Annotated in this window: 51 protein-coding genes (1 of these 51 cut by a window edge); 21 read left to right on the forward strand and 30 right to left on the reverse strand. The window is 74.5% G+C overall.

All coding sequences use genetic code 11. The features are described from left to right. Positions 1-155: 155 nt before the first annotated feature. A complete protein-coding gene (locus ACI79E_RS14910; RefSeq protein ID WP_456933342.1) occupies positions 156-776 on the reverse strand; it encodes an antibiotic biosynthesis monooxygenase in 621 nt (206 codons plus the stop codon). 254 nt (positions 777-1,030) lie between these two features. Between ACI79E_RS14910 and ACI79E_RS14915 the strand changes: the two genes are divergently transcribed. Next, a complete protein-coding gene (locus ACI79E_RS14915) occupies positions 1,031-1,222 on the forward strand; it encodes a hypothetical protein (RefSeq protein WP_456933343.1) in 192 nt (63 codons plus the stop codon). A 318-nt stretch (positions 1,223-1,540) separates the two neighbouring features. On the opposite strand, the gene ACI79E_RS14920 is transcribed toward ACI79E_RS14915, so the two are convergent. Then, positions 1,541-2,404 (reverse strand): metal ABC transporter substrate-binding protein, encoded by an 864-nt coding sequence (locus tag ACI79E_RS14920; protein WP_456933344.1) that lies wholly within the window; start codon positions 2,402-2,404, stop codon positions 1,541-1,543. 23 nt (positions 2,405-2,427) lie between these two features. Further along, positions 2,428-3,750, reverse strand: coding sequence for a zinc metallochaperone AztD (gene aztD / locus ACI79E_RS14925; protein ID WP_456933345.1), 1,323 nt, complete (start codon positions 3,748-3,750; stop codon positions 2,428-2,430). A gap of 111 nt (positions 3,751-3,861) precedes the next feature. Between aztD and ACI79E_RS14930 the strand changes: the two genes are divergently transcribed. Further along, a complete protein-coding gene (locus tag ACI79E_RS14930; RefSeq protein ID WP_456933346.1) occupies positions 3,862-4,602 on the forward strand; it encodes an alanyl-tRNA editing protein in 741 nt (246 codons plus the stop codon). A gap of 3 nt (positions 4,603-4,605) precedes the next feature. Here the strand turns inward: ACI79E_RS14930 and ACI79E_RS14935 are convergent, their stop codons facing one another. Beyond that, positions 4,606-5,352, reverse strand: coding sequence for a DUF6308 family protein (locus tag ACI79E_RS14935; protein WP_456933347.1), 747 nt, complete (start codon positions 5,350-5,352; stop codon positions 4,606-4,608). 131 nt (positions 5,353-5,483) lie between these two features. On the opposite strand from ACI79E_RS14935, the gene ACI79E_RS14940 reads away from it, so the two are divergent. Beyond that, positions 5,484-7,292, forward strand: coding sequence for an ExeM/NucH family extracellular endonuclease (locus ACI79E_RS14940; RefSeq protein ID WP_456933348.1), 1,809 nt, complete (start codon positions 5,484-5,486; stop codon positions 7,290-7,292). On the opposite strand, the gene ACI79E_RS14945 is transcribed toward ACI79E_RS14940, so the two are convergent. Genes ACI79E_RS14945 through ACI79E_RS14960 form a run of 4 tightly spaced genes read right to left on the reverse strand, consistent with a single transcriptional unit; the run spans position 7,289 to position 11,906 of the window. After that, positions 7,289-8,467 (reverse strand): alkaline phosphatase, encoded by a 1,179-nt coding sequence (locus ACI79E_RS14945; RefSeq protein ID WP_456933349.1) that lies wholly within the window; start codon positions 8,465-8,467, stop codon positions 7,289-7,291. The genes ACI79E_RS14940 and ACI79E_RS14945 overlap by 4 nt on opposite strands. A gap of 26 nt (positions 8,468-8,493) precedes the next feature. Beyond that, positions 8,494-9,525: a glutathione S-transferase family protein gene (locus ACI79E_RS14950; RefSeq protein WP_456933350.1), complete on the reverse strand. Its 1,032-nt coding sequence runs from the start codon at positions 9,523-9,525 to the stop codon at positions 8,494-8,496. A gap of 36 nt (positions 9,526-9,561) precedes the next feature. Next, a complete protein-coding gene (locus tag ACI79E_RS14955; RefSeq protein ID WP_456933351.1) occupies positions 9,562-9,984 on the reverse strand; it encodes a DUF1810 domain-containing protein in 423 nt (140 codons plus the stop codon). After that, positions 9,981-11,906 (reverse strand): S9 family peptidase, encoded by a 1,926-nt coding sequence (locus ACI79E_RS14960; protein ID WP_456933352.1) that lies wholly within the window; start codon positions 11,904-11,906, stop codon positions 9,981-9,983. The genes ACI79E_RS14955 and ACI79E_RS14960 overlap by 4 nt, the downstream gene beginning before the upstream one ends. A gap of 127 nt (positions 11,907-12,033) precedes the next feature. Between ACI79E_RS14960 and ACI79E_RS14965 the strand changes: the two genes are divergently transcribed. Together ACI79E_RS14965 and ACI79E_RS14970 are read left to right on the forward strand one after the other, a co-directional pair. Then, the gene (locus tag ACI79E_RS14965) at positions 12,034-13,470 is read left to right on the forward strand and encodes an AAA family ATPase (protein WP_456933353.1); all 1,437 of its coding nucleotides are present in this window, start codon (positions 12,034-12,036) and stop codon (positions 13,468-13,470) included. A 117-nt stretch (positions 13,471-13,587) separates the two neighbouring features. Further along, entirely contained in the window at positions 13,588-14,067 is a 480-nt protein-coding gene (locus tag ACI79E_RS14970; protein ID WP_456933354.1) for a hypothetical protein, read from the forward strand. A gap of 116 nt (positions 14,068-14,183) precedes the next feature. Here the strand turns inward: ACI79E_RS14970 and ACI79E_RS14975 are convergent, their stop codons facing one another. After that, positions 14,184-15,614 (reverse strand): amidase, encoded by a 1,431-nt coding sequence (locus tag ACI79E_RS14975; RefSeq protein WP_456933355.1) that lies wholly within the window; start codon positions 15,612-15,614, stop codon positions 14,184-14,186. 151 nt (positions 15,615-15,765) lie between these two features. Between ACI79E_RS14975 and ACI79E_RS14980 the strand changes: the two genes are divergently transcribed. Continuing rightward, on the forward strand, positions 15,766-16,146 hold the full coding sequence (locus ACI79E_RS14980) for a YybH family protein (protein WP_456933356.1): 381 nt from the start codon (positions 15,766-15,768) through the stop codon (positions 16,144-16,146). Between the two features lie 51 nt (positions 16,147-16,197). On the opposite strand, the gene ACI79E_RS14985 is transcribed toward ACI79E_RS14980, so the two are convergent. Continuing rightward, complete coding sequence (locus ACI79E_RS14985) at positions 16,198-17,103, reverse strand: alpha/beta hydrolase (protein ID WP_456933357.1); 906 nt, start codon at positions 17,101-17,103, stop codon at positions 16,198-16,200. 139 nt (positions 17,104-17,242) lie between these two features. Here ACI79E_RS14985 and ACI79E_RS14990 point away from each other — a divergent pair, with 139 nt between their 5' ends. Both ACI79E_RS14990 and ACI79E_RS14995 read left to right on the forward strand, forming a co-directional pair. Next, positions 17,243-18,157, forward strand: coding sequence for a helix-turn-helix domain-containing protein (locus tag ACI79E_RS14990; RefSeq protein ID WP_456933358.1), 915 nt, complete (start codon positions 17,243-17,245; stop codon positions 18,155-18,157). 89 nt (positions 18,158-18,246) lie between these two features. Beyond that, positions 18,247-19,353: a class II histone deacetylase gene (locus ACI79E_RS14995; protein ID WP_456933359.1), complete on the forward strand. Its 1,107-nt coding sequence runs from the start codon at positions 18,247-18,249 to the stop codon at positions 19,351-19,353. Positions 19,354-19,389: 36 nt separating this feature from the next. Here ACI79E_RS14995 and ACI79E_RS15000 read toward each other — a convergent pair whose 3' ends face one another. From ACI79E_RS15000 to ACI79E_RS15010, 3 genes are all read right to left on the reverse strand, one after another. Beyond that, the gene (locus tag ACI79E_RS15000) at positions 19,390-20,358 is read right to left on the reverse strand and encodes a helix-turn-helix transcriptional regulator (RefSeq protein WP_456933360.1); all 969 of its coding nucleotides are present in this window, start codon (positions 20,356-20,358) and stop codon (positions 19,390-19,392) included. 170 nt (positions 20,359-20,528) lie between these two features. Beyond that, complete coding sequence (locus ACI79E_RS15005; RefSeq protein WP_456933361.1) at positions 20,529-21,152, reverse strand: hypothetical protein; 624 nt, start codon at positions 21,150-21,152, stop codon at positions 20,529-20,531. A gap of 74 nt (positions 21,153-21,226) precedes the next feature. Next, positions 21,227-22,267 carry a transglycosylase domain-containing protein gene (locus tag ACI79E_RS15010; protein ID WP_456933362.1) on the reverse strand — a complete coding sequence of 347 codons (1,041 nt, stop codon included), beginning with the start codon at positions 22,265-22,267 and terminating at the stop codon, positions 21,227-21,229. Between the two features lie 94 nt (positions 22,268-22,361). Between ACI79E_RS15010 and ACI79E_RS15015 the strand changes: the two genes are divergently transcribed. Both ACI79E_RS15015 and ACI79E_RS15020 read left to right on the forward strand, forming a co-directional pair. Next, complete coding sequence (locus tag ACI79E_RS15015) at positions 22,362-22,946, forward strand: TIGR03086 family metal-binding protein (RefSeq protein ID WP_456933363.1); 585 nt, start codon at positions 22,362-22,364, stop codon at positions 22,944-22,946. A 159-nt stretch (positions 22,947-23,105) separates the two neighbouring features. Next, on the forward strand, positions 23,106-23,423 hold the full coding sequence (locus tag ACI79E_RS15020) for a DUF3303 domain-containing protein (RefSeq protein WP_456933364.1): 318 nt from the start codon (positions 23,106-23,108) through the stop codon (positions 23,421-23,423). Here the strand turns inward: ACI79E_RS15020 and ACI79E_RS15025 are convergent. Together ACI79E_RS15025 and ACI79E_RS15030 are read right to left on the reverse strand one after the other, a co-directional pair. Further along, entirely contained in the window at positions 23,375-23,851 is a 477-nt protein-coding gene (locus ACI79E_RS15025; RefSeq protein ID WP_456933365.1) for a hypothetical protein, read from the reverse strand. The two genes, ACI79E_RS15020 and ACI79E_RS15025, sit on opposite strands and share 49 nt — an antisense overlap. An 83-nt stretch (positions 23,852-23,934) precedes the next feature. Then, complete coding sequence (locus ACI79E_RS15030; protein ID WP_456933366.1) at positions 23,935-25,014, reverse strand: hypothetical protein; 1,080 nt, start codon at positions 25,012-25,014, stop codon at positions 23,935-23,937. 141 nt (positions 25,015-25,155) lie between these two features. Between ACI79E_RS15030 and ACI79E_RS15035 the strand changes: the two genes are divergently transcribed. Further along, positions 25,156-26,562: a DUF4407 domain-containing protein gene (locus ACI79E_RS15035; protein WP_456933367.1), complete on the forward strand. Its 1,407-nt coding sequence runs from the start codon at positions 25,156-25,158 to the stop codon at positions 26,560-26,562. A 90-nt stretch (positions 26,563-26,652) separates the two neighbouring features. Then, entirely contained in the window at positions 26,653-27,405 is a 753-nt protein-coding gene (locus tag ACI79E_RS15040; RefSeq protein WP_456933368.1) for an enoyl-CoA hydratase/isomerase family protein, read from the forward strand. A 3-nt stretch (positions 27,406-27,408) separates the two neighbouring features. Here the strand turns inward: ACI79E_RS15040 and ACI79E_RS15045 are convergent, their stop codons facing one another. From ACI79E_RS15045 to ACI79E_RS15080, 8 genes are all read right to left on the reverse strand, one after another. Continuing rightward, the gene (locus ACI79E_RS15045) at positions 27,409-27,876 is read right to left on the reverse strand and encodes a hypothetical protein (protein ID WP_456933369.1); all 468 of its coding nucleotides are present in this window, start codon (positions 27,874-27,876) and stop codon (positions 27,409-27,411) included. 131 nt (positions 27,877-28,007) lie between these two features. Beyond that, entirely contained in the window at positions 28,008-28,619 is a 612-nt protein-coding gene (locus ACI79E_RS15050) for a PIN domain-containing protein (RefSeq protein ID WP_456933418.1), read from the reverse strand. A gap of 40 nt (positions 28,620-28,659) precedes the next feature. Then, the gene (locus ACI79E_RS15055) at positions 28,660-29,289 is read right to left on the reverse strand and encodes an antibiotic biosynthesis monooxygenase (protein ID WP_456933370.1); all 630 of its coding nucleotides are present in this window, start codon (positions 29,287-29,289) and stop codon (positions 28,660-28,662) included. A gap of 81 nt (positions 29,290-29,370) precedes the next feature. Then, entirely contained in the window at positions 29,371-30,699 is a 1,329-nt protein-coding gene (locus tag ACI79E_RS15060; protein ID WP_456933371.1) for an ABC1 kinase family protein, read from the reverse strand. Positions 30,700-30,864: 165 nt separating this feature from the next. Then, positions 30,865-33,993 carry a DUF3427 domain-containing protein gene (locus ACI79E_RS15065; protein WP_456933372.1) on the reverse strand — a complete coding sequence of 1,043 codons (3,129 nt, stop codon included), beginning with the start codon at positions 33,991-33,993 and terminating at the stop codon, positions 30,865-30,867. A gap of 84 nt (positions 33,994-34,077) precedes the next feature. After that, the gene (locus ACI79E_RS15070) at positions 34,078-34,701 is read right to left on the reverse strand and encodes a GIY-YIG nuclease family protein (protein ID WP_456933373.1); all 624 of its coding nucleotides are present in this window, start codon (positions 34,699-34,701) and stop codon (positions 34,078-34,080) included. 3 nt (positions 34,702-34,704) lie between these two features. Continuing rightward, positions 34,705-35,616, reverse strand: a complete 912-nt coding sequence (locus tag ACI79E_RS15075; RefSeq protein WP_456933374.1) for a phosphorothioated DNA-binding restriction endonuclease — start codon at positions 35,614-35,616, stop codon at positions 34,705-34,707. 98 nt (positions 35,617-35,714) lie between these two features. Next, the gene (locus tag ACI79E_RS15080; protein ID WP_456933375.1) at positions 35,715-36,818 is read right to left on the reverse strand and encodes a hypothetical protein; all 1,104 of its coding nucleotides are present in this window, start codon (positions 36,816-36,818) and stop codon (positions 35,715-35,717) included. Positions 36,819-37,146: 328 nt separating this feature from the next. On the opposite strand from ACI79E_RS15080, the gene ACI79E_RS15085 reads away from it, so the two are divergent. Beyond that, a complete protein-coding gene (locus ACI79E_RS15085) occupies positions 37,147-40,395 on the forward strand; it encodes a TM0106 family RecB-like putative nuclease (protein WP_456933376.1) in 3,249 nt (1,082 codons plus the stop codon). A 56-nt stretch (positions 40,396-40,451) separates the two neighbouring features. Beyond that, positions 40,452-41,240: a hypothetical protein gene (locus ACI79E_RS15090; protein ID WP_456933377.1), complete on the forward strand. Its 789-nt coding sequence runs from the start codon at positions 40,452-40,454 to the stop codon at positions 41,238-41,240. Positions 41,241-41,549: 309 nt separating this feature from the next. Here ACI79E_RS15090 and ACI79E_RS15095 read toward each other — a convergent pair whose 3' ends face one another. Then, complete coding sequence (locus ACI79E_RS15095; protein WP_456933378.1) at positions 41,550-42,950, reverse strand: ADP-ribosylglycohydrolase family protein; 1,401 nt, start codon at positions 42,948-42,950, stop codon at positions 41,550-41,552. 328 nt (positions 42,951-43,278) lie between these two features. On the opposite strand from ACI79E_RS15095, the gene ACI79E_RS15100 reads away from it, so the two are divergent. After that, positions 43,279-44,286, forward strand: a complete 1,008-nt coding sequence (locus ACI79E_RS15100) for a DUF3048 domain-containing protein (protein ID WP_456933379.1) — start codon at positions 43,279-43,281, stop codon at positions 44,284-44,286. A gap of 73 nt (positions 44,287-44,359) precedes the next feature. Beyond that, positions 44,360-44,611, forward strand: a complete 252-nt coding sequence (locus tag ACI79E_RS15105) for a hypothetical protein (protein ID WP_456933380.1) — start codon at positions 44,360-44,362, stop codon at positions 44,609-44,611. A gap of 84 nt (positions 44,612-44,695) precedes the next feature. Here the strand turns inward: ACI79E_RS15105 and ACI79E_RS15110 are convergent, their stop codons facing one another. Then, positions 44,696-45,574, reverse strand: a complete 879-nt coding sequence (locus tag ACI79E_RS15110; RefSeq protein WP_456933381.1) for a sulfurtransferase — start codon at positions 45,572-45,574, stop codon at positions 44,696-44,698. 114 nt (positions 45,575-45,688) lie between these two features. Here ACI79E_RS15110 and ACI79E_RS15115 point away from each other — a divergent pair, with 114 nt between their 5' ends. Beyond that, a complete protein-coding gene (locus ACI79E_RS15115) occupies positions 45,689-46,333 on the forward strand; it encodes a dihydrofolate reductase family protein (RefSeq protein WP_456933382.1) in 645 nt (214 codons plus the stop codon). Between the two features lie 102 nt (positions 46,334-46,435). Here the strand turns inward: ACI79E_RS15115 and ACI79E_RS15120 are convergent, their stop codons facing one another. Both ACI79E_RS15120 and ACI79E_RS15125 read right to left on the reverse strand, forming a co-directional pair. Continuing rightward, positions 46,436-47,071 carry a hypothetical protein gene (locus ACI79E_RS15120; RefSeq protein WP_456933383.1) on the reverse strand — a complete coding sequence of 212 codons (636 nt, stop codon included), beginning with the start codon at positions 47,069-47,071 and terminating at the stop codon, positions 46,436-46,438. Positions 47,072-47,172: 101 nt separating this feature from the next. Further along, a complete protein-coding gene (locus ACI79E_RS15125) occupies positions 47,173-47,790 on the reverse strand; it encodes a hypothetical protein (protein ID WP_456933384.1) in 618 nt (205 codons plus the stop codon). A gap of 160 nt (positions 47,791-47,950) precedes the next feature. Here ACI79E_RS15125 and ACI79E_RS15130 point away from each other — a divergent pair, with 160 nt between their 5' ends. Further along, the gene (locus ACI79E_RS15130) at positions 47,951-48,631 is read left to right on the forward strand and encodes a hemerythrin domain-containing protein (protein ID WP_456933385.1); all 681 of its coding nucleotides are present in this window, start codon (positions 47,951-47,953) and stop codon (positions 48,629-48,631) included. Here ACI79E_RS15130 and ACI79E_RS15135 read toward each other — a convergent pair. Then, positions 48,628-51,861, reverse strand: a complete 3,234-nt coding sequence (locus tag ACI79E_RS15135) for a BTAD domain-containing putative transcriptional regulator (protein WP_456933386.1) — start codon at positions 51,859-51,861, stop codon at positions 48,628-48,630. The two genes, ACI79E_RS15130 and ACI79E_RS15135, sit on opposite strands and share 4 nt — an antisense overlap. A gap of 103 nt (positions 51,862-51,964) precedes the next feature. On the opposite strand from ACI79E_RS15135, the gene ACI79E_RS15140 reads away from it, so the two are divergent. Next, positions 51,965-53,632, forward strand: coding sequence for an FAD-dependent oxidoreductase (locus tag ACI79E_RS15140; RefSeq protein ID WP_456933387.1), 1,668 nt, complete (start codon positions 51,965-51,967; stop codon positions 53,630-53,632). Positions 53,633-53,645: 13 nt separating this feature from the next. Here the strand turns inward: ACI79E_RS15140 and ACI79E_RS15145 are convergent, their stop codons facing one another. Next, on the reverse strand, positions 53,646-54,539 hold the full coding sequence (locus ACI79E_RS15145) for a carbohydrate kinase family protein (RefSeq protein WP_456933388.1): 894 nt from the start codon (positions 54,537-54,539) through the stop codon (positions 53,646-53,648). Between the two features lie 126 nt (positions 54,540-54,665). On the opposite strand from ACI79E_RS15145, the gene ACI79E_RS15150 reads away from it, so the two are divergent. Together ACI79E_RS15150 and ACI79E_RS15155 are read left to right on the forward strand one after the other, a co-directional pair. Beyond that, positions 54,666-55,265 (forward strand): hypothetical protein, encoded by a 600-nt coding sequence (locus ACI79E_RS15150; protein WP_456933389.1) that lies wholly within the window; start codon positions 54,666-54,668, stop codon positions 55,263-55,265. Between the two features lie 160 nt (positions 55,266-55,425). Then, complete coding sequence (locus ACI79E_RS15155) at positions 55,426-55,797, forward strand: hypothetical protein (protein ID WP_456933390.1); 372 nt, start codon at positions 55,426-55,428, stop codon at positions 55,795-55,797. A 22-nt stretch (positions 55,798-55,819) separates the two neighbouring features. Here ACI79E_RS15155 and ACI79E_RS15160 read toward each other — a convergent pair whose 3' ends face one another. Continuing rightward, a protein-coding gene (locus ACI79E_RS15160) for a C40 family peptidase (protein WP_456933391.1) crosses the window boundary here: on the reverse strand, positions 55,820-56,278 show its 3' portion. It continues 36 nt past the right edge of the window; the window shows 459 of its 495 coding nt (coding positions 37-495); its start codon lies off the right edge, out of view — the gene reads right to left on this strand; it ends in the stop codon at positions 55,820-55,822.

Raw genomic sequence — 56,278 nt, forward strand, 5'->3', positions numbered from 1 at the left:
CCCGCCGACGCCCCCCCCCGCCCCGGGACGCCCCGCCCCCCGGCGCGGGCCGGCCCCGCCCCCGCCCCCCCCCCCCCCCCCGGGGTCCCGTACCTCTGGCCCCGTCCCGGGGCCCGCCCCGAGCTCGCGAGGGGTGGGGAGGACGGGGTCCTTGTTCAGGCGGTCTCCGGCACCCGCAGGTGGGCCAGCACGAGGTCGAACTCGGCGATGTCGGTGATGGCGATGCCCATGGCCGGGGCGAACTCGTCGCGCAGTCCGCGGGCCTGCTCGCGGGTCTCCTCCATGTCGAGCCGGCTGTCGTAGGTGACGGCGGAGACGGCCATCCCCTCGGCCCGGTGCACCATGAGGCTGACGCTGCAGAACCCCGGGAGCTGCTCGATCCGCGGCACCAGGGACATGCGGAAGGCGTCGAGGGTGCGGTCCATGGCGTCGGGGTCGGCGCGGATCCAGGTGACGCGGGTGCACGCGCCGTGGTGGGCCTCGTGCATCCGGTGCATGACCGCGACCTCCCACTCGTGCACCTCCGGCTGGCCGCCGAAGATCGTGGCCGCCTTCTCGCGGGACGCCCGGACGCCTTCCGCGCTGGCGTGCATCGCCTCCGCGTCGCGCCAGGACGTCGTGACGATGCAGTGGCCGGTCTCGCGGTCGGCGAGCATGGACAGGCCGACGCAGCCGTCCATCTGCTGGACCATCGGCATCACCTCGTCGCGGACGTAGGCGATCCCCTCGTCCAGGGCCTCGCGGTTGCCGTGGATGGTGGTCGAGCGGGCGTACATGCCACCACTCCTCTCCAGAGGGACTCTCGATGGAGACGGCGGTGCCCGTGCGGCAGCGCCGCGTCGTTCAGCGTCCTCGCCGGGGGCGGGGCTGGCAACGGTCCGGGAGCCGGGCGGGCGTGGCGGTCGCCGCCGGGCCCGGGAGCCCCGACGGCCGCCACGCGCCGCGCTGCGGCGGCCACGCCCCGGACCGGTGCGCCCTCTCGTCCTACGGTGACGGTGGGCGTGCAGCCGGCCGGATGCGGAGGAAGCCGATGGAGCGGTACGAGCACGACCAGTACTCGCCCGCCGGTGAGGTGGACCGGTGGGGCGACCTGGCTCGAGGTCTCCGCCACAACCGGCAGGGCAGGCGGCGAGCCCTGCGGATGCTCGTCGGTCTCGCCGCCGTGGTCGTCGCCGCGCTGGTGCTGGTCTTCGTCCTGGCCGTGAGCGGGCTGCTCCCCTGATCGACCCGATGCGCTGCGTTCTCCTGTCCGGCCGGACGCATGTCGGGGGGCTGGTGCGGTGGTGGTCGCGGCACAGACGGCAGGGTGGTGCAGGCGATGGGCCCTCCATCGACCTGGGGACTCGTCCGTTCGTCGACGCGGGTGCTTGTCGTCTCGACGACGAGGCGCTGTGTCGAGCTGTCGACTTCTCGACGGTGGTGCCAGCGACGGCGGTGCACCTGACTCGCGGGTACGACAGTTCCGGCGTCGCAGGTGCCCACCGCGAGCGGCGGGTGGGCACCTGCGACGGCCGGATGGAGGACCGCCGGAGCGGTCCCCTCACCCGTCGCAGACCAGGCCGCGCTGCAGCGCCGACAGGTTCTGCCGCATCAGGCCCAGGTAGTCCTCGCCGTCAGCGACGCGCTCCACCGGGTGGAGCACGTCGGTGGTCACGCCGAGCTCGTCGGCGAGGGTGCGGGCGACCGCGGGCGAGGTCGTGGCCTCGAAGAACACCGTGCGCACCCCCGCGTCACGGACGACCTCGGCCACGTCGCGCAGCCGCGCGGGGGTCGGCTCGACGCCCGGGTCGATGCCGGCGATGCCCGCCTGCTCGAGGCCGTACCGCTCGGCGAGGTAGCCGAACGCCTCGTGGGCGGTGACCAGCGTGGCTCCGCGGCACGGGGCCAGCGCGGTCGCGTACTCCTCGTCGAGGCTCGCGAGGGCGGCCTCCACCTCGGCGACGCGGGACCGGACGTCGTCCGCCGCGCCGGGATCGAGCTCGGCCACCGCGGCACCGACCTGCCGGGCGACCTCGGCCAGCCGGAGCGGGTCCAGCCAGAAGTGCGGGTCACCGCCGAGGTCGGCGACGGACGCGGCGTCCACCATGGTGTCCGGGGGCTGCTGGGCGAGCACGTCGTCGACCCCGGGCTGGAGGCCACCGGACTGGTGCAGCACGAGGTCGGCCTGCCCGAGCCGGACGACCTGCTGGGGTGTGGGCTCGAACCCGTGGACGGCGCCGTTGCCCACCAGGTCGGTGACCTCGACGTGGGGGCCGCCGACCTGCTCGGCCACCCACTGCAGGGGGTGTGAGGTCGTGACGACGTCGACGGTGCCGTCCGCGCCCCGCGCCGCCTCGCCGGTGCACGCGGTCAGCGCGCCCAGGAGAGCGACGGTGAGCAGCCCGGCGAGCCGTCGGACCGACACGGCGGCGCGGGGACGCGGCGGGGTCACTCGGAGGCGTCCGCGTCGTCGGCGTGCTCGTCCTCGTCGTGCGCGGCGTGGTCGTGCGCCTCGGCGTCCCCGGAGACGCCCCGGAGCTCGTTCGGGGTCACCTCGAGCTGCGCGCTCTTCCAGACCTCGCCGCTCTCGACGTCCACGGCGTGGACGTGCTTGCTGGCCGGCTCGGTCACGTAGGCCATGCCGTCGACCACGTGGACCTGGGGGTGGGGGTCCTGCCAGTCGTCGGACTCCTCCCAGGGGGCGGTGACCGGGATGGAGCGGGTGATCGTCCCGCTGACCGGGTCGATGACCTGCAGCGCGCCGTCGTAGGTCAGCACCAGGCCCTCGCCGTCCGGGCCGCGGCCGAACGACCGGTACCAGTAGGGCGCGGGCAGGTCGACCAGGCTCATCCGCGCGGTCGTGGTGTCGATCAGCGCGACCGTGCTGGAGCGGTCCTCCGCGCTGCGCTCGTAGTCGCCGAGCACGATCGGCGAGGCCTCCGTGCCGAACTGGTTGCCGATGCGGCCGTACTCGTCCGGGCTGTCGATCTTGGTGAGGCGGCCGCCGGCGTACAGGACCGCGCCGTCCTGGCAGCCGATGACGATCGCCTCGCCGGCCGCCACGGTCTCGCCGTGCACGCCGGGGCAGTCGTCGGAGGCGGCGATCTCCGCCCCCGCCGCGTCCAGCACGCGGACGCCGGTGCCGCCGTCCTCGGTGCCGTCGGAGACGAGCATCCGGCCGTCCTCCAGCTCGACGGCGACGCCGTGGTGCGCCGAGGGCGTGGTGTACTCGCGGACCTCGCGCTCGGGGTCGGTGACCGCGTCGCTGTCGAAGGCGGTGACCTGGCCGGTGCCGTCGTCGAACAGGACGGTCCGGCCGGCGTGGGCGACGACGTGGCCCGGCCGCTCGGCGGGGAACGTGACGTCGGTGAGCTCCGGCTCGCCCGTGTAGTAGTGCGCGTGGTCGCCGTGCGGCTCGGCCCAGGTGCCGGCGTCGAGGACCTGGAAGCCGCCGGTCGTGGACACCAGGAGGTGGCGGCCGTCGCCCGCCTCGTTGAGCCGCGCGAAGCCCTCGACCGGCTCGTCGGCGAGCACCTGGAGGGTCGCGGCGTCGAGGACCTGGACGCCGCCGTCGTAGGTGATCGCGAGGCGCGGGGCGCTGGCGCCGACCTCGGTGGCGGTGGCCTCCCCGGCGTCGTGCCCGTCCCCGGCGGGGCTGGTGGTGGGGGCGGCGGCCGGCCGGCCGGCGTCGGTCGAGGCGCACCCCACGACGAGGGCGAGCGGGAGGACGGCGGCCAGTGCGGGCGCGCGCCGGGCGCGGAGGCGGTTCACAGGGGCTCCAGTCGGTCGGGGGGATGGTGCCCGGCCAACTTAACGCAAACGACAATCATTCTCATACAGTGGGGGTGGTCGTCGCCGTGACGACCCGGCAGCATGCGGGGGATGACCAGCGCGACCGGCCGGCACGGGCACACCCACCGACTCGACCTCGCCGACGCGACCGTCCGCGAGTGGGACGCGATCGTGGTGGCGGCCGACCCGGAGCAGGGGATCGTCCTCGACCGCAGCGCCTTCTACCCGGGCGGTGGTGGCCAGCCACCGGACGAGGGCGTGCTGCTGTGGGGCGGCGTCCGCACGCGGATCGCCGGCACCCGCACGGGCGACGAGCTGTACCTGGTCCCGGTCGAGGGGGACCCGGTGCCGCACCCGGGGACGGCGGTGCGCGGCGCGCTCGACGACGAGCGCCGTACCCGGCTGATGCGCACGCACTCGGGCCTGCACGTGCTCACCGGCGTGGTGTTCCGCGACTTCGGCGCGCTGGTCACCGGCGGCAACATGGAGCCGCTGACCGCCCGCATGGACTTCGACCTGGCCGAGGTGCCGGCCGACTTCAAGGAGCGGGTCGCCGAGGCGGTCAACGCCGAGATCGCCGCCGACCGCCGCATCGAGGTCAGGACCCTCCCGCGGGAGGAGGCGTTCGCGATCCCCGACATCATCCGGACGGCGACCAACCTGCTGCCGCCCGACATCGAGGTGGTGCGGATCGTCGACATCGTCGGCCTCGACACCCAGGCCGACGGCGGCACCCACGTCGCGTCGACGGCGATGGTCGGGCGGGTGGAGGTCGTCAAGATGGAGAACAAGGGCCGCGGCTTCCGGCGGCTCCGCATCCGCATCGCGTGAGCCTCAGCCCGGCTCCGCGAGCGCCCGGCCGAGCGCGACGGCGTGGGTCAGCCGCAGGCTGCCGCTGAGCCACACCAGGACGTCGTGCAGCCGCAGCCGCGCGAGCGCCGTCCCGTCGACCCGCGCGGCGATGGTCGTCTCCAGCGCCTCGAACGCCTCGGCGTTGGCGACCAGCTCGCGGTGCACCACCGCCGCGACCCCGCTGTCGCCCTCCTCGACGTGCGGCCAGAACTGGCGCAGCGTCGTGCCGTCGAGCAGCGGGAACAGCTCCGGACGCCGGTGGTGCAGCGCGGCCGCGACGTAGCTGGACTCCCGGACCGAGCCCAGCCCGGACAGGGCGCGCAGCGTGGCGCCCACCGTGCCGGGCTCGCCGAGCACCGAGAACTCCTCGGCCGGCAGCTCCCAGAACGCGCGTCCGGCGGCCCGGGCGGTGGCGGCGTCGGCCAGGTCCCGGACGTCGTCCAGGGCCCGCCGCACCGCCGTCCACCCGTCGCGGGCGAGCCGGCCGTGCAGGCCCTCGGCGGCGAGCACGTCGTCGTCCCCGAGGGGGCCGGTGGCGCGCGGCCGGCCGTCGAACCGGACGTAGCCGAAGGCGGCGACCTGCAGCCACCGGCCCTGCGGCACGCTCGGCGAGCGGAAGCGCAGCGGTCGCTTGCCGAGGGCGTAGCCGAGGACGGCGGCGACGGCGACGTCGAACGGGAGCGGCTCCGGCCCCGCGCTCGGCAGGTCGAGGGGAGGGCCGGCAGCCACCGTCCCAGCCTGGCCGATGCCGGCCCCGCGGGCGTCCCGACATGCCCGGCGCGACGACGCCGTCCGGGCGGCAGGTCACCGCGGGGCCACCTACCGTGAGGGACAGCGTCGTCCCGACGAGAGGAGCGCCCGTGCTCCCGTCCCCGCGCCCCGCCGTCCTCGGCGTCGCCGCCCTCGTCCTCGCCGGCCTCGCCGCGCCCGCCCCGGCGCGGGCGGCCGGCTGCGCCACGACCCCCACGCACGAGGTCGGGGCGGTGCAGGGCAGCGGCGACACCACCCCGCTGGACGGGCAGCAGGTCACCGTCTCCGGCGTCGTCGTCGGCGACCTGCCCGGCCTGTCCGGCTTCGCGCTCCAGGACCCCGACGGCGACGGGGACGACGCCACCTCCGACGGGGTCTTCGTCGTCAGCGAGGTGCCCGTGGCCCTGGGGGACACGGTCACCGTCACCGGGCAGGCCCAGGAGTTCCACGGGCAGACGCAGGTCAGCGCCCCCTCGGACGTCACCGTCTGCGCGGAGGACGCCGGGCTCCCGGCCCCCGCCGTCCTCGACCTGCCCGCCGGCGACGCGGTCCGCGAGCGCCTGGAGGGCGTGCTGGTCGAGCCCGCCGACGTCCTGACGGTGAGCGACGTGTTCGACCTGACCAGCTTCGGCGAGCTCACCCTGTCCGAGGGCGGAGTGCTGGTGCAGCCCACCGAGGTGGCCCGGCCCGGTCCGGCCGCGGACGCGGTGGCCGCCTACGACGCGCGACGCGCCGTCGTCCTCGACGACGGGCGCACCGCCCGGGTCGACGTCACGACGCGGCCGTACCTGTCGCCGACCACGCCGGTGCGGGTGGGCGACGCGGTGCGGCTCACCGAGCCGGTGGTCCTCGGCTGGGGCTTCGGCCAGTGGCGGCTCCAGCCCGCCGACGGCACGGCCGACGGTCTGCTCGGCCCGCAGGACACCCGGCCGGCCGCACCGGACGACGTCGGCGGGGACCTGCGGATCGGCGCGTTCAACGTGCTCAACTACTTCCTCACCCGCAGCGGCCCCGACGCGCGTGGCGCCCGCACCGACGCGGAGTTCGAGGAGCAGGCCGCCAAGGTGGTCGCGGCGGTCGACGGCCTGGACGCCGACGTCGTCGCCCTGCTGGAGGTCGAGGACACCGACTCCACCGGCCTCGCCCCCGGCGACGCCGACCGCGCCCTCGCCGACCTCGTGGCCCGCCTGCAGCAGCGCACCGGCGAGCCGTGGGCGTACGTGCCGCTGCCGGCCGAGCTGTACGGCGTCGACCGCGACGTCATCCGCAACGCGATCGTCTTCCGCGCCGACGTGGTCACCCCGGTCGGCGACCCGGTCGGGCTGGTCGACGAGACGGTGTGGGGCAACGCCCGCGAACCGGTCGCGCAGACCTTCGACCGGGGCGGGGAGGTGCTCACCGTCGTCGCCACCCACCTCAAGTCCAAGGGCTCCGGCGACCGGGCCACCGGCGACAACGCCGACAGCGGGGACGGGCAGGGGGCGTGGAACGGCGACCGCGTCCGTCAGGCCCGCTCGCTGGCGGGGTTCGTCGAGCGGCTGGGCGCCACCGACCCGGACGTCGTCGTCCTCGGCGACCTCAACGCCTACACGCAGGAGGACCCGGTCCAGGCGCTGCGGGACGCCGGCCTCACCGACCTCGGGCAGCGGTTCGACCCGGAGCGGTACAGCTACGTGTTCGACGGCCGGTCCGGCTCGCTGGACCACGCCCTGGCCACGCCGTCGCTGACCGCGCGGGTCACCGGGCTGGCGCACTGGAACGTCAACGCCGTGGAGTCCTCGGCCTACCAGTACGACGGCGACCCCGCCCTCTACGCGCCGGACCCCCACCGCTCCAGCGACCACGACCCGTTGGTCCTCGGTGTGGACCTCGGCGCGGGCGCTCCCGCCGGCGCCGCCCTGACGGGGGCCGGCTGCTAGCCGAGCAGGGCCGAGCGCATGACCTCGTGCAGGTGGGTGTTCGGGTAGGTGCCGGTCAGCTGCTCGCTGCCCGGGCCCTCGGCGGTCACCGGCACCGGCTCGCCGGTGTGGCCGCCGGTGTCCCAGCTCAACCGGAACGTGCCGTCGCCGCCGGCCACCGGGAGGTCGCCGCGGCCCCCGTCGTCGACGGTCAGCCCGCCGGTCTCGTGGTCCCCGGTGACGATGAGCAGCGTGTCGGGGTGGGTGGCGACGAAGTCCCGCGCGACCTCGACCGCGTCGTCCAGCGAGCGCATGGCCTCCAGCAGCCCGAGGTCGTCGTTGTCGTGGCTGGCGCCGTCGACGCCCTCCTCCTCGACGAGCAGGAAGAACCCGTCCTCGTCCGCGGCCAGCACCTCCAGCGCCGCGGTCGTCATGGTCGCCAGGGACACCTCCGGCCGGCCCTCCCCGTACATCTCCTCGTCGGCGAACAGGCCGAGCAGCCGGCCGCCGTCGGCGGCGGCGAGCCCCTCGGCGTCGGTCACGTAGCCGTAGCCGGAGTCCAGCGCCTCCCCGGCGAGGTCCCCGGACTCCCACGTGTCCGCGCCGCCCCCGAGGACGACGGAGGGGTGGGTGACCTCCACGTACTGGCGGGCGATCTCCTCGTCCTCGCCCCGGTCGTCGACGTTGCTGAAGAACGCGGCGGGGGTGGCGTCGGTGACCTCGGCGGTCGTCACCAGACCGGTCGCCTTGCCGGCGGCGGCTGCCTCGGCGCCCAGCGTGGGCAGCGGGTCGCCGTCGGCGTCGACGCTGATCGCGCCGGTGGCGGTCTTCCGCCCGGTGGCCCACGCCGAGGCGGCCGCCGCCGAGTCGGTGACCCCGCCGTCGGCCGGGTCGGTGGTCTGCTCGCCGCGCACGGGCAGGGCGTCCATGGCCAGCTGCCCGTCGGTGCCCTCCTGGTCCAGCCGGCCGGCCTCGCGGTGGGCCGCGGCCATGCCGTCCCCGACGACCAGGATCACGCTGCGGCTGGGGGCCGCGGCGTCCGGTGCGCCCGTGTCCCCGGTCGGGCCGGCGCGCTCGGTCGGCTCGGCACCGGTCGGACGGCCCGGCGGCTCGCTGCGGTCGGCGGCGGGCGAGCCGGCCTGGCAGGCCGGCAGGGCGAGCAGCAGGGCCAGGACGGCGGCGGCGCGACGGCGCATCCCGCGATGGTGCCGCGCCGGCGCGGTCAGCGGTGGCCGATGCCGCCCGGCCCGTGGTCAGCGGGGACCTGCTCGCCCTCGGCGACCGGCCCGGGCGGGGTGCCCTCGCCGAAGGGGGCGCCGCCGAGCTCCTCGCGGCCGTGCGGGGTCAGCCAGTTCGACGTGTCCGGTCCCTGGGGGATGACGCCCGTGGGGTTGATGTCGGCGTGGACGACGTAGTAGTGCTCCTTGACCTGCGGGAAGTCGATCGTGTCGCCGAAGCCGGGGGTCTGGAACAGGTCGCGCGCGTAGGCCCACAGCACCGGCATCTCGCTCAGCTTCTGCCGGTTGCACTTGAAGTGGCCGTGGTAGACGGCGTCGAAGCGGGCCAGCGTGGTGAACAGCCGGACGTCGGCCTCGGTGATGGTGTCGCCCATGAGGAACCGCCGGCCGGCCAGCCGGTCGGACAGCCAGTCCAGCGCGGTGAACAGCCGGTCGTAGGCCGCGTCGTAGGCCGCCTGGTCGCCGGCGAAGCCGCAGCGGTACACCCCGTTGTTGACCTCGGTGTAGACCCGCTGCATGACCTCGTCCATCTCCTCGCGCAGGTGCTCGGGGTAGAGGTCGGGGGCGCCGTCGCGGTGGAACGCCGTCCACTCGGTGGAGAGGTCCAGCGTCATCTGCGCGAAGTCGTTGGTGACCACCTGGCCGGTGGGGACGTCGACGATGGCGGGCACGGTGATGCCGCGGTCGTAGTCCGGGAAGCGGGCGAGGAAGGCCTCCTGCAGCCGCTCGTAGCCCAGCACCGGGTCCCGGCCGCCGGGGTCGAGGTCGAAGGTCCAGCTGCGCTCGTCGTGGGTGGGCCCGCACATGCCCATCGAGATGACCTTCTCCAGCCCCAGCAGCCGGCGCACGATGACCGCGCGGTTCGCCCACGGGCAGGCACGCGCGACGACCAGCCGGTAGCGGTCGGCCTCCACCGGCCACCCCCCGGAGCCGTCGGCGGTGATCCGGTCGGTGATGTAGTTCGAGTCCCGCTGGTACTCGCCGCCGGTGACGTAGCCGCTGCTCTGCTCGCTCACGTCCCCAGCTTGGTCGATCGGACTGCGGTGCGCCGCTCAGACACGGGTGAGCGTCGCCTCGTCGCGCTCGCCGCCGAAGAAGCGGTCCAGCACCGCACCGAAGACGGCGGCCTCCGGCTCGGCCCGCTCGAACAGCGTCATCGACGAGCGCAGCTTGACCGCGTCGACCGGCCCGAGCACCCGGACGGCGTCGGTCGTGCCGAGGTCCAGCAGCGCCTGCGCGCACTCGACCAGCCTCGGGCCGAGCACCGGGTGGTCGAGGTAGGCCTGCGCCTCGGGCAGGCCGGAGACCGCGTAGTGCTGGGCGGTGGAGCTGCGGCCGAGTCCGGCCACCTGGGGGAACACGAACCACATCCAGTGGCCGCGCTTGGCCCCGGCCCGCAGCTCGCGCAGCGCCGCCTCGTACACACCGCCGTCCTGGGCCTGCACGAACCGGTCGAGGGCGAAGGGGTCGGTCACTCCTCCAGGCTCACCTCCGCGACGTCGTCCGGCGACCCGGCGGGATCGGCCGGCGCGGCGCCGTCGAGGGCGTCGGCGAGGAAGCCCAGCATCGTGCGGACCAGCAGCTTGCGGGAGTCCGCGCGCCGGTAGTCGTGCCCCTCCCCGGCCAGCTCGAGGTACTCCACGGGCCGGTCCATCGCGCGCAGCGCCGCGACGATCTGCTGCGCCTCGCCCAGGGGCACGTTCGTGTCGTGCTCGCCGTGGACCACGAGCAGCGGCGCGTCGATCCGGTGCGCCGAGGCCAGCGGGGAGATGTCCTCCAGCAGCGCGCGGTCGCGCTCGGGGTGCCCGTACTTCGACACGGCCGCCGCGGCGATCCACGGCTCGCTGTCCCGGTAGAAGGTGACCAGGTCGGACATGCCGCAGATGTCGACCCCGGCGGCGAAGACGCCGGGGGAGAACGCCAGCGACGCCAGCGTCAGGTACCCGCCGTAGGAGCGGCCGCTGACCGCGATCCGGTCCTTGGGCGCGATCTCCTCCGCCACCAGGTACTCGGCGGCGGCGAGGACGTCGGCGAACGCGGCGTACCGCAGGTGCAGGTCGTCGGCGTGCACGAACTCCCGGCCGAACCCCGACGAGCCGCGGATGTTGGGCGCGAAGACGGTGATCCCCGCGGCGGCCAGCGCCTGGTGCTCCGGGTGGAAGGTCGGCCGCTCCTGCGCCTCGGGGCCGCCGTGCAGGTAGACCACGGCCGGACCGGGGCGCTTGAGCCCCGCGGGGGCCCGGTACAGCCAGCCGGTCAGCGGCAGGCCGTCGTGCGCGGGGAAGGTCTGCAGCGTGGGGACGACGAGCCGCTGCGTCGGCAGCGGGGGAGCCGACGTCACCCGCGTCCACGCGTGCGTGGTGGTGTCCAGGTGCCACAGCTCGCGCGGGCGGGTCGGCCCCTGCACGCCGAGCACCACGCTGCCGCCGTCGCGGCTGAGCACCGGGTTGGCGGCCACCAGCCCGGGCAGCCCGGAGATCGGGGTCCGCCCGCCGGTGGCGGTGTCCATCAGCTCCAGCTCGCTGCGGCCGGCGACGTTCCACACCAGGAGCAGCAGCTTCCCGGCGTCGTCGGCGTCGACGAACTCCAGCTCGGCGTCGTCGCGGGCGGCCAGCGTGCGGGGCTCGCCGCGCCAGCCGTTGGGCCCGAACGGCAGGCCGATCAGCTGGCGGCGGGGGAGGCCGACGTCGGAGGCGAGGTAGACGTAGACCGGGCCGGAGTGGTCCTCCGGCGCGGGCCGGATCAGCGCGACGTCGGTGGAGCCGGTCGCGCCGTGCGGCAGCACGCTGAGGTCCTGGTCGGTGAGCCGGTCGACGACCACCACGTACTGCTGCCCGCGCTCGCCGTCGCGGACGACGATGAACCGCTCCTCCAGCGACACGTCCAGCACGTGGATGAGGCCGCCCTCGGCCAGCGGGTCCAGCCGGCCGGTCGCCGGGTCGGCGAGGTAGGCCCGGGTCGGCTGCCCGGCCGCCCCGGGGAGGGTGACGACGAAGCGGTGCCCGCTGCGGGTCCAGGGGCCCAGCTCGGCGTGGGTCTCGGAGTCACCGGCGATGCGGCGGGCGTCGGTCCCGTCGGGGCGGACCACCCACACCGCCGTCCGGACGCCGCCGTCGGTGGCGACCTCGCAGGTGAGCCAGCCGCTGTCGGCCGCCCACCGGACCGAGACGACGGGGTCGTCGGAGAGGTGGATCCGCCGGGCGGGCGGGATGGTGCCGTCGAGGACGACGTCCTGGATCCACACCTGCGGCGTGCCGGTACGGTCGCTGATGAACGCCACGCGCCGGGCGTCCGGGGTCATGTTGGGCCCCCAGCTGCCCCAGGCGTCGACCAGCTGGTCGCCGAGCCCGGCCGCGGCCTCGACGGTCGTCGTGCGCCTGTCCAGGTCCGTCGTCACCCTGTCGTGCCCCTCCTGCTGCTGGTTCCCCGTGCGGCGCCCACGGTACGGCGGCGACCGGAAACGGATGGTCAGCCGTGCGGTGACCTGCCACGCTGCCGCGGTGACACGGGGATGGAGCGCGTACGTGCCCGCAGCGGCACCCGAGCGGGTGGCGACCGACGGCCGGCCGCTGGAGCTCGCCGACCTGGGCAAGCTGGCCCGCCGCGGGGTCCGGGCGGTGACCCGGGCGGCCCGCGCCGACGAGCAGGTGACCCTCGCCGCGCTGCTGACCGGCCACCTCGGTGCGGCCGGCAGCGGCGGGGACGTCGTCGAGGAGACCTGGCCGGCCTACGAGCACGTCAACGTGCAGGCCGGGCTGGACGCGTGGCTGGCCGGCCGGACCGCCGAGCTGGTCGGCCTGGTCAACTTCCGGCACCAGCACTTCGGCCTCGCCGAGCTGCTCACCGGCGTCGGTGAGCAGGCCGGCCCGTTCGGCCTGCGCCCGGGCAACGCGGCGACGGTCAACCTGCCGTGCGGGCCGGACGGCGAGACCCGGCCGTGCCTGCGCTGCGCGGTCCTCCTGGTGGAGGACGGCGGGGCCCGGACGGCGCTGCTGGTGCGGGGCGCCGAGCCCGAGACCGGGATCGACCGGGTGTCGGTGCAGGCGCTGTCGACCGACCCCGCCACCGCCGTGGCCGCGGTGCGGGGGATCCGGGCGGCCGCGGAGCGGGAGAACGTGTTCCGCGGCCAGGTGCTGTCCTTCGGCGGTGAGGTGTTCGGCCACGGGCGGACGCTGCTGCAGTTCCACCGCCGGCCGAGCCTGGCCGCCGGTCAGCTGGTGCTCGACGCCGGGACGATGGCCGAGATCGAGCGGCAGGTCGTCGACGTCGCCCGGCACAAGGAGCGGCTGCTCGCCGCCGGCCAGCACCTCAAGCGGGGGCTGCTGCTCTACGGCCCGCCCGGGGTCGGCAAGACGCACACGGTGCGCTACCTCGCCGGGCGGCTGCCCGACACCACCGTCGTCCAGCTGACCGGGGGCGCGCTGCACCTGATCGCCGAGGCCTGCTCGGTGGCCCGCGCGCTGCAGCCGGCGATGGTCGTGGTGGAGGACGTCGACCTCATCGCCGAGGACCGCGGCATGCACCCCGGCCAGCACCCGCTGCTGTTCCAGCTGCTCAACGAGATGGACGGGCTGGCTGAGGACGCCGACGTGGTGTTCCTGCTGACCACCAACCGTGCCGACCTGCTGGAGCCGGCGCTGGCCGCGCGGCCGGGGCGGGTGGACCAGGCCGTCGAGCTGACGCTGCCCGACCGCGAGGCGCGCCGGGCGCTGTTCGAGCTCTACCGCGGGGAGCTCGACGTGGACGTCTCGCGGCTGGACGACGTCCTGGACCGGACCGACGGGGTCACCGCGTCGTTCCTCAAGGAGCTGCTCCGGCGGGCCGCGCTGTTCGCCGCCGAGCGCACGGCGGACGGCCCGCTGGCGGTCTCCGCCGCCGATCTCACCGCCGGGCTGGACGAGCTGCTGGACACGCGCAACGCGATGACCCGCACGTTGCTGGGGTCGGGGCGCACTCCCTGAGGCGGAGCCTGTACCGCCGGTCCGGTTCGCCGGTGTGCCGCGCCGTTCCCTTTGCTCGGGCGTGTCGCGCGCGCTCAAGATGACCCTGTCTCGTTCCGGAATGAGATGGGGGTCGCCGTGCCTGACTGGATCATCGGCGTCGCTGCCGTCGCCGCGCTCGTGGTCAGCGCCATCACCGCCCTGACGCAGTACCGGCTGGGGCTGGAGCAGAAGGCCCTCGAGGTCAGACAGATCGAGCTGGCCACCCGGCAGATGGCGGCTCCGGCAGGTCATCCGGCCTCCGCGGCGGAGGTCGCGCTGCGGTGGCGCGAGCAGGTGCTCGCGCTGCACGACCGCGGGCTGAGCCCGGAGGAGATCCGCTGGATCATGTGCTGCGAGGACGGCGGCGCGGCCCACGAGGAGCGCCACGGGATCATCGACGAGATCGTCGGCAACGTGCCCCGTGTGCCGCCGCCGGGGCTGGTCGAGTCGCGCACCCGCAACAAGTCCCGGCGGCTGCCCCGGCCCGACGGCGCGATGCGCGCCACCGCCCACCGCCGGGCGGTGCTGGAGCCCGACCGGCTGGGCCAGGAGGTCCGGGGCGTCCCCGCCGGCTGAGCCGGCGCGTCCGCGCGCGCCTGTCCGCCGGTCCGCCCCCGCCGACCGTGGTGGTCCGCGGGAGCTCGTGCTCTGCCCACGGGAGTGGGCAGAGCACGAGCATCCGCGTGGACAGGTCAGCGGGCGACGACGGCGGGGCGGCGGTCGGCCCAGGGCAGTGCCTCCTCCAGCAGGGCGGCGATCCCGAGCAGGGTCTCCTCCGCCGCGTAGCGCCCGACCACCTGGACGCCGACCGGCCAGCCCTCGGGCGACGGTGTCCCCGGCACCGAGATCGCCGGCGTCCCGGTCACGTTCGACCAGGCGGTGAACGGCGCGAAGGAGAAGATCCGGTCGTACCAGCCGCGGGCGTCCAGCGAGGGGTCGTCCGCGTTCAGGTGACCGAGCACCGTGTTGGGAGCCGCGGTCGTCGGGGTGAGCCACACGTCGTGGTCGGTGAGGAACCGGGCGAGCGTGCGGGTGGTGGCGTTGAAGACGCGGTCGACGGCGTACATGTCCAGCGCGGTCAGGGTGGCGCCGTACTCCGCGCAGGCGAGCGTCGTGTGCTCGAGCACCGCGGTGGACAGCTCGACGCCGACCGCCGCGGCGACCCCGTGCGCGGCATCGGCGAGGAAGCTGCACCACGCCTTGAGGTTGGCGTCGTCGAAGGCCGCGACGTCGAACCCGGGCACGGCCTCCTCGACGGTGTGTCCCGCCCGCTCCAGCGCCTGGGCGGCGGCCTCGACCGCCGCGACGCACGCCGGGTCGACGGGCACCCCGTTCGGCGCGGCGGTGGAGACGGCCACCCGCAGCCGTCCCGTCGGCGGGCGGGCCGCGTCGGCGAACGTCGTCGCCGGGGCGGGCAGGAGGTAGCGATCGCCGGGCTCGGACCCGTGGACGGCGTCGAGCAGGCCGGCCGCGTCGCGCACCGTGCGGGTGACCGCGAACTCGATGCCCAGCCCCAGCAGTGGGTCGGCGTAGTCGGGGGCGACGGTCACGCGCCCGCGGCTGGGCTTGAGCCCGACCAGACCGGAGGCGGCGGCCGGGATGCGGATCGACCCGCCGCCGTCGTTGGCGTGCGCGACCGGCAGCGCGCGGGCGGCGACCAGGGCCGCCGACCCGCCGCTGGAGCCACCGGGGGAGCGGGAGGTGTCCCACGGGTTGCGGGTCGGACCGTTGGCGACGGACTCGGTGCTCGCGTTGAACCCGAACTCCGGTGTCGCCGTGACCCCCATGGCCGCCAGCCCGGCCGCGCGGAAGCGGCGCATCAGCGCGGTGTCGTAGGGATACGGGACACCCGGCCCGAGCATCCGGCACCCGGCCCGCTGCGGGATGCCCTCGGCGTGCAGCACGAGGTCCTTGATCGCGAACGGGACGCCGCCGAACGGGCCGGACGCGTCGTGCTCCAGCGGCCGCTCGAACAGCTCGCCGACCAGGGCGTTCAGCTCGCCGTCCACGGACTCGACGGCCCGGCGCGCCGCGATCTGCACCTCGGCCGCGGAGACCTTGCCGGCAGCGATCAGCTCGGCCAGCGCGGTGGCGTCGTGCTCGGTGTACTCGGAGACCTCCATGGTCCGCTCCTCGTCGGTCGGCGGGCACCGCTGCCCGCGTCGAGCGGCGATCCTCCACCCGCCGGGACGGTCGGCGCGACGGGTCGGAGGTCCCTGTCCGGCGCCCGCGGACGGTTCGAGGCTGGGGGTCTGCACCGTCGAGGAGGACACCATGAGCCGCAGCGACATCGACGCCCTGAACGCCACCTTCGTGAAGGGGCTGGAGACGAGGGACGCCGCGATGATGGCGTCGGTCTACGCGCCCGACGGCCGCGTGTTGGCGCCCGGGTTCCCGGCGGTCGAGGGCCGGGCCGCGATCGAGGAGTTCTGGAAGGGCATGGTCGACCAGGGCGTGGAGGGCGGTGCGCTCAAGACGCTGACCCTCGAGGAGCAGGGCGACCTGGCCGTCGAGGAGGGGCAGTACGAGATCCGCGCCGGCGGGGCGGTCGTGGACAGCGGCAAGTACGTCGTCGTCCACCGGCGGCAGCCCGACGGCTCCTGGAAGTTCGGGATCGACATCTTCAACTCCGACCAGGCGCCCCCGCAGGCCTGACCGCCGTCCCGGCGCCCCGCGCGCGGCGTCGCGGGGAGCCGGGCGCGCCGCTCAGCGCAGGTGCTGCTGGAACCAGCGCAGCTGGGCGGGGGCCGAGCGCTGGAACGAGTAGCCGGTGTAGGCGTCGAAGTGCCCGACCGGCAGCACCAGCAGCTCCTTGGGGTGCCGCGCGCGCTCGTAGTACTCCAGCGTCAGGTCGGCGACGGTGAGGTGGTCCTGCGCGGCGACGACCAGCATCAGCGGGGTGGGCGCGATCTGGCCGATGTAGGCGCCGGGCTCGTACTCGGTGAACATCTCCACCGAGCGCAGCGTGACCTCGTTCCGCCAGGTCGTCGCGCGGTCGAGGATCGGCCCCAGGAAGAAGTCGTGGGTGTCCTGGGTGGGCAGCGCGCACGCCTCGTCGGGCTCCTTCTCCCAGGCGACCTGGATCATCACCGGGTCCTGGCCGGCGTAGCGGGCGGCCCGGTCGGCGTCGAACATCTGCCGCAGCCCGGCGAGGGCGTCGGCGCGGATCAGCCGGCGGGCGTTGGCCAGTCCGCTGACCAGCGGCACCTGCGAGACGACGGCCTTCACCCGCCGGTCGAGCGCGGCGACGACGAGCACGTGCCCGCCGCTGTAGCTCGACCCCCACACACCGATGCGGTCCGGGTCGCACCACGGCCGGGTCTGCGCCCAGGTGATGGCCGTGCGGTAGTCGCGGATCTGCTGCCACGGGTCCAGCTCGCCGCGGGGCGTGCCGTCGCTGGCGCCCAGGTTGCGGTTGTCGTAGACGAGCACGCCGAGGCCGCCCGCGGCGAAGTGCTCGGCGAAGTCGTCCAGGTACATCTCCTTGGTGGCGGAGAAGCCGTGTGCCATGACGACCAGCGGTGCCCGGGTGTCGGTGGCGCCCTCGGGGGAGTAGTGCCACCCGCGCAGGGTGACGCCGTCCTCGGTCGCGAACTCGATGTCCTCTCGCATGCCGCCGACCGTCCCGCGCGGGCGCGGCCGGCGTCGCGACGATGCCTGCACGGTCCCCGGCGATGCGTGCAGGTCTTGCCGCACCCGGCGGGCCGGGGTTGGCTGCCGGGCACGGCAGCGGCGCCGGCGGGAGGCCTCCATGACCCTGGTCGCGGAACGGTGGGACGCCGCCGACGTGCCCGCCACCGACCGGGACGACGCCTTCCGCGAGGTGGTCAGCGCGACCCACCTGCCGTGGTCGCTGACCCCGGGTGAGCCCGTGCCGGGCCCGGTCGGCCTCACCCGCTACCGGGTCGGCGACCTCACGCTGGTCGACTGCCGCTGCGGCCCGTGCTCCGGTTCCCGCGGGCGCGCGCAGCTGGCGGTGACGGACGACGACGTCGTCGGGGTGCTGTTCGTGCGGTCCGGGGTCGAGCAGGTGGAGGCCGGCGGGGAGCGGGTGGCCCTCGGCCCCGGCGCGGCGCTGCTGTGGCGCGCCGACGAGCCGGTGCGGTTCCGGGTGCCGGGCCGGCTGCACAAGTGGACGCTGCTCGTGCCGTCGTCCCGGCTGCCCGGCGCGCGCAGCGGCCTGCTCGACCCGGCCGCCGCCCGCCTGCTCACCGCGCTCCTCGGGACGACCCTCGCCGCCGCCGGGTCGCTGGACGGGCGGCTCGGGCAGCCGGTCGCCGACGCCGCCGTCGGCCTGCTGGCCGGTGCCCTCGCCCCACCGGACGACGCAGCCCCGCCGCCGGACGCCGCGGCCTGGGCGCGGGTCACCGCGCACGTGGAGGCGCACCTGCGCGACCCGGCGCTGACGCCGGCGGCGATCGCGGCCGGCGCCTACGTCAGCGAGCGCTCGCTGTACGCCCTGTTCGCCGCGCGCGGGCTGACCCCGGCCGGCTTCGTGCGCCGGCGCCGGCTGGAGGGCGCGGCGCGGGAGCTGGCCCGGCGGGGGACGGCGGTGACGGTGGCCGCCGTGGCGCACGGCTGGGGCTTCCGCGACGCCGGCACCTTCGGCCGGGGGTTCCGGGCCGCCTTCGGCCGGACGCCGGACGCGGTGCGGCGGGGCCGCTAGGCGCATGGGCAGAACCGCCCATTGAGCCCGCGCGCCGTTCCCGGTTCCCTCCCCGCAGGGGAACGGGCCCCGCTCGGAGGAGGACGGCGATGGCGACCGGCGCACTGTGGGACGAGAAGTACATGTGGTGGGACACCCGCTCGGCGGGCGCGTTCATCCCCGCGGGCGGCTGGATCGAGCCCGACGAGCACGCCGAGAACCCCCGCACCAAGCGCCGGCTGAAGAACCTCCTCGACGCCTCCGGCCTCTCCAGGCAGCTGCGGTGGCTGGACGCCCGCCAGGCCACGGTCGAGGAGGTCTGCCGGGTGCACGACGAGGAGTACGTGCACCGGATGGAGGAGCTGTCGAACTCCGGCGGCGGGGACGCCGGGGAGCTGGTGCCGTTCGGCCCGGGCGGCTACGAGATCGCGATGCTCGCCGCCGGGGGCGCGATCGTCGCCGCCGAGGCCGTCCACAGCCGGGCGGTCGACAACGCCTACGCGCTGATCCGCCCGCCCGGCCACCACGCCGAGCGCGACCGCGGCCGCGGGTTCTGCATGTTCTCCAACGTGGCGATCGCCGCCCGCCACCTGCAGGCCGTGCACGGCGTGCGGCGGATCGCGGTGGTCGACTGGGACGTCCACCACGGCAACGGCACCCAGCAGGCCTTCTACGGGGAGGCCGAGGTGCTGACGATCTCCCTGCACCAGGACTCCTACTACCCGCACGAGAGCGGGGCCGGCGACGAGACCGGCGAGGGTGCGGGGGCAGGCGCGAACATCAACGTCCCGCTCCCCCCGGGCACCGGCGTCGGCGGCTACCTCTACGCGGTCGAGACGCTGGTGCTGCCGGCGCTGCGCCGCTTCGCCCCGGAGTTCGTGTTCGTCGCCTCGGGCTTCGACAGCAGCGCGCTGGACCCGCTGGGCCGGCAGATGCTGCACTCCGGCGCCTACCGGGAGATGACCCGGATGATCGGCGAGGTCGCGACCGAGACCGCCGGCGGGCGGCTGCTGATCGTGCACGAGGGCGGCTACTCCGCGGCGTACGTGCCCTTCTGCGGGCTGGCCACCATCGAGCAGCTCAGCGGCGTCCGCACCGAGGTGGAGGACCCGTTCCTCGACTTCCTGTCGGCGATCGGCGGCATGGACCTCCAGCCGCACCAGAAGGACGTCGTCGACGCGCTGCGCCCCCTGGTCGACGGGGTGCCCACGGCCTGACCGCGGCAGGTGACCGGCCGCCGACGGCGCGGCCGGTCACCCGCCGGGCAGCAGCCGCCAGCCCTCGCGGACCGCCCGCGCCGCGGCCGCCGCCCGGCTGGGCGCGCCGCACTTGGCCAGCACGTGCTCGACGTGGTGGGCCGCGGTCCGCTCACTGATGCCCAGCCGGCGGGCGAGGGCGTGGTTGGACAGGCCCTCGGCGAGCAGGGTGAGCACCTGCAGCTCCCTCGACGACAGCCCGTGCGGCGGGTCGCCGGGCCGGCCGACGACGAGCGTGCCGCCGGCCACGGCCACCAGGCGGACGCGGTACCACCCGGTGGGGCCGCGCCAGGACCACGCGCCGTCCCCGCCGTCCCCACGCCGTGCCAGGACGGCGGCCAGCAGGGACGGGTCGTCCGACAGCAGGGGACGGCGGTCGGGCAGGTCGAGGAGCCGCCCGTCGGGGGAGACCAGGGACGCGGCGTCGTCGGGGGCGAGGGCCGCGGCGAGCACGCTGAGCCGGCGGGTGTGGTCGACCGCCGCCGCGAGCACGGGCGCCGCGTGGTGCAGCGCGGCGACGACGTCCGGGGTCGGTGCCCCCTCGGCGGTCGTGCTCACGTGCAGGTCGCCGGTCCAGCGGCCGTCGCGGGTGACCAGCCGGGCGGTGGCACCGCCGCAGAAGCCGGCCGGCAGGAACACGTCGCGGACCGATGCGGTGGAGGTGTAGCCCTCGACGTCCCGCCAGCACCGCGCCCGGCGGCTGGGGTCGGTGGCCAGCAGCCGGTAGCCGACGTCGTCCACGAGGAAGGCCGGACCGCTGAGGTGGGCCAGGACCGGAGCGGGGTAGCCGGTCGCGGCCAGGGGGCTGGACGCCCCGGAGAGCGGATCGCGGGCGTCGAGCGCGGCGGCGGCGACGTCCGGCTGTCCGATCAGCTCGTGCAGCACGTCGTCGGCCGCGGCCTCGGGGGCCACCGCCGACGACGCCGCCGCGGCCAGCTGGAGCGCGAGGGCCAGTGCATCCGGCACGGGCGCAGCCTGGCGTCCGAGCCGGTCCGGCGGAAGGGGCGAGGCGGCCGCGACCCCCGGCTGTCCCGCCCCGCGTCGTCGCGCGCGGCGGGTGACGTGTCGGTCCGCGCACGCTCGTGCTCTGCCCACCGGGGTGGGCAGAGCACGAGCTCCCGCGACGACCCCTGCGGTCAGACGGTCTCGGGCACCCGCAGGTGGGCCACGGCGAGGTCCATCTCGGCGACGTCCACGATCGTCGCCCCCATGGCGCGGGCGAACTGCTCGCGCAGGGAGCGGGCGTGGCGGCGCACCAGCCCGAGGGCCTCGCGGGTCTGGAACGTGGTGACGCTGACCGTCCGGCCCTGGCGCCGGTCGACCAGCATGCTCACGCTGCAGAAGCCGGGCAGCTCCTGGAGCTTGGGCATCAGGTTGAACTGGTAGGCGTCGAGCAGGTCGTCCATGTGGTTGTTCGGCAGCCGGGCCCAGGTGACCTGCGCGCCGGCGCCGTCCCCGGCGGGGCGGTCACGGTGCAGGACGGCGATCTGCCACTGGTGGACGTCGGCGGAGTGACCGCCGACGGTCTGCAGGAGCCGCTCCTGGACGGTGCGGTCCTCCTCGGCGGTGGCGCGCATGGCCTGCTCGTCGGCCCACGCGGTCGCGACGATGCAGCGACCGGCGTCGTGGTCGGCGAGCACGGAGAGGCCGACGCAGCCCTCGGTCCGCGACGCGGCGGGCAGCACCTCCTCGCGCAGGTAGGTGACGCCCTTCTCGATGTCGTCCGGATTGCCCCGGATGCTGGTGGATCGCGCGTACAAGCGGCCGCTCCTCCCGGTCGGGCAGATGCAGAACGGCGCCCACCCTCCCGCTCGCCGGTCGGGGCGGCAAGCGGTCAGGCGGTGCCCTCCGCGGCGATCAGCTCGGCGACCGCCTGCGGCCGGGTCGAGCAGTCGTCGTCCGCGGCGGGCTGGTCGGCGGCGAGGCCGGTGATCCCGGCGTCCTCGACCGGCTGGAAGCCCAGCCGCTCGATGTGCCGCGGCACCCGGTTCTGCGCGTTGACCACGTGCGAGCGGGACAGCCAGCCGAGGCCGTCCTCGACGTCGAAGTCCAGGCCGCCGCCGGGTGCGCGCCGGACGTGCCCGGGGGAGGGCAGCAGGCCGACGAGCTGGACGGCCTGGGGCACGGGGAGGTCCTGCGGCGGGGAGTCGAAGTAGTACCAGCTGGCCGCGCAGACGCCGTAGATCGTGGGCCCGAACTGCGCGTAGTTGACGTAGAGCTCGAGCATGCGGCGGTCGTCGAGCGCCAGCGCGAGCTCGGCGGCCAGGCCGGCCTCGACGACCTTGCGCCAGGCGCTCATCTCCTGGTTGAGGAAGAGGTTCTTGGCGACCTGCTGCGGGATGGTCGAGCCCGACGGGTCCTCCTCGCCGGCCAGGTGCGCCTCCGCGCGCGCCATGAGGACGTCCCACTCGAAGGCGCCGGAGCGGTAGGGGAGCGGGGCGTCCTCGTGCGCGATGACGGCGGCGAGGAAGTTCCGGGAGACGTGCTCGACCGGCACCGACTGCTGGACGACCTCGCCCGGGTTGGCGGCCATGAACGCGGTCGTGGGCGGGTCGACCCACCGCAGGGACACGATGACCAGCGCCTGGACGACGGCGACCGCGGCGAGCACGCGGGTGATGCGGCGCAGCAGCCTGCGGCGGGACCGGGGCGGTGCGTCGGGACGGGGTGTCGCGTCCGGCCGGCTGCTCCGCGCCGGGCGGTCCCCCCGCCACCGGCGGCGCGCGGGCGGTTCGGGCTCGGGGGCGGGCGCGTACGGGTCGTACGGCGCCGCGACGTCGTCCCAGGGGAGCGGCGGGGTGTCGTCCTGGGCCCGGGAGCGGCCGAGGCGCGGGAACCGGGCGGTCAGCCGGCGGTCGGGCGGGACGTGGGCCATGGGTGGGGAGCTCTCCCTGGTCGACGAACCGTCATGGTACGGCTACCGAGGGTGCTCGGCGGTGACTTGGCCGGCGCCGGGCGGTCTGTACGGCATGCAGACGACGCAGATCGACCTCGGCCCGCAGGTCGAGGTGCTCAAGCGGTTGGTGGCGGGTGTGCGCGACGACCAGCTGGACGACCCGACGCCGTGCGCGGACCACTCGGTGGCCGCCCTGCTCGACCACGTCGCGGGCCTCGCCGTGGGGCTGCGGCTGTCGGCGGAGAAGAACCCGGACCCGTCCCCGCCGCAGGCCTCGGCCGACCACCTGCCGCCGCAGTGGCGCACGGTCATCCCCGCCGAGCTGGACGCGCTGGTCGCCGCGTGGCGCCGGCCGGAGGCCTGGGAGGGGGAGACCTCGGCGGGCGGCGTGACGATGCCGGCCGCGGGGATCGGCCTGGTGACCGCCGACGAGGTGCTGGTGCACGGCTGGGACCTCGCGGTCGCGACGGGGCAGGAGTTCGAGGCCGACCCGGCGACGGTGGAGGCGGCGACGGCCTTCGCCGCCGAGGTCGCCGCCGGGCCGCCCGCGCCGGGGCTGTTCGACGCGCCGGTGCCCGTACCGGACGACGCCCCGCCGCTGCACCGGCTGCTGGGCCTCACCGGCCGCGACCCGAGCTGGCGCCCGGCCGGCGGCTGACCCTGGGTGACCGCCGGTGGCGGTGGACGAGGACGCGCGGGTGCGGTGCGGAGCCGTCGTCCACCGTGTTCCCGTCCGTCGGGACCGGTGGGACCGTGGCTGCACCGTGACCACGGCAGGGTCGCGTGAGTGGCCCGCCCGGGACGGAGGAGGGACCCGATGGGCCAGGTGTACCTGCAGCGCTTCGTCTACCGGGACGGCGCCAGCAAGGCCGAGATCGACGCCGCGTGGGCCGAGGCGTTCCGGGCGTTCGCGAAGTCCGGCAACTGGGGTGGGGTCGAGAGCGGGGTGACCCACCACCGGACGTGGGGCACGAGCTGGGGCGGCTACATCCTCGTCGAGGTGGACGACCCCGAGGCGCTCGTGCGCTACCAGACGCACCACCTGCAGAACTACGGGCACGCGGTGCACATCACGCTGGAGCCGGTCTACGACATGGACGCGGCGTTCGCGGACGCGGTGGCGAGCGCCGGCTGAGCCGGCTCGGCGCTCCGGCGGCGGCCGAGCCACGTGTCGGCCAGCCGCACCGTGAGCAGGGGCAGCAGGGCGATCGTGGCGAACACGGCGGCCCCGGCGGCGACCGTGCCCAGCCACTGGGCGGCGCCGAACCCGGCGGTGCTGCCGATCTCCGCGCTCGCCACCCCGACCGCCGGGACGCAGAGGAACAACGCCCCGGCGACGGGCAGCAGCCACCGCAGGCGGTGCGGAGTGAGGCCCGCGACCAGGCCGCCGGGGACCGCCACCACCACGTAGAGCAGCAGGATGAACGTCGTCCCGCTCCACGAGAACGACGGCGACCCCCCGCCGGCGAGGGTCACCAGCGCCATGAGGCCGCGGGACGCCGCGCCGAGCACCACCCCGGCGACCAGTGCCGCGAGCACCCCGAGACCGATCCTGCGAACCACTGCTCGTCCTCCCGCCGTTCCGACAGCGGCGGCACGGTACCGGCCGGGCGCGTCAGCGGAGAGGTGTTCCCGCACCGTGCCGTTCAGCCGACGACGAACGCGGTCGACTGGGGACCGTCGTCGTCCAGGCACGCGCCGGTGACGACGAGGCTCCCGCCGGCGCCGAGCGGCGCGACCGCGCCGAGGACGCCGGTGCCCTCGCACAGCCTCACCCCGCCGACGCGGTTCCCGCTGGCCAGGTCGACGGTGACCAGCTCCGCGGTGAACGACAGATCGGCCAGGGGGAACGAGGCGAGGCGCCCGTCGGGGTCGAGCACGAGGTCGAGCGCGGAGTCGCCGGCGCCGTCGAGGTCGGCCACGGTGCGCGGCTCGCCGTCGGTCACGGTGACCAGCCGGCCGACGGCCCGGGCCTCGCCGAGGTGGACGGCGGCGACGGCGGTGCCGTCCGCGGTCACGTGGAGGGCGGTCCCGGTGCTGCCCCGCTCCGGCACGAGCTCGACCGGGTCGCCGACCGGTCGCAGGTCGCGGTCCCAGAGCACGAGGACGGCGCCGGTGCCACCCGCCGGGCGGTCGGCGGCGACGAGCGCGGCCAGGCCGCCGTCCGGGGTGGGGGAGAGGTGGGTGACCGGTCCGGGCGCCGCGCCGGTGCGCAGGACCGCACCGGTGACGGCGTCGACGACGGTGACCACGGTGTCGCGGGTGGCGGTGAGGGTGCGGCCGTCAGGGGAGAGGACGACGGCGGACGGCGGTCCGCCGAGGCCCCAGGGGACGGCGCCGACGTCGGTGCCGGACGGCACGCGGGTGAGGACGTCGTCCGCGACGAGGACGGTGCCGTCCGGTGCGACGGCGAGCTGGGCCGCGGAGCTGACGGCCGGGATCGCGCGGACGTCGGTCGCGACGCCCGCGTCGCCGAGGGTCAGCCGCACCAGCCAGCTCTGCGCGGCGTCGGCGGCGCCGAGGAGGGCGACCGGGGCGCCGGTGCGGGAGGCGGCGAGGTCGTAGAGGACGACGTCGCTGCCGACGGCGTCGTCCAAGTCGAGCGTGGCGACGAGGTCGCTGCGCTGGGGCGCGGGCCGGCCGTCACCGCGCCGCTCTGACGCGGTGCACCCGGCCACCGCCAGGGCCAGCACGAGCAGCGCGGCGGTGCGGCGGGCGGCGGGCATGGCGGCTCCGGGACGTCGAGGAGCCAGAGCGTGCGACGGCCGCGTGACCGGCGCAACTGCCGGTTCGGCTGCAGGCCTGCCGATAGGGCAGGAGAGGCGGCGGTTAGACCACGACCCCCGTCGCCCGGGGGTGGCTCGCGCATGGCGGCACGACAGGGACGGATCGGGAACGGTCTGGCCGCGCTCGGTGGCGCTCGTCCCGACGTCCTGGAGGTGGCGCCCGGCGCCCGCCCCCGGTTCGTCGCGCTGGGCGGCGTGCTGCTGAGCACCGGCGGGCTCGCCGTCGTCTCGGCGGCGTTCGCGGTGCACATGGCGCTGGGCGTGTGGTGGCCGTTCGCGCTGCTGCTCGGCATCGGCTGGGGCGCGGTCGTGGTGAACCTCGACCGGATGCTGCTGGTCGGGATGGCGCACGACGCGTCGCTGAAGCGGAACCTCGCGCTCGCCGTCCCGCGGGTCGGCCTGGCGCTGGTGCTGGGTGTCGTCGTCGCGACGCCGCTGACGCTGCAGATCTTCCACAAGGAGATCGACACCGAGATCGTGACGATGCAGGCCGAGGCCGCCGACGCCTACCGCACCGGCCTCGAGGAGGACGCGCGGTTCGCCGGCCTCCCGGCGCTGCAGGAGAAGATCGCCACCCAGGAGGCGATCGTGGCCAGCGGTGGACTCAGCGACCCGGGCCTGGCCGGCGTGCACGACGAGGCGGCCGCGGCGCAGGCGGCGTACGACGCGGCGCTGGGCACCCAGCGGGAGCTCGAGGCCAAGGCGCAGTGCGAGCTGGACGGCACCTGCGGCACGGGGGACGCCGGCACCGGCACGGCCTACCTGCAGGCGCGGGCCGCGGCCGACGCGCAGGCCGGCGTCGTCGCCTCGGCGAAGTCGGAGCTCGACGCGGCGGTGGCGGCGGCAGGGGCCGCCGAGGCGCGCAGCGCCGACCTGGCCGCGGCGTCGCTGGGGTCCGACCGGGCGGAGCTGGAGCGGCTGACCGCCGAGCAGGACCGGCTGCAGGCCTCCTTCGACGGGGCCAACGAGGGCTCCGGCGGCATCCTGGCCCGGCTGGAGGCGCTGGACCGGCTCAGCGACCGCAACGGCACCCTGGCCGCGGCGAAGTTCATGCTGTCGCTGCTGTTCATGTGCGTGGAGATCCTGCCGGTGCTCATGAAGCTGCTGCTGAACTTCGGCCCGCCGTCGGCCTACGACCGCCTGGCCGCGCTGCGCGACTCGGGGGACGTCGAGATCGAGGAGATGCAGCAGGAGTCGCGGCTGACCGTGGCCAAGGCCCGCGAGGAGATGCTCGTGATGGCCGAGAAGGAGCGGATCGACCGGCAGAAGGAGGCCGTGCTGGCCCGCCGCCGGGCGGCCGCGGTGCTCGCCGAGGAGGCGGCCCGGGTGGCCGCCGCACCGGCCCGGTCGGCGACCGCAGAGGCGCCCGCGGTGCCCGAGCCGCGCCAGCCGTGGGACACCGGTCCGATCCGCCTGGCTCGCGCCGCCGCCAGGACCGTGAACTCCGTGCGCCGCCGTCCCGCCGAGCGGACACCCGCCGGGGTCTGACCTCGGCCTGCTCGCCCCGGCCCCTCCGTGGTCTGATCCCTCCCGGGATCAGCCGGCGGAGGGGCCGGTTGCGTGTGGAGGGGTGTGCTCGTGACGACTGGCTCCGGTGAGGTGCTGCTCGAGGTCGACGGCGCGGTGGCGGTGGTGACGCTGAACGCGCCCGACCGCCGCAACGCCCTCACACCCGACATGGCCCGCGAGCTGATCGGGCTGTTCGACGAGGTGGACGCGCGCCCGGAGATCGGGGCACTCGTGATCCGCGCGGTGGGCAAGTCGTTCTGCGCGGGCGGGGACATCGCGACGCTGACCGCCGCTGGGCGCGACCCGGCCGCACCCGAGGCCTACGAGGGCATGTCGGCGATATACGACTCCTTCTACCGGCTCGGGCAGGTGAAGGTGCCGACCATCGCGGCCGTGCGCGGCTCGGCGGTGGGCGCCGGGATGAACATGCTGCTGGCCACCGACCTGCGGATCGTGGCGACCGACGCGCGGCTGCTGTGCGGGTTCCTCAAGCGCGGGATGCACCCGGGTGGTGGGCACTTCGTGATCCTGTCCCGGCTGATCGGCCGCGAGGCGGCGGCGGCGATGGCGCTGTTCGGCGAGGAGGTCGACGGGACGCGCGCCGCCGAGCTCGGGCTGGCGTGGGAGGCACTCGACTCCGACGCCGTCGAGGGCCGAGCCATGGAGCTCGCCGCCCGCGTCGCCGCCGACCCGGAGCTGGCGCGCGTCGCGGTGGGCAACTTCCGCCGGGAGGTCGCGGGCGGCGCGGTCAGCTGGGAGGTCGCGACGCAGTTCGAGCGGCCGGCGCAGATGTGGTCGATGCGCCGGTCCGCCCAGCTCTGAACCTCAGACGGCGGCGGCCTCGGCGAGCGGAACCGTCTCGGTGACCGTGGCGCTGTGGCAGACCTCCCCGACGCAGTACTGGGCGTTGACCTCGACGTGGGCCTGCAGGGGCAGGAACACCCGCAGCGCCCCAGCGGAGGTCGCCGTCCAGGCGGTGGGGGTGCTGGAGCACGGCGCGAGGACGCCGAAGAAGTCGCGGGCGATGTCGAGTCCCTGGACCTGGGCGACGTCCCCGAAGACGACCGCGTCGACCTGGGTGCTGCAGGTGATCGTGCCGGTGAACACCACGGTGCCGGGTTCGCTGCCGAGCTCGGCCGAGTCCAGCGTCACCGCGACGGGGTCGACCAGGACGGGCGGCGCGGGCAGCACGGGCACGGGCGGCGCGGCGAGCGCGGACGGCGCGGTGAGCCCCATCGTGGCGACGGCGGCGACGCCCAGGACCAGTGCACGGCGGATGTGGTCTGCGGACATCGCGGCCTCCGAGCGGGAGCGGGGGAGCGGTACGACAGCAGCGTCGTGCCCCGGTACCGCGTGCGCGGACGCGGTGAGCGGGAGGTTCCTCGCGGCCGGATCATCCCGTCAACGGCGCCGCTGACGGTGCGTCAGCCCCCGGTTGCGGGGGGGGGGGGGGGGGGGGGGGGGGGCCCGCGGGGCGGGGGGGGGGGGGGGGGGGGGGGGGGGGGGGGGGGGGGGGGGGGGGGGGGGGGGGGGGGGGGGGGGGGGGTGGGGGTGTGGTGCCGCGCGCACATAACCCCCCCCCCCCGCCCCCCGGGCGGGGCCCCCCCCCGCGGGGGCCCCCGCCCCCCCCGCCCCCCCCACGACACACGCCGTTCGTGAGGCGGGACGCGCAGGGATCCGCATCGGCCGGTCCCCGTCCCCGGGGGGCCGAGTGTTCGTCGGACGTGGACGACGCGGGGGCCGGCGAGCTCGGCCAGGACGTCGAAGTCGGCGTCCTGGCTGACGACGGGGACGTCGTGGGCCCGTGCGGTGGCGGCGATCCAGGTGTCGTTGACGTTCATCCGCCGGTCCGACCCGGCGATGCGCAGCCGGAGCTCCGCCCACGCGTCGGCGACGGGCACGTCGATCGGCAGGGGGTTCAGGTCGGCGACGGGCTGCAAGGTCGTCAGCCGGCGGGAGCGCACCGACAGGTCCGCAGCGGCGAGGACGCCGGGAGGGGCACCTCCACGGCTACGAGTGTGGCGCCTCCGGAGCACACCGCGGCGGGGATCGCGGTGTGCTGTGAGCCGGGTGCGGTCAGACGGTCTCGGGCACCCGCAGGTGGGCGAAGACCATCTCCATCTCCGCGACGTCGAGGATGTCGACGCCCATCATCCTGACGCTCTCCTCCCGCAGCATGCGGGCCTGCTCCCGGGACTGCTCGAGGGCGGCCCGGCTCGCGAACACGGCCGTGCCGACGGCGCGGCCGCTCTCGCGGTCGACCAGCATGCTGAGGCTGCAGAAGCCGGGCATCTGCTGGATCCGGGGCATCAGACTGCTGCGGTACATGTCGAGCAGTTGGTCGGTCCGGCTGGGGTCGGCGCGCAGCCAGGTGATCCGGCAGCAGGCGCCGTCGGGGGCCTGGTGGTCGCGGTGCAGGACGGCGATCTCCCACTCGTGGACCTCCGGCTCGCGGGCGCCGGCCCCGAACCGGTCGACCATTGCCTCGCGCATGGGGTGGACGTTCCGGTCGCTGGCCTGCATGGCCTGCTTGTCCTCCCAGGCCGAGGTGGCGATGTACATGCCGCTCTCGCGGTCGCACATCATGGACAGCCCGATGCAGCCGTCCATGTCGCGCATCGCCGGCCAGACCTCGTCGGCCATGTAGGCGATGGCCTCGTCCATCGACGCGGGGAAGATCATCAGGGTGGTGGAACGGGCGTACATCTCCCGGCTCCTCTCGTGCCGTGCTGACACGGCCGAGCCTCCTCGGCGGGGACGGCGGGCGACGGTGCCGAACGTCCCTCGCTAGGTGCCCGTGTCGTCGTAGCCGGGCAGCCAGCGGCGGACCTCGGCGTCGACGGCGACGGTGGCGCCGAGCGAGCAGAGGACGCCGGTCAGCTCGGCGGCCACCCGCTGCAGCAGCAGGTAGTGCGGCGGGATCGTCAGCCGGCGCTGGGTGCGGGCGGTGGCGCCGAGCGGGTCGGAGGCGCGCCGGGTCTGCTCCTGCATCCAGCCGCGGGTGAACCGGTACTGCTCCGTGCGCAGTGGCTGGAGGTAGGGGTCGAGCAGGTCTCGTAGCTGCTCCGCCGTGACCCTGGCCGGGTCGACGAGGTGCCCGGAGGCGATGCGGTGGAGGGTCGCGGCGTCGCCGTCTCGGCCGGCGGCGAGCAGGGGGCCGAGGCGGTCGGGCCAGCCGTGCGGCATGGCCTGTGTCGAGCCGAAGTCGAGGACGCCGAGCCGCCGGTCAGGCAGGAGGCGGAAGTTGCCGGGGTGCGGGTCGCCGTGGACTCGGTGGGCTCTGGCCGGGCCGGAGGCGAGGAGGCGGACGAGCAGCTGACCGGCGCGGTCGCGGTCGTCCTGGCTGCCCTCGGCGATGACGCGGGAGAGGGGTGTGCCGCCGACCCACTCGGAGACCAGCACCTGGCGCTGGACCCTGAGCACGTCGGGGACCGCGATGTCGGGGTCGTCGCGGTAGCCGTTGGCGAAGTCCCGCTGTGCCTGGGCCTCCTTCTGGTAGTCGGCCTCCTCGCTCAGTCGTTCGCGCAGCTCGGCGAACAGCTCCCGGACGTCGAGACTGGGCGCGGCCGCCTTCAGGACCGGTGTCAGGACCTGGAGCGTGCCGAGGTCGGCGACCAGCGCCTCGGCGGCGCCGGGGTACTGGACCTTCACCGCGACCGGCGTGCCGTCGCGCCAGGTGGCGCGGTGCACCTGCCCGATGCTGGCCGCCGCGACCGGCTGGTCGTCGAAGTCGCGGAGGACGTGGCGCCAGTCCCGGCCGAGCGAGCGGTCCAGCTGCTCGTGGACCCGCGCGGTCGGCATGGCTGGCGCCGCCTCCTGCAGCCGGACGAGCGTCTCCCGGTAGGGGCCGGCCAGCTGCTCGGGCAGTGCGGACTCCATCGCCGACAGCGCCTGCCCGACCTTCATCGCGCCGCCCTTGAGGTGGCCGAGAGTGGCAAACAACTGCTCGGCGGTGCGCTGCTGCACCTGGGCGGCGACGGCTTCTGCCGGACGGCCGCCGATCCGCTTGCCGAGCCCGACGGCGGTGCGCCCGGCATACGCGGCCGGCAGCGCAGCCAGCCGCGCCGTTCGGGCCAGGCGACCCCGTGTCGGCGTGCTGTCCTCGGCGCCCCCCACCGGAGGACGGTAGCGCCGCGCGAGTGGACGCGGCACGACCGCAGGATGACACCGAAGGGGTGGTCTCTTGAGCGATCGGGCAGTTCCGGATGTCCGTCGTCAACGCTCGTAGGGGTTGAGCCTCCTACCGAGTGAGTCGGAGGTTCGAGTCCCTTCAGGTGACAGCTAGGCGACCTTGGCGGCGTGGAACACGTCAGCCGGTAGCGCTTGCTCCAGTCGCCAGAGGATGCGCATGGGGCGCTCGCCGGTGTGGGACACGTAGGACATCGGCCCGGCGTAGAGGTACGGCGGTGTCCCGAGCGTTCCGTCCGCCGTCTTCGTCTCACGGACGAACAGGTGCACGGACGTCCCCATTGCTCGGTGGTGGATGTACCGCTGACCCGTCGCTGAGCGCTCCGCGGTCGCGTTCTGCGATTCCCACTGGAAGAGCGTTGGCGAGATGGCGTGGTCGGCGTACATGGTGGTGGGAGAGAAATGCGCCTCGGTCTTCACCAGCGTCACGAAGAAGATGTCCGCCTGGTCGCCAGGCACCCAGCGCACACCCGACCCCCACGTGCCGTTGAGGTCTGTCATGCCGAAAGCGGCAAGCGCCTCGTCGCGGCTGTACCGGGCATGCACGTGTAGCGGGCGCCTGCCGGCGACCTCCAGCGCAGGAGTCACCCGGTGGATGCGGTCGTGCAGGACCCCGCTCAACTCGGTCAGCTCTTGAGCGCGGGCAGGGTTGGCCAGCAGACGCTGCAGGCTGGCCTCCGCGCTACTGAACGGCGTACGAGAACCCCAAAGGGAGAAGTGCAGCATCGCCGCTAGGCGACGGATGCGTTCGGAACCGGAAGCGCCAGAACCGGCGCTTGCTGCATCGAGCAGTTCCCGCACCGTCCGCAGGCGCTCCAGGTCGTCGATGTGCAGCATGCGACCGAAGGCTCCGCGCAGAGCCGCGTCGTCCGGACCCGGAGCCGAGGCGTCCCAGCCAGCGGCTCGCTTGAGATCCAGCCAGCTGCGGCCGTTGCCGCGGTAGAGGTCCTCGAGTTCGACGCCCGTCTCCTCGAGAAAATCGGCCAGCGACGGCGACGGCGACGGCGACTGCGCGCCAGCGGCCTCGGCGACCAGTCTCTTCCACGAGACGTCGAGCGATTGCTTGATGTTGTCGAGGACGATCCGCTGCGCCACCCGGTCCAGCTCGATGTGACAGCCGGCTGGCAGGGTGGGGAAGCCCTGCTCGACGACGCGCTGCAGGCCACGCCGTGAGGTCCCGGTCAGCGCCCGGAAGCGGAGGTCGAAACGGAACTCCTTGCGCTGCGCGCCGATGAAGTCGAGGACGGTCAGGCAGGCTTTGTCCTCCGACAAGCGCAGCCCGCGGCCTAGTTGCTGCAGGAAGACGGTCGCGCTCTCGGTGGGCCGCAGGAAGAGCACGGTGTCGACCGCCGGGACGTCGAGGCCCTCGTTGAACAGGTCGACGGCGAAGAGAACGTTCACCGTGCGATCCCGGAGGGCGGTCAGCGCGGCTGCCCGCTCTTCACGGGACGTCGTCGAGGTGACCGCCAGGCTGGGGATGCCCGCAGCGCTGAAGCGCTCAGCCATGTACTGCGCGTGCTGGATGCTCACGCAGAAGCCGAGCGCGCGCATCTGCCGCGGGTCCGCCACCTTGTCGTGAACCGCCTGCAGGACCAGTCGGATGCGCTTGTCGTCCCCCGTGTAGACGATTGTCAGCTCGCCGACGTCATACCCTCGACCGCGCCGCCATCGCAGCTGGTCGAGGGCCACGTCGTCGTGGATGCCGAAGTACTGGAACGGCGCGAGCAGCCCCTGCTCCAGCGCCTCCCACAGCCGCAGTTCGACCGCCGTTCTGCCGCCGAACCAGCGCCGGACATCGGCACCGTCGGTGCGCTCCGGCGTCGCCGTCAGGCCCAGCAGGACCTTCGGCTGCAGGTGCTCCAGCAGCCGGCGGTAGGTGGCCGCCTCGGCGTGGTGGAACTCATCGACGATCACCATGTCGAAGTGGTGCGGGTCGAGCTGAGCGAGGTCGAGCTGGGTCAGCGACTGCACCGACCCAAAGACGTGCCGCCACTCCCGAGGTCGCTGGCCGCCGACGAAGAGCTCGCCGAAATCCCCCTGGCGGAGCACGTGCCGGAACGTCGACAGGCTCTGGACCAGCAGTTCTTCGCGGTGGGCGATGAACAGCACCCGCTCGACGGTCGCGGCCGTGCGCAGCCGCCGGTAGTCGAGGGCGGAGACGACCGTCTTCCCGGTGCCGGTCGCCATCACGACGAGGTTGCGCCAGCGGTCGTGGACCTCACGCTCGGCGTGGAGCTCGTCGAGGATCTCCTGCTGGTAACCGAACGGGCGGACGTCGAGCGTCGCGATCTCGATGGGCAGGTCGCTCGGTCCGCCACGCTCTGCAGCGATGGCTTGACGCAGCCGGTCGCCGTCCCGGATGGGGTCGTAGGTCTCGAAGGACGGGTCCACCCAGTAGCTGTCGAACGTCTCGGCGAAGGTCGTCAGGAGGTGCGACTGCTCGACGTTAGATAGGCGCACGTTCCACTCGAGGCCGTCGATGAGCGCCGTTCGAGAGAGGTTCGAACTCCCGACGTAGGCCGTCGACATGCCCGTGTCCCGGTGGAACAGCCACGCCTTGGCGTGCAGGCGCGTCGTCCGCGTCTCGTAGGAGACCTTGACCTCGGCGCCCCGCTCGACCAGCCGGTCGAGCGCGCGCTGGTCGGTCGCCCCCATGTAGGTGGTGGTGATGACGCGCAGCCGGACACCGCGCTCGCGGAGGTCGGTGAGGGCGTCTTCCAAGACGCGCAGGCCGTGCCACTTGATGAAGGCGCACAGCAGGTCGACCCGATCGGCGGACGCCAGCTCTCGGCTGACCTCGTAACCGATCCGCGGCTGGCCACGGCCGTTGACCAGTAGTGCGCTTGTGGAGAGCGGAACGGCCGGTCGCTCAGGGAACGACGCGGGACTAGGGACGCCGCTCGGCGAGGCGATCGCCAAGAGGGTGCGGACCGGATCCGCGACGGCGTCGTCCATGCGGGCCACGTCCGGCGACAGGTCGCTGATGGCTGCGACGATCCGGTTGGCGAGTTCGACCTGCCGGCTGATGGCCGACGCGTCGCCTCCGCCGACGGCTCGCAGTGCCCGGCTCGCGAGCTCGGTGATGTGGCGGGTCAGGGACTCGTGCGCATCCGCCGGATCGAGCGTGCCGAACTGGATGAGCTCGGGAGCCGCTGCTGACAGGTCCTTGGTGAGCCGATCGGTGACCAGGTGCTCGTACAGCCCAGTGGGCGCGTCCCCCATGGACCGAACGTAACTGGAGGGTCACGCAGACTCCGGGTGCAACGCGGCGCGGCCGGGAGCCCCGCCTCTTGGACGGTGGCGTCTTCAGCGGCCGCCGACTCCCGGATTCGGCACAACGGGAAGGGCGTTAGCTGCGGCGACGGCCTCCTTACGAACCATCGTGAGCTGCGGATGGAACGCGTTGTGGTTGTTGCCGTCCAGGTTCAGCGGCAGGTCCAGGCGCTGGATGAGCTGTTCCTCCAGCTCCCACGGACGCTCATGTGGAACGAAGCTGACGTACGCGTGCTCGGCCATCCACTGCGACAACTGTTGCTCACCATTCACGAAGGTCCGGCGAGAACCCGACCCCACTCGTCGAAGCTGGAGCCCGAGCTCTTCGGCGAGCAGACAACCCAGGGTCTTGCGCAGTGTCGATCCCTCGGCGTTGCAGGCGTAGTGCGTCACGATCCGCTGTCGGAGTTGCCCCTTGCTGGCCGGACGGGCGTTGCGAGGTGGCTCCTTCGGGCTGATCCCCGTGTACAACAGCGTGAACCCGTCGACCTGGTGGCAAGCCGAGACATCCATCGGGGAAGGCAGACGGTTGAACCACCAGCCATAGACCCCGGGAACGGCAGGAATGGGCGAGGGGCGGCTCAGCACCTCGTCCCTCCGCCACAGGCGCTCGGGCGACAGGAAGCGTGCGAGATCGGTGGACACGTTGTTCTCCATGAGTCAGCTGGTGAGGGACTGACCCTGGAACACCTGCTCGGTGTGCCAGCGAACGTGTGCAGCCGCGGGTAGCGGGGTCCCGGGCCGAGGCCTGAGGCGCTGACCGTGCAGGTCGTACACGGTTCGGCCCTGGCGCGTCCGCGCGGAGAAGCGGCCGGAGACGACCACGGAGAAGTCGTCGTCCAGGCCGAGCATCCCGCGGTCGAACAGCTTGTGGTGCAGAGAGCAGAGGGCGAGCCCGTTGTCGAGGTCGTCGGGACCACCCAGCTTGAACCAGCGAACGTGCGCCGCCTCGATGCCGACGACGCCTCCGCCGGCGGCGCCGTCGAACCCGCAGAAGGCGCACTGCCGGTCCCATGCCTCGATGACCGCGGCCGGCCACGTGCTGCTCCGCCGTCGCTCCGCGGGGCTCTCGCCGCGGGCGGGTCCGCTGCCCTCCAGCAGGTCCGGGTCTAGGCCGGCCGCGACCAGGACGTCGGGTGCCACCGTCCCCGGGAAGTGACTCTCGACCAGGCCGCGCGCGGCCTCGGCCAGGAGCTCCGGACGGTTCCGTAGGGCCGCTTCCAGCGACGCCTCGAAGCGCCCGGTCACGCCCTGGCGCAGCGGGCCGACGTTGTCCATGGGGACGTCGCGATCGAGTGTCCACACGCCGTCGGAACGCAGCCGCGTGAACGGGAACGCGGCGCTTTGGGCCCTGCCCGTCTTCGACGTCGGGCCGAACTCCTCGATCAGGTTGGCAAGCTTCTGCTCCGCCTCCGACCAGGGCAGGCAGCTCGTTCCGGTGGCAGCCAGGCGGCCCAGTGCGAGGAGGACGAGCAGCGGCTTGTGCGGGGACCGGCGGCCATCCTGTTGGTGCTGGCGAAGTGAGGAAAGCCGGTCAAGAACCTGCTGAGCGTCAGGAGCGCTGAGTGACACGGGCGCCGACTGTGCCCGAAGGTCTAACGCCGGAGCGGGCAGGACACGGCACCACCCGAGAGCCGCGGGGCTGAAGTGGTCCCAGCCCTCCCCGTGCATCAGATCAACGTACCAGTGAGGCGGAGGACGGCCACGACTGTTTCGGCGCAGGCGTCGAGCATGACGGGATTCCGAGGCTTCGCGGATAGGTTGCCGCGGGGCGCTGTCTGCGACAACAGTACCTCGCCGGTCTCCTCGAGCACGCCATGTATGCGCTGCTCGAGGTACTTGATGTCATCACTACTGAAAGGTTGAGCGGCAGCACGGACGAGCAGTGCCCGTCGCCATTCCGGCTTGGTCTGCCTATGTGAACTGAGGCGACCTAGGAAGTCCTCGCTTAGTCCCACGTACGCCCACGGCTTGACGATCAGGGTCGTCGTGAGCGTTCGCTCCTTGCCGGTCCGCGAAGCAGAGTGCTGGAGGTCGGTGCCGGTCAGCACATAGATGCCAGGAACACCTGCCCAGCTTCGTCCGGGGTCTACGTCCCGCGGTACCTGCTCCATGGCGAGTGCCGGGTAGCCACAGGTAATGCGCGCTCGGCCTTCATTATCAAGCTCGATGTCGAGCTGAGTTGGGGGAAGCCGCCGCGGCGGCGAGACGACTCTCACCGGGAGAGGGTCTTGACTGCTCGCAAGGTTGGCCGGCGACTGCAGGGAGTGGATCCCCGACGAGGGCCGTGCGCCGCCCCCGTCCAAGGGTTCTAAGGCAGTCAACAGATCCCTCACCTCAGCCTCCACCGCGGTCGGCCGGAAGATGGTGAGGAGGGAACGCATCGTGTTGGCCGCGCCTTCACTCAACGCGCTGCGCTGGAAGCGGCCCAACCACTCGACTGTCCGTCGGTGAGGGCCCGACTCGGGGGCTGACCCTTGAAATTCGTATGGACCGGTGATTCGGGCCACGAGGTACTCGCTGTGCTTTCCCCTCACTCGCGGGACGATGACGATGTCGCCAATCTGTATCCGGTGGGCGAAGGTGACGATCTGGTTGGCATACCGCGACTCCGCTGGTGTTGCGGCACGCGCCTTCAGTGAGTCCGCGTCGGTCCGGGTCAGGTCCTCGGGTGCGAACTCGACGAAACTGATGGCGATGTAAGACCCGGACAGGAACTCGTCGGCGTACTTCGCCCCTTCGCCGGCCCTAACCACCCACAGCTCATCGCTCACGTCCGTATCCCCCCAGCGGTCATCCCTACAAGCTCGATCCTGACTGTCAGCTCATCGACTGGTCGCACCGGGGCAAGCGTTGCCTGAGTGTCGCCCACCTTGTTGGCGTGGTTGTAGCGGCACAGTCAACGAAGATCGGCGGAGCTTACGGACCGCTGAGGGACCGGGGTTTTCAAGGACCGTGTCGGAGGCGCCAGGATGCGGCGTGGGAGATTTCAGGACGGCGGCGTCCATGAAAGCCTCCTCGCGGCTCTGCACGCTGCACCACGGGGGAACGTTGCCGCACTCATCCCTGCCCGCCGTCATCCGTCCGACGGAGGGCTGAGCCGTGTACCGCGTCGACGGGCGGCTGGTCCTCAGCCCCAGTGACCTGACCCGGCACCAGGAGTGCCACCACCTCACCGCACTCAACCTCGCGGTGGCCGGCGGCACCCTGCAGCCGCTCGCCGAGGGCGTCAGCGACCAGACGGTGCTCGTCGCCGACCTCGGCATCGCCCACGAGCTCCGTTACCTGGAGTCGCTGGAGGAGCAGGGCCTCGAGGTCGTCCGCCTCCACCAGAGCCGCAGCGAGGCCGCCACGCGAGAGGCGATGCGCGCCGGCGTCGACGTCATCCACCAGGCGACGCTGTTCGACGGCACCTGGGGCGGCCAGGCCGACTTCCTCCTGAAGACGACCACGCCGTCCGACCTCGGTGACTGGTCCTACGAGGTCGCCGACGCCAAGCTCTCTCGCCGCGTCAAGGTGCCGGCGCTGCTGCAGATGGCCACCTACGCCGACCGGCTCGCCACCCTCCAGGGCCGCGCGCCCGAGCGCATCTGCGTCGTCACCGGCGACGGCGGGTCCCGGCCGTGGCGGCTGGTCGACGTCGCCGCCTACGCCCGCCGCGCCCGCGCCCGGCTGGAGGGCTTCGTCGCCGATCCGGGGAGCACCGGCCCCGTGCCCATCGCGCACTGCGGCCAGTGCTCGTGGAAGGCCCGGTGCGAGGATGAGTTGCGCACCGGCGACGACCTCAGCCTCGTCGCCGGCATGCGCCGCGACCACCGGGCGGCGCTCATCGGCGTCGGCGTCACCACGCTCGAGCAGCTCGCGGACGCCACAGACGACGTCCTCAAGGCCACGGGCATCACGAAGGGCACCCGCGAGCGGCTGCGCGACCAGGCCCGCGAGCAGCTCCGCGGCCGCCAGGTCGGCGCGCCGACCCGCACCCTGCTCCGGCCGCAGCAGGCGCAGGGGCTCCTCAAGCTCCCCGCGCCCAGCCCCGGCGACCTCTACCTCGACTTCGAGGGCGATCCGCTCTCCGGCGACGGCCAGGGGCTGGAGTACCTCGCCGGCCTCGGCGACCGGCAGGGCCGCTTCACGGCCCTCTGGGCGCACGACGCCGCCGAGGAACGGCGCATGGTCGAGGAGCTGATCGACCGGGTCATCGAGGCCTGGCGCGCAGACCCCGGCATGCACGTCTACCACTACGCCGCCTACGAGGTCAGCGCGCTCAAGCGGCTCACCGGCCGGTACGGCGTCCGGGAGGCCGAGCTCGACCAGCTACTGCGCGCCGAGCGGTTCGTCGACCTCTTTCCGGTCGTCCGCCAGTCGATGCGGATCAGCAAGGAGTCCTACTCGATCAAGAAGGTCGAGGCCTTCTACGGGCGCGAGCACACCGGCGACGTCGCCGACGCGATGTCCAGCGTCGTCGAGTACGAGAAGTGGCTGATCGACCGCGACCCGGCCCGCCTGCAGGCCATCCACGACTACAACCGCGACGACGTCGACTCCACCCGCGAGCTGCACGATTGGCTGGAGACCCAGCGGGTCGAGCTGGAGGCCGAGCACGGTGAGCTGCCGCGCCCGGTGCTGTCGGAGATCGATGGGCCGAAGCAGCGGTCGGACGTCGAGGTCGCGGAGCTGGCCCTGGTCGAGCAGCTGCAGACCAAGGGTCACGAACTGCTCGGTGACCTCGTGCAGTGGCATCGCCGCGAGGCCCGGCCCGGCTGGTGGGAGTTCTTCAGCCGCGGCGACCTGGAGGACGAGCAGCTCGTCGAGGATCGCACCGCGCTCGGCGGGCTCTCCGTCGCCGCCGAGATCGGCAGCGAGAAGCGCAGCAAGCTCTACGAGTTCACCTTCCCGCCGCAGGACGCCAAGCTCTCGGTCGGCAAGCCGGCCTTCGACGTCGACACCCAGGCCCGCATCGGCGAGGTGCGTGAGCTCGACGCCGTCGGCGGGCGGATCGTCGTCAAGAGCACCAAGCAGCCGGGCGCCGTCCGCGGGCTCGGCCCGGAGGGACCGCTCGACGACAAGCAGATGCGCGCCGCGATCGTCGCCACGGCGGACGACGTCCTCGCCGGCCGGCCGTGTCTCGGGCAGGCGCTGCTGGAGCGCGTCGTCCCGGCCGACTGCCGGCGGCTGCCGGGGGAGGAGGCCGGGGACGCCGTCGTCCGGCTCGGGCTGGAGCTGGACGGGCAGGTGCTCGCCGTGCAGGGGCCGCCCGGGAGCGGGAAGACGCGGGCGGCGTCGCGGCTGATCCGCGCGCTGCTGGACGCCGGCAAGAAGGTCGGCGTCACGGCGCAGTCCCACGCGGTGATCGGCAACGTGCTGCAGGCCGTCGGCCGGCCGGCGCTGCAGAAGTGCGAGGAGCACCAGGCCTGCGGGGCCCCGGGCGTGGAGTGGTCGAAGGAGTCTGCCGACGTGGCTTCGCGGCTGCTCGACGGGACGGCGAACCTAGTCGGCGGGACGTCGTGGTTCTGGACCCGGCCGGACCTGGCCGAGGCGGTCGACGTGCTCGTGATCGACGAGGCCGGGCAGTTCTCGCTGGCCAACGCGGTCGCCGTCGCGCGTGCCGGGAAGTCGCTGGTGCTGCTCGGCGACCCGCAGCAGCTGGCGCAGCCGACCCAGGCCGTGCACCCGGGGGAGTCGGGGCTCTCGGCGCTGGAGCACCTGCTCGAGGGGCACCCGACCGTGCCCGAGGACCGCGGCGTCTTCCTCGACCGCACCTACCGGATGCACCCGGCGCTGACCGCGTTCGTCTCCGACCTCGCGTACGAGGGACGGCTGGAGTCGGCGGCCGACCGCGAGCGGATCGCGGTGGACGGCTGGGCCAGCGGACTCGCCGTCCGGTTCGTCGAGCACACCCGCGCGGCCGCGGCGGCGTCGGACGACGAGGCCCGTGCGGTGGCCGAGTTGTGGCGCTCGCTGCAGGGCGTCGGCTGGGTCGACGCGGCGGGGGAACGGTCGGTCATCGGCGCGGACGACGTGCTGGTCGTCGCGCCCTACAACAACCAGGTCGCCCGCATCAGGGGCCTGCTGCCCGACAGCGCGCGGGTCGGCACCGTGGACAAGTTCCAGGGCCAGGAGGCGCCGGTCGTCCTCTACTCGATGACGTCGACGTCGGCCGAGGACGCGCCCCGCGGCGTCTCGTTCCTCTACGACCTGAACCGGCTCAACGTGGCGGTGTCACGAGCCAAGGCGCTGGCCGTCGTCGTGATGAGCGAGGAGCTGCTGGACGCCGCGGTGCGGACGCCGGAGCAGCTGCGTCAGGTCAACGCCCTGTGCCGACTCGTCGAGATCGCCACCGTCGTGCAATAGGCGCAGGGCTCAGTTTCTTGCGAGACTGCGTTTCCACCCGTTGATATGAGGGCCATGTGGAACCGGAACTGATGACCAGCGTTGGTGGCCTCGTGTTGGCGGTCATCAGCTTGGGGGCTACCGCGCGACAGGGAGCCAAAACACGTCGAGCCCAGCATGACATAGAGCGAATCAAGATTGATGCCCAGGAGTCGCTGGCTCAGTCTCAGGCGGAGGCTCAGCGTCAACTGGAGCGCTACAAGGTCGAGCTGGCCGCTGAGGCGGCTACCGCGGCGGAGCGGCGATCAACCGACAACGAACGCGAGCGCTATTGGATCCCTCTTCGCGATGCGGCTGCCGAATTGTGGGGTCGCATCGACAACTTGAGGCTCGATGGCTTCTCGCACTACCTGAATGGAGTGCAGCCTCGCCACGACGTTGCTTTGCTGAGTACGCTGTACCGTTTTGCGCGATTCTGGGGTGCGGTGGAGAACATCGCAGATGCGGAGGCTCATCTCCGACTCAGAAGCGAGAACCCTCTTGTCGCCGAGGCGCTACGGTCCGTCGGCAAGACGTTCGCGTCAGACGAGTTCGGCTCCGCCTTTATGGTGTGGCGCGAGGAACAGAGGGCGATTGGCGAGCTCATACGGGAAGGAGGGAACGGACTGACCTCTCGGCCCCTGAAGGGCTTCGCGACGTTCGTCGGTCAGTATGACGACGTCTTCTCCCGCTGGTTCGCCAGTTTGACGGCCGACCTGTTGTCCACCGATCTGGAATCCAACGCCCGCCTTGGTCGGTTGACTCATGAGCTAAAGAGCCTGACTCGCTTGCTCGGGGTTCCGTCACAAGATGACCCAAACGGATAGTTGGTACTCTGTGCGTGGCGTTCGGTCAAAGGCTCATGTGGCCGGAGGCTCGTTGACCTCGTTGTCTGGCGATTCACTGCCCGGGCGACGCGAATGGTCGGAGAATTAGTCCCCGATGGACCTGGCCGATGACATCCTCTTCGTTCTGCAAGACCGAGAGGTGATCGCGGTGGCGTCGCGCGACCAACGTTTCCGTTCCTGTGTCGTCGTCCGATTACCCGTGCGGATGAGGGAGATTAGCCGGACCAGTCGGCCTGCTGGTCAGGGTCGCGAGGGCGGAACTGGCGAGTTCCGTTGGTACCTCTGGCCTCAGCGGGCTCGCGCGAGTCGTTCGAGTGCCTCGGTGAAGCTGCCGTTCCACAGCCCGAGGTACTCCCACCGCTCGGCGACGTAGGCGGTCGCCTCTTCCACGGACATCCCCTCCTCGCGCACCAGCCAGCCGCGCAGCACCAGCCCCGTCCGCGAGGCGCCGCCGTGGCAGTGCACGAGCAGCCGATGACCCTCGTCGTGGAGGGCCCTCATGTCGTCCAGGACGTCGGCGAGGACGGCGTCCAGGTCGTGGTTGTGGTCGTCGTCCGCGATGTAGGCCATCCGGTGAACCGGATGGGGGAACGGCTCGCCCAGCCGGCACAGCGAGATGACCGCGAAGTCCTCCTCGCTGTACCGGGCGCCGTCCAGGTTGCCGGCCCAGATGCCGGGGATGACCTCGCGCGGACCGATCCGCGGGATGACGCCGGGGTCGTACGGCCGGCCGTCCTTGCCGTCGAGCGCCGCCGCCAGCTGCTGCAGGTCGGCCAGCCGCCACACCCTCTCGCCATGACCGGGCACCCGGCCGTGCACCACCGAGGCCCACCGCGCCGGGATCCCGCCCATGCCGAACACCGCACCGGCCAGCCCGCCGGCGACCGCGGCCACCGTGTCGGTGTCCCTGCCCAGGTCGATGACCAGCCGCAGCACCTCGGCGAAGTCCCGGCCGTGCCGCAGCGCCCACACCGCCTGGCCGAGCGTCGGCCACACCGCGCCGTTGGACTCGGTGGCGTCCTCGGGAGTCCAGTCCGGCGCGAGCACCGTCGCCCACCGCTCCCGGTGCTCGTCCGGCACGGCCATCAGGGCGAAGGGGATGAACGCCAACGGGTCGTCGCCGTCCAGCGCGACCCGCACCAGTTCGTGGAAGAGCGCGCAGCCCTCGCCGGCGGAGGGGTCGCCGTGGGTCAGCGCCGAGATCCGGCGGGCGGCGTCCATGGTCGCCTCGCGGCCCTCGCGGGCGAACCGGATGGCGGCCGGCGTCGTCCGCATCAGGGAACCGTTGCCGGCGGCGTGCCCCGACCGCGCGAAGTGCTCGGCTGCGGCGACGTCCCACGGCCGACCCGACCCCAGCACGGCGCGCGTCTGGTTCCCGACGTCCGGCGGGTCGCCGCCCAGCCACGTGCGGAACCGGTCGAACAGGTCGGCCTCGTCCAGGCCGCCGCGCTCGACGAGGGACGTCGCGACGAGCAGCGCCATCTGGGTGTCGTCGGTGAACTCGCCGGGCTCCCACCCGAGCGCACCACCGCCGCACATCTCGGTGTGCTCTCCGCGGGCCGGCACGGGGAAGCGGGCGGTGAACTGGCCGGGCGGGCCGAACTCGAAGGGGGCGCCGAGGGCGTCGCCGACGGCCGAGCCGACCAGCGCCCCGGCGACACGGTGGGAGCGGTGCATGTGTGCGGTCACGGCGCACCCTCCTGCGAGCGATCAGCGCATCGACGCGCGGGGTCGGCCTCCCGACGACAGGGCTCGTCCGAAGAACGAGTGTCAGATTGTGCCGGGCCCGGTCGAGCGTGCCGATGTAGAGGAGGCACCACCCCGCCGACCCAGGAGTCCCGACGTGCCCAGGTCCACCCCGGCCCGGCCGCGCTCCGGATCCACGAGAGGCGCCCGCGCCCCGAGGCAGACGCCGGCGAAACGGACGCCGGCCAAGCGCACGCCGGCGAAGGGGCAGTCGGCGAAGGCGCGCCGCCGGGCGAGGTCCGGGCGGAGCCGCCGAGCGACCCTCCTCGTAGTGGTGCTGGTGGCGGTCGGCGTCGTCGCCTGGCCGGCCGTCCGGCAACACCTGGCCGCGGTGCCGTTCCTCGACTCGATCGTCTCCGCGCTCCCGTCGTCGTCCGCACCCGCCTGGCCGCTGACCGGTGTCCCGGTCGACGCGGTGCCCGACCGGCCGGCGCTCGCGGTGAAGGTCGAGAACTCCGTCGACGCCCGCCCGCAGACCGGGCTCGATGCTGCCGACGTGGTGTGGGAGCAGGTGGTCGAGGGCGGGATCACCCGGTTCGTCGCCGTCTACCACTCCACCCTCCCGCCCGAGGTCGGCCCGGTGCGCTCGATCCGGCCGATGGACCCCGCGATCGCCGCGCCGCTGGGCGGGCTGCTCGCGTTCTCCGGGGGCGTGCCGGCCTACGTCACCGCGGCCCAGGGCGCGGGCCTGCAGGTGCTCAGCCAGGACACCGGCGCCGACGGCTTCTCCCGGACGCCGACCCGCAGGGCGCCGCACAACGTCTACGCGGCGCCGCAGACCCTCGTCGACCAGGCCGACGCCGACCATCGCGCCGCCCCCGAGGCCCAGTTCGACCACGCCGCGGACGGCGCGCCCACCGCCGTCGCCGCGGGGCAGCCGGCGGCGAGTCTGGACCTCACGCTGTCCGGCGTCAGCCATCCCCGGTGGGCGTGGAGTGCGGCGGACGGCCGCTGGCTGCGCAGCGAGGGGAGCGCTCCGGCGGTCGAGGCAGACGGCCGGCGGATCGGTGCTGCCAACGTCGTCGTGCTGCGCGTGGACGTCGTCGCGACCCAGGCCCGGGACCCGGCCGGCAACCCCGTCCCGGAGACCATCCTGACCGGCACCGGCCGGGCGCTCGTCGCCTCCGGCGGGCACACCATCGAAGCCACGTGGTCCAAGCCGGGGACCGGGAACCGGGTGACCCTGACCGCGGCGGACGGCGACCCGGTGGAGCTGGCGCCCGGGAGCACGTGGATCGAGCTGGTGCCCAACGGCGGCGGCGCGGTCGCCACCGGCTGACCACGTCGACGGCTCCAGGCTCATCAGGGTGAGGAGTGAGGGTCCGTCCTCTGGTCACCCCTCTGATGTGCCGATGCAGACCCCGATGCCACCGCTCGGTGGCCCGTGGGAGGAGCAGCAGATGGTCACCGGAACACCCACGCACGTCCTGTGCGAGAGCTGCGGGGAGCTGGTGGAGGAGCGCCAGGCCGTGGCGACCGGTTCGGTCGGGAGCTACTGCAGTTCCTGCACCGAGACCCTCCTCGAGCAGGAGCGGGCCTTCCGCGGCTCGTGGCTCGACGCGCAGGAGCGCGGCGAGCACCGGTCGGTGGTCCACGCCGAGTGACGGTCCGCACGAGGAGGCCCGTCGGATCCCCGGGACGCACGGGCCGGGCTCCCGCAGCGGAGGACCCGGCCCGTCAGCGGGCGGTCATCCGCCCGTCTCGAGCGGCAGCTCCGGGTTCGCCGCCCACTCGGTCATCGAGCCGTCGTAGACGGCGACGTCGTCCCGGCCCAGGCGGGCCAGGTTGAAGGCGCTGTAGGTCGCCGCGATCCCGCCGCCGCAGTAGGTGATGACCTGCTTGTCGCGGTCGAGCGCGCCGGTCCCGTGGAACGCCTGCTCGACCTGCTCGGTCGTCGCCACCTGCCCCGGACCGCGGTACAGCGACATCACCGGGACGTTCGTCGACGCAGGGATGTGCCCCGGCCGGGCGTAGGTGACCTTCTCGCCGCGGAAGGACTCCGGGTCCAGCACGTACACCAGCAGGCTGCGCTCGTCCTCCGTGGCGGCGAGCACCCGGTCGACGTCCGCCCGGAGCTCCGGACGGCGGCGGGCGGTGAACGTCGTCGGCTCCCGGCTCTCGTCACCGGTGGCCACCGGCAGGCCGGCGTCCCGCCAGGCGGGGAACCCGCCCTCGAGCACCGAGATGCTGTCGAAGCCCTCGAACCGCAGGTTCCACCACAGCCGGGTGGCCCACATGAGCTGGCCCTGGTCGTAGACGACCACGTGGTCCCCGTTGCCGATGCCGAGGGCGCCGATCCGCTGCGCGAACGTGTCGGAGTCCAGCGCGGTGAACTGGTGCGGCGCGTCCTCGTCGGCGAGGTCGTGCAGGAGGTCGGCGAAGACGGCCCCGGGGATGTGGCCCCTGCGGTACGCCTCGCGGCCGGATTCCACGTCGTAGTAGCCGTCGCCCTCCGGCAGCGTGAGGAACGTCGTCGTGTCGACGACGACGACCCCCGGGTCGTCCTTGTGCGCGGCCAACCACTCGACGTCGACGACGAGCGGGGTGGTGGTGTCCTTCGTGGTCATGGGTGCTCCTCGATCGAACGCTGCAGACGTCTCGGTCCGGCCTGCAGCCGGGTGGCGATGAGTTGCCCGGGCCCCGACGGTCTGACTCCTGTCGACCGCGCGAGGAGGAACCACGTGGAGCAGTTGCTGCGAGTCCAGAACTTCACCGTCTCCAGTGACGGGTTCGGTGCGGGGGAGGGCCAGAGCCTGGAGCGGCCCTTCGGACACGCCGATCCCATGCAGCTGATGTCCTGGGCGGTCGCCACGGCGAGCTGGCCCAACCGCACCGCGCCCGGGGGGAGCCGCGGTCTCGACGACTACTTCACGCGGGACTTCACCCACGGCATCGGCGCCGAGATCATGGGCCGAAACAAGTTCAGTCCCCACCGCGGCCCGTGGCAGGATCTGGAGTGGCAGGGCTGGTGGGGCGACGAGCCGCCGTTCCACACCCCGGTGTTCGTCATGACCCACCACCCGCGCCCGTCGTTCACGCTCTCCGACACCACGTTCCACTTCGTCGACGCCGACCCGGCCACGGCCCTCGCACAGGCGCGGGAGGCGGCCCGGGGCAAGGACGTCCGGCTCGGCGGCGGGGCCACCACCATCCGGGAGTTCCTCGACGCCGACCTCGTCGACACCCTGCACGTGGCGGTCGCACCGGTGGAGCTCGGCTCCGGTGTGCGGCTGTGGAAGTCACCCGACGAGCTGCTCGACCGCTTCCACCTCGACGTCGTGCCCAGCCCGAGCGGCGTGACCCACCACCTCTTCTGGCGGAAGTGACACGAGCCCCGAGGGGTTGCCGGGCGGGGGGACGTCGGGACCGACCGGTCCCCTGGGAGCGCGCTGGACCCGGACGGCGTCGTCCGTACCGCCCCGCCGCCGTCAGGCGCTGACCTCCTCGTGGGTGTTCACCCCGGGGATGCGCCGCACCGACCCCCAGCCGAACCGCGCCCAGGCGACCAACAGGCCGGCGCCGACCAGGGAGCCCAGGGTGTCGCGGAACAGGTCGCCGTTGGTGTCGTCGTTGTCCTCCGACAGCGCCGTCCCGAACCACGCGTCCGAGCGCCACTCGAACAGCTCCCACAGCGCCCCGACGGCGATGCCCAGGGCCGCGGTGACCACGCCGATCCCGATGTAGTGCTGCAGGTGCGTCTCGTCGCGCGGGTCCGGGACGACCTCCACCCGGGCCAGGGCGATGTAGACGACCGGCGCGGTGAGCATCGGCAGGGTGAAGTGCACCAGGTCGTCGAACCGGACCCACTCGTCGTACAGGCCGAGGGTCTCGCCGAAGCCCTGCAGCGCCATGCCGAGGGTCAGGGACAGGTCGTAGAGCCGCGGCAGGTTCACCAGGCGCGCGACGAGCGTGATGCCCCCGAGGAAGGCCAGCAGCGCGGCCGACCCCCAGTCACCGACGACCGCGTAGCCGACCGCTCCGCCCAGGACCACCAGCCGCAGGACGTCGATGCCGTCCCGCACGATCGGCGTCCAGTCACCCAGCACCAGCGTCCGCGCGTCCACGCCGGCTGACTACCCGACCGCATGCTGCACACGCCGAGCCCGGGCGGACGGCCAGCGCCCCGGCCCCGCGAGCGGCGGGACCGGGGCGCAGGAAGGGCACCTCACGGCCGGCGGCTCATCCACCCGGCGGCGGCGATGCCCAGGCCGAACACGACCGTGCCCGGGATGATCCCCCAGCCCTCCACCGGCAGGGCGCCGGCCAGCACCCCGCCGACCGGCAGCGCGAGCAGCGACACGGCCACCGGCACGGGCAGCAGCCGGTTGCGGAGCGCCCCGACGGCGATCAGCAGCGGGCCGAGCAGCGTCGCCGTCCCCGCGAGCGCGGAGAACCACAGGGTCGCCTCCTCGACCGCGGCGAAGCCGTGGTGCATCGCCGGGGCGACGTAGGCCTCCGTGTAGCCACCGATCGGCATCAGCACCAGTCCGGTCCACAGCACCGCCAGCCCGGTCGTGGCCACCCGCGAGCGGCGCAGCCGGGCGGCCAGCGCGCCGGCCCCGGCCGCGATCAGCAGGGCGCCGGCGCTGAAGACGACGTGCGCGGCCACCCACGTCGCCGCGGTGTGGGCCGCCTCGTCGTGCTGCATCGGGTGCAGGGCGTTGCCGACGGCGAACAGCACGCCCCCGGCGGTGACGGCCAGCCCGCGCAGCGGGAGACCGGGGCGGTGGTCCGGGACGGCGGCGGTCGGGGAGACGGCGGCGGGCAGGGCGGTGGCGGTCATGTCGCGTCCTCACGGTGAGTCGGAGTCCGGGGAACCCGGTCGGTGAGGACCGTGGCCGGCCGCGCTGACCGCGCGCTTGCAGCCGCGCTGCAAGCGGCCGGCAAGAGCACCGCGCGAGCGTCCCCGGCGACGCCACACCAGCGACCCGAGGAGACCCGCGATGGCCAGCACCGAACCGATCCGCGTCCACCCCCGCACCGACACCGACCCCGTGCCCGACGTCATGGGCATGCGGCTGGCGCACCGCGCCATGCTGCGCGACGCCCACCGGCTCACCGACCTCGCCGAGCGGCTCGCCGCCGGGACGCCGGACGACAGGCGCGCCGACGCCGTCGCCCGCTACGTCCGCGACTTCGCCGACTCGGTGCACCACCACCACAGCGTCGAGGACGAGGTGCTCTGGCCCGTGATCGCCGCCTCCGCCGGCCCGCACGTCGACCTCACCGAGCTCTCCGACGACCATGCCGCGCTCGACCCCGCCCTGCACCGGCTGCGGGACACCGCCGACGCCTTCCGGGCCCGCCCCGGCGAGGACACCGCCACCGCGCTCGCCGTCGAGCTCGCCGAGCTGCGCGACACCCTCACCGAGCACATCGGCGACGAGGAGGCCTCGGTCTTCCCGGTGATCGAGAAGTACCTGTCGGTCGCCGACTGGGCCGCGGTCGAGGCCCGCATCCGCAAGCGGGCGAAGCTCTCCTTCGAGGCCCCGCGGGTGCTCGCCGTCGCCACCGACTCCGAGCGCGCCGCGATCGAGGCCGACGGCGGCCTGGCGCTCCGGCTCCTCCTCGCGGTGCTGCTCCCGCCGTTCCGCCGCCGCGAGCGGGCCGTGTTCGGGAGCTAGCGGACGCCGACGGCGGCCAGCTGCGCGGCCAGCTCCGCCCGCACCCGCTCGGCACCGCGCCGGGCGGCGGTCGCGGCGCCGGCGTCCCCGAGGGCGTCGGCGACCGCGGCCAGCGCGTCGTCCACCGGGCCGACGACGAGCGTGCCGGAGTCCAGCCCGGCGATCCGCCCGGCCCACGGCAGCAGCTCGTCGCGGACCTGCCGCGCCACCGCGAGGTCACCCAGCCGCGCGGCGGCGTGCGCGCGCAGCGTCGTGGAGGCCAGCCAGTAGTAGTCGCGGGCGATCGGCCGGCGCACCGCCCAGGCCGCGCGGGCGTCGTCCACCCGCCCGGCGTCGAGCAGCCCGAGGACGACGGCGTCGGTGAGCGCCCCGGGCATCGCCGCGTGCAGCCACTCCAGCTCGGGCACCACGGGAGTCAGGTCGCCGCGGGCGAAGCCGGCCGCGAACCGGCCGACCAGCGCCATCAGCCCGCCGTTCATCGCACCGGTCTCCACCAGGTGCGCGGCCACCTGCTCGTAGCGCGCCTGCCCCTCGTCGTACCGGCCGGCCAGCAGGAGCAGCGCGCCGGAGAAGATGTGCAGCGCGCCCAGCACGTGGCCCAGCTGGCCGGCGTCGGCCAGCGCGACCGCGGTGTCCACGTGCCGGCGGGCCGCCGCGAGGTCGGTCCGCGCCGCGGCGGCGAGGAACAGCAGCCAGTGCGCCACCGCCTGGTGGTCGGTCATCCCGGCCGCGGTCGCCACCGCGCGCAGCTCCTCGGCCAGCGGCTCCCGGACGGCGGCCAGGTGCGGTCCCAGTGCCGCGTACGCCCGCACGTTGAGCGCTGCGCACAGCAGCCGGGCGGCGTCCGGACCGGTCGCCGCGCGGGCCAGGCGCAACGCCTCCGCGCTCGCGGCGTCGGTGCGCTCGTCGTCGACGCCCTCCACCTCGCGCACCAGCGCGACCAGCAGCCGGCAGCGCACGTCCCCGGGCAGGTCCTCGCCTGCGGGGGTCTCCAGCTGCTCCAGCAGCGGGTCGAGCAGCTCGGGGTCCTGCGCGCCGTCGTTGCGCACGGTCCACACCAGCGGCGCGTCCCACGCGGCCAGCGCGGCGACCAGCAGGTCGCGCCGGCCCAGCCGCCGGGCGGTCCGGACGGCGTCCCGCTGCTGGGCGCGGGCGGTCACGACGTCCCCGGCGCGGGCGTGCGCGGGGATCGCGGCCAGCAGCACGTCGAGCTCCTCGGCCGACCCGCGCCGGCCGGCCAGCTCCAGCAGTCGCAGCGCCGACGCCCACTGCCGCGCCTCCTCCGCCGCCGCCCCCAGCCGGCCGGCCTCCCGCGCCGCCGCGGCGACGTACGGGACGGCGTCGGCTGCGGTGCGCGGGCCCGCCGCGGCGACCGCGTGGTGGGCCAGCGTCGCGGCGTCCACCCCGTCGGACTCGCGGAGCACGGCCAGCGCGGCGGCGTGCACCCGGCCGCGGCGCAGCAGCGGGGTGTCCTCGTAGAGCACGTCGCGCACCAGCGCGTGGGTGAACCGGACCCGTCCGGGCGCCGGCTCGTCGAGCAGCCCGGCCAGCACCGCGGTCTCCAGCGCGTCGAGCAGCTCGTCGACGTCCCGCCCGGCCACGGCCGCCAGCACGTCGACGTCGGCCTCCCGGCCCAGCACCGCCGCCTGGCGCAGCGCGGTCACCGCCGGGCCGGGCAGCCGCTCGACCCGGCGGCGCAGCACGTCGCGCAGCCCGGCCGGCACACCGGTCCGCGCCGCGCCCCGGCCCTCGGCGACCAGCAACCGGGCCAGCTCGCGGACGTAGAGCGGGTTGCCGTCGGTGCGCTCGCGCAGCAGCGCGAGCTCCGCGGGTCCGGCGTCCTCCAGCCCGGACTGCCGGGCCAGGACGGCGACGCCCTCGTCGTCCAACCCGCGCAGCTCCAGGTGCCGCGCCCCGGCCGAGGCCAGCGCCGCGCGGGTGGCCGCCAGCGCCTCCCCGGCCTCGGCGTCCCGGTAGGTCGCCAGCACCAGCAGCGGCTCGCCGGCGAGGGAGTCGACGACCTGGCGCAGCAGCTGCAGGGTCAGCTCGTCGGCGCGGTGCACGTCGTCGAGCACGACCACCAGCGGCTGCTCCCGGACGGCGGCCCGCAGACGGTCGGCCACGGCGCGGGCCAGCCAGAACGCGGTGCCCTCCTCCAGCGGGGCGGCACCCAGCGCCCGGGTGATCTCCGTCCACGGCCAGGCCGGGGGAGCGCCGTCCACCTCGGGGCAGCGCCCCTCGGCCACCCGCCAGCCGCCCTCGCGCAGCCGCGCCGCGGCGGCCTCCACCAGCGTGGTCTTGCCCGCGCCGGCCTCGCCGGCGATCCACACCACCCGCGCGCCCTGCGCGGCCAGGTCGAGCAGCAGCCGCAGCTCGGCGGCCCGGGCCGGCACCGGCGCCGCGGGAGCGGGTGCGGGGGCCGGCAGCACGACGGGCTGCGCGGGCAGGTCCAGCGCCGGCTCCTGCCCGAGCACGGCGGCCTCCAGCTCGCGCAGCCCCCGGCCGGGGTCGATCCCGAGCTCCTCGGCCAGGTGCTCGCGGGCACGGCGGAGCACGGTGAGCGCGTCGCCCTGCCGGCCGCTGCGGTACAGCGCCAGGGCGAGCAGCCGCACGGCCTCCTCCCGGGCGGGGGAGTCGTGCAGGTGGCGCTCCAGCTCCGGGACGACGGCCGCGGCGCGCCCGAGGGCCAGGTCGGCGTCGGCGCGCAGCTCCACGGCCACCAGCCGCAGCTCCTCCAGCCGGGCGACCTCCGGCGCGGCCCACGCCGCGTCCGCCGACCCGGCGTAGGCCGGTCCCGACCAGCAGGCCAGCGCGCGCTCGAGCAGGTCCCGTCGGACGAGGACGTCGTCGGTGGCGTGCGCCCGGGCCACCAGGTCCTCGAACTCCCAGGCGTCCACGGCCTCGCGGGGCAGCCGGAGCCGGTAGCCCGGGGCCGCGCTGACGAGCACCGTGGCGCCGGTCCGCCGTCCGTCGGCCGGGTCCAGGGCGCGACGCAGCCGGGAGACGTGGACCTGCAGGGAGGCCAGCGCCTTGGGGGGCGGCTCGCCGTCCCACAGGTCCTCGACCAGCCGGTCGGCGGAGACCACGTGCCCGCCGGCGAGCACCAGCCGGGCGAGGACCGATCGCTGCCGTGGCCCGCCCAGGACCGCGGGGCGCCCGGCGACCGTGGCCCCGATCGGACCGAGCACGGACACCGCGATCGGCGGGACCTCGGGCAGCGCAGCATCCATGGCGCGCCGAACTTAGCCGGTGGCGGGTGCTCCCGAGGGCCGTGCTCGGCTGATGACCTTCGAACCTGGTCCCGTGCCGTGCCCGTTCCTACGGTTCCGGGCCATGGCGGGCACGAACGCGCCCCTGCTGGTCGCGGTCGACGACGACCCCGGCCTGCTGGCCGACGTCGAGCGGGAGCTGCGCAACCGGTACTCGTCGGACTACCGCGTCTGCTGCCTGCGCGCGCCGGACGAGGCGCGCCGCACGCTCGGCGAGCTCGCCGCGGCCGGCGAGGAGGTCGCCCTGGTCCTCGCCGGCGAGGAGCTGGACGGCGCACCCGGCACCGACCTCCTGGCGGGCGTGCCCAGCCTGTTCCCGCACGCCCAGCGCGCGCTGCTCCTCCCGTGGGCCCACGTCGGTGACCCGGACACCGGCGACGCCGTCTTCGAGGCCATCGCGCGCGGCCGCATCGACCAGTGGGTGATGCGCCCGGCGCCGCCGCCGGACGAGCAGTTCCACCAGGCGGTGTCGAGCTTCCTGCTCGCCTGGGCCGAGGCGCGCCGGCGCGCGCCGCACACGATCGACGTCGTCGGCGAGACGTGGTCCGGCCGGGCGTACGAGCTGCGCGAGACGCTCGGCCGGTGCGCGATGCCGCACCGGTTCTGCCTGGCCGGCTCCGAGGAGGGTCGCGCCATCCTCGCCGACGCCGGGCTGGACAAGCGGCTCCCGCTGCTGCGCATGCCCGACGGCCGGGTCATGGAGGACCCCACCGACATGGACATCGCCCGGTCCGCCGGGACGACGATCGACCCGTCCGGTGACCGCTACGACCTCGTGATCGTCGGCTGCGGGCCGGCCGGCCTGTCCGCGGGCGTGTACGGCGCCTCCGAGGGGTTGCGCACCGTCGTCATCGACTCGGGGAGCATCGGCGGGCAGGCCACGGCGAGCTCCTCGATCCGCAACTACCTCGGCTTCCCGCGTGGCCTCAGCGGTGCGGACCTCGCCCGCCGCGCCTACCAGCAGGCCTGGGTCTTCGGCGCCCGGTTCGCCTTCATGCAGCACGTCACGCACCTGGCCCGCGAGGACGACGGCGTCGTCCTGACCCTCAACACCGGCGGGGTCGTGGTCGCCCGCGCGGTCGTCCTGGCCACGGGGGCGAGCTACCGCCGCCTCGGCGTCGAGTCGCTGGAGCAGCTGCGCGGCGCCGGCGTCCACTACGGCGCCGCCGCGTCCGAGGCGCCGCTGGTCGCGGGGGAGGAGGTCTACATCGTCGGCGGCGCGAACTCCGCCGGGCAGGCCGCGCTCCACCTCGCCCACTACGCCGAACGGGTCACGCTCGTGGTGCGGGCCGCGAGCCTCGCCGCCGGGATGTCGCACTACCTGGTCCGCCAGGTCGAGGAGACGCCGAACATCGAGGTGCGCACCGGCACCGAGGTCGTCGACGGGGGTGGTGACGGCCGGCTGGAGCACCTGGTGCTGCGCGACCGCACCACCGGCGAGCGGGAGACGGTGCCCGCCTACGCCCTCTTCCTCATGATCGGCGCCCGCCCGCACACCGAGTGGCTGCCGGAGACCGTCGACCGCGACGACGCCGGCTTCGTCCTCACCGGGCCCGACCTGAGCGACGCCGCCGTCCGGGCCCTGGGACGCCGGCCGCTGCCGCTGGAGACCTGCGTGCCCGGGGTCCTCGCCGCCGGCGACGTCCGGCACGGATCGGTCAAGCGCGTGGCCTCCGCCGTCGGCGAGGGCTCGATCGCCATCCAGTTCGTGCACCGCCTGCTCGCCGTCTGACCGGCGGCGGAGGTCACGACGGCGGCTGGGCGCCGACCACGCCGGCGACCACCGCGGCCGCGGCGTGCCCGCCGCGGACGGCGTCCAGGACCGGCGCCCCGGCGCGCCAGCCGGCCAGCACGCCGGCGGCGAGGGCGTCCCCGCAGCCGGTCGTGTCCCGCACCGACGGCAGCGGCTCGACCGGCACCTCCACCGCCCCGGCACGGGTCAGCACCCGCGTCGGCCCGGCCCCGGCGTGCACCAGCACCAGGTCCGGTGCCCAGGCGGGGAGGCCGCCGTCCAGCCCCAGCACCGACGCCTCGCCGGCGTCGGCGAACAGGACGTCGGGCGCCAGCCCCGCCAGCAGCTCGACGTACGCCTGCACACCGTGGCCGGCGATCCGGGTCGCCGCGGCCACGTCGACGCTGACCGGCACCCCGGCCCCGTGCGCCAGGGACGCCGCCGTCCGCAGCGCGTCGGGGAAGCGCAGCAGGTCGTAGCCGTCCAGGTGGACGACGGCCGCGCCGGCCACCCACTCCCGGCGGACGTCGGCCGGCTCCAGCCCGCCCTCGCCGCGGTCGGCGAGCAGCGTGCGCTCGCCGTCCGGGTGGACCAGCACCGTCGTCAGCGGCGTCCGGCCGCGGCGCACCACCGCCGTCCCGACCCCGCGCGCGGTCAGCTCCGCGAGCAGCGGGTCGGCCACGGGGTCGGCACCGGCCCAGCCGGCCAGCCGCGCCGGCACGCCCAGCCGCGCCAGGCCCGCCGTCACGTTGGCCGGGGCGCCGCCCGCGGACGTCGTCCGCACCACCCGCTGCTGCCCGCCGGCCACCAGCGGTGCGGACAGCTCCAGCACCTGGTCGGCCACCAGCTTGCCGAGCGCCACGACCGGGCCCGTGCCCGTGGGACGGGGCCAGCGCGGGACGTCCACGGGTCACAGCCTGCCCCGGATCCCCGCCGGGGGACCGCTCGCAGAGAGCCACCGGTGACGGCCGCATCGTGGGACCCTCGGTTCCCGGAGGGAGCTCCCCGCCCTCCGCAGCCGAGGTGATCGCCGATGCCGTGGACCGCGCCGGGGCGGCCGGGGGTCCCGACCGGCCTGGCGGCGTGCCTGCTGGCCGGCTGCGCCGCCGCCGGCGGCAGCGGCGCCGCAGCGGGGCCCTCCCCGGAACCGGTGCGCGACTGGCACGACGCCACGTACCGCGTCACCTGCGACGGGATCGTCCCGGGTGGCTTCGCGGCGGACCTCGACGGCGGCACCGCGCGCGTGCCCGCCGACGCCAGCCGCAGCCCCTACTACGAGTACTACGACGTCTGGCTGCAGGCGACCGCCGGCGGGGACGTCGACGGGGACGGCGAGCCGGACACGGTCGTGCTGCTGCAGTGCTCCCCGCAGCCCTCCAACGGGATCGTCGAGGAGGTCCAGGTCCTCGCCGCCGACGGGGAGCGGATCGGGCTGCTGCCCAGCCCGCGCACGCTGCGGGAGACGACGGTCCTCGCGCCGCTCTACGACCCGACCGCGCTGTCGGTCCGGGACGGCGACGTCGTCGCCGGGATGCGCGCCTACGCGCCGGAGGACAACCGCGCCGACGGCCCGTCGATCCCGATCACCGTGCGGTGGCACTGGACCGGCCGCGACTTCGTGCGGGTCCCGTAGCCGCGGCGGGAACCGTCGCCGTCCGTCACCGCCGCGGCCGGCCACCCACCCGCACGGGCGACTTCGCCGTCCCGGGTGTTGGGCAGCCCGGCGAGCGGGGCACCGGGGTGGTTCGCTGACGGTCCGCCGCTCGCGCGGCGCACGGAACCAGGGGGAGCCAGTGTCCGACCACCCCGAGTCGCACCCGGGCCCGAGCCGCGTCGAGGCCTCCACCCCCTGCGCCCGCCTGGCCCGCGGCCACGCCCCGCACCCGGCGCACGTCCAGCTGGCGCAGGCCGACGACGACCACTGGCAGCCGGTCGTCGTCATGGGCGCCGTCGGGGACGTCGTCACCCTGGCCGCCGACGACGAGCTGCGGCGGCACCGCAACCACGACACCGGCCACCTCGCGGCGCTGGTCCGCGAGGCGGGGGCCGAGGCGTTCCTGCACACCCGGCTCGGGCTGCTGTTCCTGCGCTCCTGGCCGCGCGACGCCGGCTCGGTCTTCTCGCTGCAGCCGGCCGACCAGCCGCCGGTGCCCTGCCGCCACTAGGCAGGACACCGGCAGCCGAGGGTCAGGCGATGCGGCGGGCGGTGTTGTAACTGGGCATGTGGTCCAGGTTCACGACCTTCACCGGCTGGCCGGCGGTGGAGGCGTGCACCATCTGCCCGTTGCCGATGTACATCCCGACGTGGGAGACGGGGCTGTAGAAGAACACCAGGTCACCGGGCTGCAGGGCGTCCCGGGAGACCGGCACGCCGGCACCGGCCTGCGCCCGCGACGTGCGCGGGATCTCGATGCCGGCGGCGCGGTAGGCGAACGTCGTCAGCCCCGAGCAGTCGAAGGCGTTGGGGCCGGTGGCGCCGTACCGGTAGGGGTCGCCCACCTGGGCGAGCGCGGTGTTGACGGCGGTCTGCGCCGCCGGGCTGGCAGCCGCCGCGGGCGCGGCGACGACGTCGGGCGCGGCCGAGGCCGTCGCGGGCGTGAGGGCGATCCCGGCACCGGCGATCGCGGCGACCGCGATCCCACGGAT

The organism is Geodermatophilus sp. SYSU D00079 (assembly GCF_054050635.1).

Bases quoted from the DNA above. Each gene is read 5' to 3' on its own strand.
- ACI79E_RS14910 (WP_456933342.1), bottom strand. From the start codon at position 776: ATGTACGCCCGCTCGACCACCATCCACGGCAACCGCGAGGCCCTGGAC.
- ACI79E_RS14915 (WP_456933343.1), top strand. From the start codon at position 1,031: ATGGAGCGGTACGAGCACGACCAGTACTCGCCCGCCGGTGAGGTGGAC.
- ACI79E_RS14930 (WP_456933346.1), top strand. From the start codon at position 3,862: ATGACCAGCGCGACCGGCCGGCACGGGCACACCCACCGACTCGACCTC.
- ACI79E_RS14945 (WP_456933349.1), bottom strand. From the start codon at position 8,467: ATGCGCCGTCGCGCCGCCGCCGTCCTGGCCCTGCTGCTCGCCCTGCCG.
- ACI79E_RS14975 (WP_456933355.1), bottom strand. From the start codon at position 15,614: ATGGAGGTCTCCGAGTACACCGAGCACGACGCCACCGCGCTGGCCGAG.
- ACI79E_RS14980 (WP_456933356.1), top strand. From the start codon at position 15,766: ATGAGCCGCAGCGACATCGACGCCCTGAACGCCACCTTCGTGAAGGGG.
- ACI79E_RS14985 (WP_456933357.1), bottom strand. From the start codon at position 17,103: ATGCGAGAGGACATCGAGTTCGCGACCGAGGACGGCGTCACCCTGCGC.
- ACI79E_RS14990 (WP_456933358.1), top strand. From the start codon at position 17,243: ATGACCCTGGTCGCGGAACGGTGGGACGCCGCCGACGTGCCCGCCACC.
- ACI79E_RS14995 (WP_456933359.1), top strand. From the start codon at position 18,247: ATGGCGACCGGCGCACTGTGGGACGAGAAGTACATGTGGTGGGACACC.
- ACI79E_RS15010 (WP_456933362.1), bottom strand. From the start codon at position 22,267: ATGGCCCACGTCCCGCCCGACCGCCGGCTGACCGCCCGGTTCCCGCGC.
- ACI79E_RS15015 (WP_456933363.1), top strand. From the start codon at position 22,362: ATGCAGACGACGCAGATCGACCTCGGCCCGCAGGTCGAGGTGCTCAAG.
- ACI79E_RS15020 (WP_456933364.1), top strand. From the start codon at position 23,106: ATGGGCCAGGTGTACCTGCAGCGCTTCGTCTACCGGGACGGCGCCAGC.
- ACI79E_RS15030 (WP_456933366.1), bottom strand. From the start codon at position 25,014: ATGCCCGCCGCCCGCCGCACCGCCGCGCTGCTCGTGCTGGCCCTGGCG.
- ACI79E_RS15035 (WP_456933367.1), top strand. From the start codon at position 25,156: ATGGCGGCACGACAGGGACGGATCGGGAACGGTCTGGCCGCGCTCGGT.
- ACI79E_RS15045 (WP_456933369.1), bottom strand. From the start codon at position 27,876: ATGTCCGCAGACCACATCCGCCGTGCACTGGTCCTGGGCGTCGCCGCC.
- ACI79E_RS15055 (WP_456933370.1), bottom strand. From the start codon at position 29,289: ATGTACGCCCGTTCCACCACCCTGATGATCTTCCCCGCGTCGATGGAC.
- ACI79E_RS15065 (WP_456933372.1), bottom strand. From the start codon at position 33,993: ATGGGGGACGCGCCCACTGGGCTGTACGAGCACCTGGTCACCGATCGG.
- ACI79E_RS15070 (WP_456933373.1), bottom strand. From the start codon at position 34,701: ATGGAGAACAACGTGTCCACCGATCTCGCACGCTTCCTGTCGCCCGAG.
- ACI79E_RS15105 (WP_456933380.1), top strand. From the start codon at position 44,360: ATGCAGACCCCGATGCCACCGCTCGGTGGCCCGTGGGAGGAGCAGCAG.
- ACI79E_RS15110 (WP_456933381.1), bottom strand. From the start codon at position 45,574: ATGACCACGAAGGACACCACCACCCCGCTCGTCGTCGACGTCGAGTGG.
- ACI79E_RS15125 (WP_456933384.1), bottom strand. From the start codon at position 47,790: ATGACCGCCACCGCCCTGCCCGCCGCCGTCTCCCCGACCGCCGCCGTC.
- ACI79E_RS15130 (WP_456933385.1), top strand. From the start codon at position 47,951: ATGGCCAGCACCGAACCGATCCGCGTCCACCCCCGCACCGACACCGAC.
- ACI79E_RS15135 (WP_456933386.1), bottom strand. From the start codon at position 51,861: ATGGATGCTGCGCTGCCCGAGGTCCCGCCGATCGCGGTGTCCGTGCTC.
- ACI79E_RS15140 (WP_456933387.1), top strand. From the start codon at position 51,965: ATGGCGGGCACGAACGCGCCCCTGCTGGTCGCGGTCGACGACGACCCC.
- ACI79E_RS15150 (WP_456933389.1), top strand. From the start codon at position 54,666: ATGCCGTGGACCGCGCCGGGGCGGCCGGGGGTCCCGACCGGCCTGGCG.